Origin of the sequence: Chelativorans sp. M5D2P16 (assembly GCF_034427935.1) — a bacterium.
Taxonomy (GTDB): Bacteria; Pseudomonadota; Alphaproteobacteria; order Rhizobiales; family Rhizobiaceae; genus Chelativorans.
The window spans coordinates 1-53148 of record NZ_JAXQNM010000019.1; the positions used below are offsets into that span (position 1 = coordinate 1).

Genomic DNA, 53148 nt, shown 5'->3' on the forward strand with positions numbered 1-53148 from the left:
AAATGTGAACTTTGCGGCTGGTCTATCTCTCAGAATCGTACTCGTCCCGATAGTGCTTTAGAACGAATTCGACATCTTTGTCGCCTCGGCCGGACGGGTTCACCAAAATGCTTTCCGAGGAAGGGCTGCGCTCTGCCAACTTGATCGCGAACGCCAGCGCGTGAGAACTTTCGAGACCCGGGGTGATCCCCTCCGACTTTGCTATGCGGAAGAAGGTGCTGATCGCCTCTTCGTCCGAGATGGCCGGGATCTTTAGGCGACCTTCCTCATGGAGCATCGCGATCTCTGGTCCCACCCCTGGATAGACGAGACCCGAGGCCACCGACGACACCTGGGAAGGCGTCCCGTCTTCCTGCTGCAGAACGATGGACTGCGCTCCATGAAGCGTTCCGATTGTCCGGCCCGGCAAAATCGCTAGCTTGGCTGGTGCATAATTCAGGAGCATATCCTTTTTGGCATTTCGGTGCAGAGATAATGTCCGGTTTTAGCCTCACCCTTGCCAGAAGAAGACAGTCTGCTCACCACCCAAGTATAACGTTAGCCGCACCGATTTCTGCCCTCTCCTCGCCGCGGGCAGATGGCTACTCCATCGGAAAGAAGTACCGGATCGCCAGCACACTCGCCATGCCGACCGTCAGGTTCATTGGCACGCCAACCTTCAGGAAGTCGGAGAAGCGGTAGTCGCCGGCGCCGTAGACCAGCGTGTTGGTCTGATAGCCGATGGGGGTGGCGAAGCTGGCGCTGGCGCCGAACATGACTGCCACGACGAACGGGCGCGGGTCGACGCCCATCTGCGTGGCCAGCCCGATAACGATCGGGGTGAGCAGCACCGCCACCGCGTTGTTCGTGACGAGCTCCGTCAGGACCGAGGTCAGGAGATAGATCGCCAGGAGGGTGACGAAGGGCGGCATCCCGGCAAGCACGGGTGCGGCGGCGCCGGCGATGAGCTCGACGCTGCCGGCCTGCTGCAACCCCTCGCCGACGATCAGCATGGCGAAGATGAGGATCAGGATCGAGGCTTCGATGGAATCCCATGCCTCGTCGGCATCGATGCAGCGCAGAAGCAGGATCGCGGCGACCGCCAGCATGGCGAGAATGCCGATACCGGCGACGCCGTAGGCCGCCAGAAGCACCACGCCGGCCAGCGCCAGAACCGCGATCGGCGCCTTGCGCCGCCGGAAGGCACGGCCGGACGGGCGGGAAACCGAGACGAGATCGGCTTCCTCGGCAAGCGCGTCGAAGCCCGTCGCAGGCCCCTCGAGCAAAAGCTTGTCGGCGGGCCGGAGCCGGACATTGTCGAGGTCCGGACCGGGAATATGCCGGTGCCGGTGGGCGCCGAGAACGCGCACGCCGAAGCGCCGCCCGAGGGTGAGATCGGCGATCCGGCTTCCCGCGCTCGCGCGATGCGGCGCCACCACCGCCTCGACCACCGTCGTTTCCGTTCGCGGTTCGGAGCCGCGCCTCAGGCCGACACGCAAGCCCTCGCGCTCATTGAGCGTGAGAAGCTCCGAGGTCGTGGCCATGACGACCAGCGCATCGCCCTTCCGCAGGTGCTGCGCCTTGAGATCGGAGCGGATGACCTCCGTGCCGCGCCGCAGCCCGATGATTCTCAGGCCCGGCCTCTGGAAAGCGGCGATCTCGCCCACGGGCCGGTCGGTATATCTGCCCTCCGCGCGCACGGTCACCTCGCTGAAGAATTCCGTTTCTCCCGAAGTCGCATCGTCGCCCGAGGCACCGCGGTCGGGCAGGATGAAGCGCCCGATGAGAAGCATGGTGGCGACGCCGGCGAGGATCGCGACGACCCCGACGGGCGTGATCTCGAAAATGGAGAACGGCTCCAGCCCGTTGCCCCGTGCCACGCCGTCCACCAAGAGGTTCGTCGAGGTGCCGATGAGCGTGCAGGTCCCGCCGAGAATGGACGCGTAGGAAAGCGGGATGAGAAGGCGTGTCGGCGCCACCTCCAGGGCGGCGGCAAGCCGGATGACGATGGGAATGAGGATCAGCACGACGGGCGTGTTGTTCATGAAGGCGGAGGCGAGGATCGTAACCGCGATAAAGACAATCGTCGACGACGCCGGGCTCTGTTGCGCGCGCCCGACGATCGCCTCCGAGACGGCCTCCAGAACACCCGTCCTGACGAGCGCGCCGGACAGGATGAACATCGCCGCGATGGTGATCGGCGCGGGGTTTGCGAAGACGGCCAGCGCCCGGTCGGCCGGCACGAAACCGGCCAGGATGAAGGCGGCCGCCCCGCCCACAGCCGTTACCTCGGGCGGATAGAGTTCGAGAACGAAAGCTGTAAAGAGGAGGGCCAGAAGAGCGAGCGCCAGATAAGCCTCGTAGCCCGACAGGAATGCATCCATGAAGCGGTCCGCATCGCCTTTTCCGCCGGCGGGCCGGCAGGTTTGCACCACCTTGCCCGACTCGACCGACACGCATCAACACGGGCGGGACGGCAAAGGTTCCTGATCAGGAACACTCCCTACCGGCCGATATACCGCACGGGGGGCTTTCCGACCGGCGCCTCTTGTTGCTGCCCGGGAAAGAATGTGTCGTCCAGGCGGTGCCGCCGCTATCGGCCACGGGGCAGCGCCGCGGCCTGCCGCGCCAGCTCGGTCACGGCATCCCAGTTCCCGGCACTCAGATCGGTATCGGGTGCAACCCAGGAGCCGCCGACGCACACCACGTTGGGCAGCGCGAGGTAGTCGGCCGCGTTCTTCACCGAAATCCCGCCGGTCGGGCAGAAGCGCACATCCGCAATCGGCGAGGCGATGGATTTCAGGAACGCCGCACCGCCGGCCTGCTCGGCGGGAAAGAATTTCAGCACGCGATAGCCTTCCTCGCGCATGGCCATGATCTCGCTGGGCGTTGCCGCGCCGGGCAGGAACGGCACGCTCGAGTGGCTGGCCGCGTCCAGAAGTTCCTGGGTCGTGCCGGGCGAGACGACGAACCGCGCGCCCGCCGCCGCGGCATTCGTGAAATCCCGGCCCGACAGGATCGTGCCTGCGCCGACGATCGCCTCCGGCACCTCGTCCACCACCAGGCGGATCGCGTCCAGTGCCTCGGGCGTGCGCAGAGTGATCTCCACGGCCGGCAATCCGCCCCGGGCAAGCGCCCGGGCGAGCGGCACCGCATCGGCGATCCGCTCGATCTTGAGCACGGGAATGACGGGCTGTCCCGAGAGGATTTCCAGAAGCTTTTCCGTCTTCTTCTTCATCACCGGCTCCAGTGCTTGCGCAATCGTGCCGCCTTCTTAAACCGTTTCAGGCGGGATTCAAACGTCGTGGGCGCTCCAGAGCCTCGACATGCGTCGCCAGAGAGCGGAAAGAGCCGCACCGGCGGTGTGATAAAAGCCTCCCAAAGGCATCGCTTCCTGCATGCGTTCGCGTGTCGCGGGCCCGGCGATTCCGTCGACCGCCAGGCCCTGTTCGCGCTGGAACCGCATCACTGCGTCCTGGGTCTGCGAACCGAAAACACCGTCGACCACAAGCGGATAGCCGAGCCCCTTCAGCATTGTCTGCAGATGCTCGACCTGAGGGCCGCGGGCTCCGCGCCGCAACGTGCGCGTCGGGGCGGATTCGCGGTCGTGCGCCGCCAGCCTGCGCGCATGACGGCGATGGGCGAGCGACAGCCGCAGATGATAATTGTTCTTCGCATAGTTCGGGCCGTTGTAGCCGCGGGCGAAGGCCGACCACTCACGCCGGCGAAGCGCTCCCGTCAGATCTGCCTTCTCGATATAACGCAGCATCAGCGCAAGCTGCCCCCGCGGTCCGCTGCGCGCCTCCTCCACCAGCGCCTCGACGTTCTCGTAGCCGAGCCAGGACCAGTGCGCGCCCATCACCTGCCCCACGCCCCAGGACGTGGATTCGTATGCCGCCTGGCGGTCGATCCGGGCGGCGCGCACGAGCATGCGCCAGCGCGCTGCCTGGCCGGGCGGATTGCGCACCACGCCGGCCTTGGGCGCGGCAAGTCCCTCTTCGCGCGCTCGCTGCCGGTCCTCCGGCGAAAGCCGCCGGTCGAAATAATGCCCCTCGAAACGAATGAGCGGCTCGCGCCGGCCGCGCACCACGGCGTGTGTCCTGCCACCGGACTCCACTTCGACAAGCGCGAGGAGCGTCGCGGGCGCCAGCCCCGCGTTTTGGGCGGCTTCGATGATCAGTTTTTCTGTTTCGGCGGAAAACATGGGGCAACCTCCGGCTTTGCGTCCGCCTCATTCTGCGCGGATGGCCGACGGCGGGGACAAATCCGGCGCCGATTCCGCAAAGCCGTGTCGAAAGAGTACGACCAACACCTTGCAGCGGCGGAAGAATGTCCGCCCGAAGGAACGCCCGGGCGCAAAAACTTGTCCACGCAGGCACGCGATGCATCACGTGCCGCGGATTGCATTGCGGCCGTGCGCGACCTACTTCTCTTCATCCTACCTGTAGCGAGGAGAGCTCCATGATCGATCCGAAGAAGCTGCTCGATGACTTCCTGGGGCAGCAGGGCTCGAAGGGCGGGTCGTCCGTCCGCGACAAGGCCGGCCAGGTCACCCAACTGGCCAAGGACAACCCGCTTGCCACCGGGGCGATCGTGGCAATGCTTCTCGGCTCGAAGAAAGGGCGCAAGTTCGCAGGCGGCGCGCTCAAGCTCGGCGGCATGGCGGCGATCGCCGGCCTCGCCTACAAGGCCTATCAGGACTACCAGTCGGGACAGAAACCCGGAGGAGCCGAGGCCACGCAGGAGGTCCTGCCGCCGCCCTCCGGCACCGCCTTCGACACCGCGGAAGCGCCGCAGGGCGAGGACGCATTCGCCTTCGCGCTGGTGCGCGCGATGATCGCCGCGGCACGCGCCGACGGCCATATAGACGATGCCGAGCGCGCCAGGATCGCCGAACGCCTCAAGGAGACGTCGATCGGAGCCGAGGCCGAGAATTTCCTCATCCGCGAGCTCGAGCGCCCGGTCGATCTGGACGCGCTCGTCGCCGCGGCCGAGACCGACGCGCAGAAGGTCGAGCTCTACACCGCCTCGCGCCTGGCGATCGAGCCGGAGACCCGCGCCGAGCGCGGCTATCTCGACATGCTCGCCGGGCGCCTGAAGCTGCCGGACGTGCTCGTCGATCATATCGAGGCCACGGTGTCCCAGGCCGCCGATTGAGGCCCGGTTGTTGCCAAATACCCCGCCACGCGGCATAAAGTGCCTGCGCCGCAACGGCGCGGGCGGCAGTGCGTGGCCGCCTTTGCGACAAGGGCAAGCCGCATCCGGGGCGCGGGTGCCGCCTTCGGTCCACCATCACGTCCTTTGGAACCGCACTGTCGTGCCATGGAGGATGTGCATGTCCAGAATCTTGACCATCGTCCTGTTCGTTCTTGCCGGATGCCTCCCCCTCTCCGCTGCGGCAGCCGAATCGCTCACCATCTTCGCCGCCGCCAGCATGAAGGATGCGATGGACCGTGCCGCGCCGGCGTTCGAGGCGGAAAGCGGGGTCGAGGTAGTCGTCTCGCTCGCCGCGAGCTCGGTCCTGGCCCGCCAGATCGAAGCCGGCGCGCCGGCCGACGTGTACATCTCCGCCGACCAGGAATGGATGGACTGGCTTTCGGAACGTGAACTGGTGCGCCCGGACGGCATCAGGACCGTCGCCGCGAACGCGCTGGTGATCGCATCATCCGCGGAAGCCGGCCAAACGGCGCGGGATCCCGCCGACCTGCTCGACCGGGAGCGCTTCGCCATGGGTGATCCGAGCCACGTGCCGGCGGGCCGCTACGCCGAGGCGGCGCTGGAGAGCCTCGGCCTGTGGGAGGCGGTGCGCGAACACGCCGTCTATGCCGAGAATGTCCGCGTGGCGCTAGAGCTTGCCCGCCGTGGCGAGGTGCGGGCGGCGATTGTCTACGGCTCCGACGAGAAGTCGGTCGAGGGCCTTTCGCGCGCCTACACCTTCCCGCCGGAAAGCCACCCGCCCATCCTCTATCCGGCCGCCGCCATCGCGACGGCCGAACCGCAGGCGCAGGCGTTCATCGATTTCCTCGCCGGCCCGGCCGGGCAGGAGATCTTCCGCGACCTCGGCTTTGCACCGTTCGATTGACGGCCAGGCGGCGAAAAGATGATGGAAGCGGAAACGGCGATCGTCCTCCTGTCGGCCAAGGTGGCGCTGGCGGCGATCCTGCTGGCGCTGCCGCCCGCCTTTGCGGTGGCCTGGCTTCTTGCCCGCCGCCGCTTTAAAGGCAAGGGCTTTGTGCAAGCGGTGGTGACCCTGCCGCTGGTGCTGCCGCCCGTCGTTACGGGCTATGGCCTTCTTGTTCTGTTCGGTACGCAGGGCCCGCTGGGCAGGCTGTTCGAAGCGGCCTTCGGCCTCACCTTCGCCTTTCGCTGGACCGGGGCGGCACTGGCGGCCGGGGTGATGGCCTTCCCTCTCCTGGTGCGGCCGATCCGGCTGTCCCTGGAGGCGGTGGACCGGGGACTGGAAGAGGCCGCCGCAACGCTCGGCGCCTCGCGCCTCGTCGTATTTCTGACCGTCACCCTGCCGCTCGCCCTGCCGGGCGTGCTGGCGGGCGCGGTGCTGGGCTTCGCCAAGGCGCTGGGCGAGTTCGGCGCGACGATCACCTTCGTCTCGAACATTCCCGGCGAGACCCAGACACTATCGCTGGCCATCTATGCCCTGCTTCAAAGCCCGACGGGGGACACAGCCGCGTTGCGGCTCATCATCGTTTCCGTCCTGCTGGCGCTCGCTGCGGTGCTTTTGTCGGAATGGGTGGCGCGACGGCTGACGGAAAGGGGCGGCGATGGGCGGGCTTGAGGTCGACATCACCGGCAAGGCCGGCAGCTTCGCGATATCGGCGCGCTTTACCGCCGCACCGGGGGTGACCGCACTCTTCGGCCGCTCCGGCGCCGGAAAGAGCACGATTCTCAAGATGATCGCCGGCATCATGCGTCCCGAAGAGGGCCGGATCGTCGCCGATGGCCGGGTGCTCTTCGATGCCGCCGCCGGGATCAACTTGCCGCCGCGCGCGCGCGGCGTGGGCTTCGTCTTCCAGGAAGACCGGCTGCTGCCGCATCTCTCCGTCCGGCGCAACCTCACCTATGCGCGCTGGGCCGGCCGGCGCGCCGGCAGCCGTCCGCTGGAAGAGGTGGTGGCGCTGCTCGGCCTCAAGCCGCATCTCGACCGGTTTCCCGGAACGCTTTCGGGCGGGGAACGCCAGCGGGTAGCGATCGGCCGCGCATTGCTGGCCGATCCCGGGATCCTGCTGATGGATGAACCGCTCTCCTCCCTCGACCGGCAGCGACGCGGCGAAATCCTGCCCTATCTCGAAGCGGTCGCCGGTGAGACGCGTATTCCCGTCCTCTACGTCAGCCACGAGACCGACGAGGTCGCCCGTCTGGCGGACAGGGTGGTCGCGGTGGAGGATGGCACGGCACAGGTGGCCGGCACGCCGGCGGAGATCATCGGCTTTCATCGCGGCGAAGGGGACATTCCCGTTTCCATCGTCGAGGGTGTGGTCGTCGACTTCGACCGGCGCTACGGCGCGGCCAGCGTCGATATCGGGGGCGTTCATATCGAGCTTTCCGGCGTCGACCTGGCGGAAGGCGCCGGCCTGCGGCTGAGTGTCAACGCATCGGATGTCGCCATTGCCACCACGCCTCATGAAGGACTGTCCATCCGAAACCAGATTCCCTGTACGGTCGAAGCGGTCGAGACCGCGGGCACGGTCGCCGACGTCCTTCTGCGCTGTGGCCGTCAAAGGCTCGTGGCCCGGATCACCGCGCGTTCGGCATCCGAACTCGGCCTTGCCCCGGAGCGGCCGGTCGTGGCGCTGGTCAAAGCCATATCCGTGGCATCCTACAGCCACGCCGGAAAGCGTCATGCAACTTAAAGTGGTGGATAGATCGAATTGTTAAGCTTCCATTAACCATTCTTTAACGGGAGAACCCCATACTAGCCTCATCGGATCGGCTTTCCTCCTCCCGAGCACGGTTCGACCAGGGGCGGCCGCAACGGCCGCCCCGTTTCAACTCAAGCGTTTATCCGTCTTATCCGTTCCAGCGCGTCCTCCATGCCCGCCGTGCGAGGCGCCGGTGACGCCGCCCCGGGGACATGTGTGGAACGCTACAGCGCATCCATCCTTTTGAACGCGCGAAGGGTGCGGGAAGAGAGCGCTATTCCTCTGCGAACTTGGCGACCGAGAGGAAGTTGACCGCCTTGCCGGTGAAACGCCGCGCATCGGCGATGTGTATCGCCTCACGTTGGAAGCCGGTCGTATAGACCGTCTTCGGCGCTTCGGCGATCTCCGGCGTGAAGGTCGGGATCTTCGCCTCCTGCGCAAAGCTCAAAAGCGAAGCCTGGCTCAGGACGTTATGGGCCGGGGCCGCTTCGACCGGGAGCACCTTGGCCGCACGCGCGCGCCCGGCATCCTGCGGCCCAGGCTTTGCGGTCTTGGGCGTCGTCCTTACGCCGCTTGAGATGAAAGCCGCCGCGCGCGGGTTGCCGCTTTCCTTCAACAGCTCCACGCGCCGCGGCGTATCAGCCGTCTTTTCGATATTATCCGAAGGCAGCGGCACGGATCCGGCAGATGTGCTGTTCCCCTGTGCAGACGGTACGTCCGTCTGCGACAAAGACGCCACGGCGAAAGCCTGCTCGCCGAACTTCGGCGCCATAGCGGGCACCGGCACGCCGCGGTCCGCCGTCTGCTGCGGCTCCATATCCTTCTGCTCGGTCAGCAATTCGGCGATCACGTCGGACGAGCTTGGCCGCTCGGGTCGGCGCGTCGGCGTCACATAGGCCGTCGCCGTCGGCAGGTCCTGCACGTCCCCGTCCTGCTCATCCACGGCATCCGCCTGCGCCGCCTGCATCTCCGGTTCAGGCGGAGCGTATTCGGGGCGCCGTGTGGGCAGAGGCACGTTGGAGGCGACAAGAGCTTCCGTTGGCTGCGCTTCCGGCTCCTGTTCCGCCTCGGGAGTAGCGTCGGGGGCGGGCGCCTCGACCGGCAGGGCCGTACCGACGCCGATATCCGGACGCGGGGCCTCGCGCGGCACGGGAAGTTCCCGCTCCGGCAAGGCGGCCAGGATGGTCTTCGGCGCTGCGGGTTCGGGCGCGGCCTGGCGCTCCGGTTCTGCCTGGCGCTGCGCCACGGACCTTGCGGGTTGCGGCGCGGAAGCGACCTGCATATTGCTGTTGGCGTTATCCTCTTCCTCGTCGGCGCCGCCGCCGAAGAGCGCGGCGAGCAGCCCCCGGCCCCGCCTTTTTCCGCTGTCGTCGGCGACCTGGATGGAGCCTCCGTTCCGCTCGCGCGCCTCGTAGGCGGCGAGTGCCTGCTGATAGCCGGGCAGCGGCTTGCCATCCGAGGGGACATGGAGCGTCTTTCCGTCCGGGAAGACGGAGACGAGCTCCCTGCGGCTCATGCGCGGCCAGTGGCGCACGCCGGCCACGTCGATATGGATGAAGGGCGAACCCGAGCGCGGATAGTAGCCCACACCGCCGACCTCTTTTTTCAGGGCGACGTTCCTGAGCTTGGAAAGGTTTACGTCCGGCAGGAAGAAATCGATCGCCTTGCCCAGCATATGCTGGCTCTTCTTCGCCACGCCGCCGCTGCGTTTGCGCAGCATGGCATTCGTCTCGGGCGAGCGGTAGGCCGAGACCACGTGGATATAGTCGCGCGAACCGGACGCGCGATAGACCTCCCACAGAAGGTCGAGCAGCCGCGGATCCATCGTGGTGGGCTCGTCGCGGCGCCAGTCGCGCAAAATGTGGTTGATCTGCTGCAGGCCGCTCTTGAGATAGCGACCGTTGCGCTTGTACGTGATTTCAGCGCGTTCACCCGTGTGGGTGAAATGGAGCCTGAGCGAGCGCGTTTCCGCGCTTGCCACCGGAGCGGCCGACAGAAGCAGTGCCAGTGCGAGCATCAACCCGGCAACGAATCTTGCCGGCGCGACCCCTCTCCTGCACAATCGGCGATGTTCAACGTCGTTGTTAGTCAAACCAAGGCCTTATCGGCTGAAATTGTCCCCACTGACGAGAGCCGAATGCGCCCCCGAAAGCATTCGCACCCTGCACGATAATGGTTAACCGACACTTATTGAAGCAGGAATGCGCCACAAGCGTGGCGAGAACGTGACGGCGGCGTTTTCAGCTAAATTGTGGTAAATGTTAATTTAAAACCGCGCAAGGACAGCGCTTATTCACTGCCGCCATTCTTCGGGACGTCGTGTCCCATTTCCCTGAGCTTGCGATAGAGGGTGGACCGGCCGATCCCGAGCCGGCGCGCGACCTCGCTCATCTGTCCGCCATAGTGGTCTATCGCGATGCGGATCATCTCATGCTCGACCGCCTCCAGCGTGCGCATCTGCCCCCTTTCGTCCAGGGCTGACAGGAGGCCGGGGTGCAACTGCCGTCGCCCCGTCTCGTCCGGCGTACCGCTCTCCGCCTCTTTCTGCGCAGGTGCCGCCGCATTTTCCTCCGGCAGCGACAGTTCCGCCGCCAGCCCGCCCATCTGCGCCCGGATCTGGGGAAAGGCCGCGACCGTCAGCACCTCACCCTCGCTCAGGACGGCGGCGCGAAAGACCGCATTCTCCAACTGCCTGATGTTGCCCGGCCAGTCGTAGGCGGCGAGCACCTCGAGCGCCTCGGCAGAAATGCCCGAAATGCGCTTGCCCGGCACGGCGTTGGAGAAACGGCCGATGAAGTGCTGCACGAGAAGGGGAATATCCTCCTTCCGGTCGCGCAGCGGCGGCACGGTGATCGGAAAGACGTTGAGGCGGTAGAAGAGATCCTCGCGGAACCGCCCCTCCCGGACCTGCTGCAACAGGTCGCGATTGGTCGCCGAGATCAGCCGGATATCGACTTTCACGGTCCGCCGCCCGCCGACCGCATCCACCTCCCCGTCCTGCACGGCGCGTAGGAGCTTGACCTGCGCCTGTGCCGGCAGTTCCCCGATCTCGTCGAGAAACAGCGTGCCGCGATCGGCCTCTGCGAATTTGCCGGACCGTCTCTCCGTCGCGCCGGTGAAGGCCCCCTTCTCATGGCCGAAAAGGATGCTTTCCACCAGGTTTTCGGGAATGGCGCCGCAATTGACCGTGACGAAAGCCTTTCCCCGCCGCGCGCTCTCGCCGCGGATGGCGCGCGCGATGAGCTCCTTGCCGACGCCGGACTCGCCTTCGATCAGGACGGGGATATCGGACGCAGCCGCCTTGCGCGCCAGCGCCAGCGCACGCTCCATCGCCGGGCTGCGGCTGACGATATCGCTGAAGGAGAAACTCTTTTTCTCCGCCCGCCGCCCATGCCGCGTCGCCCCCTCGAAGGCCTCCACCTTGAGGGCGTCGCCGATGGCCCGCGCCAGCCGCTCGGGCGAGACGGGCTTGACGACGAAGTCGAAGGCGCCGGCCCGCATCGCCGCCACCACCGTATCGATCCCGCCCTTTGCCGTTTGCACGATGACGGGCAGGTCGATCCCGCGCCGGCGCATCCGCCGCATGACTTCGATCCCGTCGACGCCGGGCATGACGAGGTCGAGAACCATCGCCCGCGGTGCCGCGCTGGCGACCACCTCGAGCGCCCCTTCGCCGCTCTCGGCAAGCACCGGTGCATAGCCGAGCTTGCGCACGGCCGCCTCGAGCAAGCGGCGCTGGACGGGATCGTCATCGACTATCAGGACCGTTTCCGACATGAATGCAACAGCGCCTTGAAATTCGCTCCGGGGTGATTCCGACGGGCTGGAACAATTTGGCACAGCCTCCTAAACAGGCGTTCAAGAAACCCGGTGAACGAAATCTTATCGCCAAACCGCCCGGGACGCACAATAGGGAGTACCCGATGCATCATAGTGCAAGCAGGCCTTGCCAGGCGCCGCGCACGCCCGCCGAAGGCGCCCGCAAGGCCTCGGAACTGGGCGATCTGCCCCTGTGGAACCTTGCCGACCTTTATCCCGCCATCGACAGCCAGGAACTGGCCGACGACATCGCCCGCGCCCAACGTGACGCGCGCGCTTTCGAGGAGAAATGGAAAGGCAGGCTCGCCGAGGAGGCGGCGAAGGGAACCGATGGACGGCTCGGCGAGGCCGTCCGCGCCTATGAGGAACTCGACGAACTCTTCGGTCGCATCGGCTCCTACGCGGGTCTCGTCTATGCCGATGACACCTCCGATCCCGCGCGCGCCAAGTTCTACGGTGATATCCAGGAAAAGCTGACCGACGCCAGCACACATCTCTTGTTCTTCGCTCTTGAGCTGAACAAGATCGACGACGCGCTGATCGAGACGGCGCTCGCGCAGGATCCGCTTTTCGGCCACTACCGGCCCTGGGTGCTGGACATCCGCAAGGACCGCCCGCACCAGCTCGAAGACCGCATCGAGCAACTGTTCCATGAAAGCTCGGTGACCGGGCGCGGCGCCTGGAACCGCCTCTTCGACGAGACGATGACGAGCCTGCGTTTTCAGGTCGATGGCGAGGAACTGACGCTCGAACCGACCCTGAATCTGTTGCAGGACGCCGACGGCAGGAAACGCCGCAAGGCCGCCGAAGCGCTTGCCGAGACTCTGGGGGAACACATCCGCCTGTTCACCCTTATCACCAACACGCTTGCCAAGGACAAGGAGATCGCCGACCGCTGGCGCAACTTCTCCGATGTGGCCGATTCCCGTCATCTCGCCAACCGCGTCGAACGCGAGGTCGTCGATGCGCTCGCCGCTTCCGTCCACGACGCCTTCCCGCGGATCTCGCACCGCTACTATGCCATGAAGGCCAGGTGGCTCGGCATGGACAAGCTCAACCACTGGGACCGCAACGCGCCGCTGCCCGAAGCACCGCAGACGACGATCGGCTGGGACGAAGCGCGCGAGACCATCCTTTCGGCCTACCGCTCCTTCGCCCCGGAGATGGCGGAGATCGCCGGCCGCTTCTTCGAGAAGAACTGGATCGACGCGCCAGTGCGTCCCGGCAAATCGCCCGGCGCCTTCGCCCATCCCACCGTGCCCTCCGCACACCCCTACGTGCTCTTGAACTACATGGGCAAGCCGCGCGACGTGATGACGCTCGCCCATGAACTCGGGCACGGTGTTCACCAGGTGCTTGCCGCCGGCCAGGGCGCGCTGATGGCCTCCACACCCCTGACGCTCGCCGAGACGGCCTCGGTCTTCGGCGAGATGCTGACCTTCCGCTCCCTGCTCGAGCGCACCGCCGACAAGCGCGAGCGCAAGGCCATGCTGGCCCAGAAGGTCGAGGACATGATCAATACGGTCGTGCGCCAGATCGCCTTCTACGAGTTCGAGCGCAAGGTGCACACCGAGCGGCGAAAGGGCGAGCTGACATCGGATCAGATCGGCCGGCTATGGCTCGAGGTCCAGGCGGAAAGCCTGGGTCCGGCGGTGAGGCTCCGCGAAGGCTACGAGACCTTCTGGGCCTATATTCCCCATTTCATCCACTCGCCCTTCTACGTGTATGCTTACGCCTTCGGCGATTGCCTGGTGAACTCGCTCTTTGCCGTGTACAGTCAGGCGGAAACGGGATTCCAGGAGAAGTATTTCGAGCTCCTGAAGGCCGGCGGCACGAAACACCATTCGGAGCTTCTCGCCCCCTTCGGCCTTAACGCCTCCGACCCCGCCTTCTGGAGCAAGGGCCTTTCGGTGATCGAGGGTTTGATCGACGAGCTGGAAGCGCTAGATGAGGGGTAAAGCAGCGGTTGCCTGCAATGTCGCGCTCTTCACGCCCCCCTTCCAGGCGCCACGTCGCCCTCTTCCGCAACGACCTTCAGGGTGAAACCCTTTCCTTCGCCAAGCCGCGGGAGGTCCTCATTGCGAACGAGCCAGCGGAACTCCCGCCGGCGCTGGAGCGGGCGGAAGCCGCGCTCGGTGCGGGCAAATGGCTCGCCGGCTATATCGCCTATGAAGCGGGTTTCGTCCTCGAGCCGGCGCTCAGGCAGCATTTGCCGGAGGGGCGGCGGTCACCGCTGGCCTGCCTCGGCGTCTTCGACGAACCGGGCCCGTTCGAGGCTCAGCCGGACACCGCCGTCACGCCGCGACTTTTCGCGCCCCGCGCCGCCTGGAGCTTTGCCGACTACGCCCCCCGCTTCGAGCGCCTTCACCGCCACTTGCGCCTGGGCGATGCCTATCAGGGCAACCTGACCTTTCCCGTGGCGGCGCGCTGGGAGGGCGACCCGCTGGCGCTCTTCGACACGCTGACGGCGCGCCAGCCCGTGCGCTACGCCGCCTTCGTCGATCTCGGCGGCCCCGTTGTACTGTCGCGTTCGCCGGAGCTCTTCTTCGAGATTTCCGCCGACGGCTGGATCGAGACGCTGCCCATGAAGGGCACCATGAAGCGCGGCGGGACGGCCGAGGAGGATGCCGCCCTCAAGGAGGCGCTCAGGAACGATCCCAAGAACCAGGCGGAAAACCGCATGATCGTCGACCTTTTGCGCAACGACATCTCGCGCATCACCGAGGTCGGCACGCTCTCCGTTCCCGAGCTTTTCCACGTCGAGACCTATCCCACCGTGCACCAGATGATCAGCCGCGTGCGTGCCAGGCTGTTACCGGACATTTCGTTGACCGACATCCTCACCGCGCTTTTCCCCTGTGGCTCCGTCACCGGCGCACCGAAGATCAGCGCCATGAAGATCCTGCGCGCCCTGGAAGGCGTGCCGCGCGATGTCTATTGCGGCGCCGTCGGCTGGGCCGCTCCGGACGGTCGCATGCGCTTCAACGTCGCCATCCGCACGATCTCGCTCCACCCGGGCGGCGAGGCGGTCTTCAATGTGGGCGGCGGCATCGTCTTCGATTCCCAGGTGGATGAGGAATATGCCGAGTGTCTCTTGAAGGCGCGCTTCGCCACCGGCGAGGTTCCCGAGGTGGACTGAGCGGTTGGTCCCGTCGGGAAACCCGCCTTTCTTCCCGCGCTTTCCGCTTTATTGTGACGGCGTTCTGTGTTTTTGACGCCGGCAATCACCCGCAATCGATGAGGAGAGCCCTGAAATGGCTGAAAAGGACTGGCCCATCCACGGCGAGATCACCGGCCCTGTCGTCATGATCGGCTTCGGCTCGATCGGCCGTGGCACGCTGCCCCTGATCGAACGCCACTTCAGGTTCGACAAGTCGCGCATGGTCGTCATCGACCCGGTCGACACCGACCGCAAGCTCCTCGACGAGCGCGGCATCCGGTTCGTACAGGACTATGTCACGAAGGAGAACTATCAGGACCTGCTCATCCCGCTCCTGACCGCCGGCGAGGGGCAGGGCTTCTGCGTCAACCTTTCCGTCGACACCTCCTCGCTGGACCTGATGAAGCTGTGCCGCGAACTCGGCGTGCTCTACATCGACACGGTGGTGGAGCCGTGGCTCGGCTTCTACTTCGAAAAAACCGCCAGCAACGCCGCGCGCACCAACTACGCCCTGCGCGAGCCCGTGCGGCAGGAAAAGGCCAGGAATCCCGGCGGCACGACGGCCGTTTCCACCTGCGGCGCCAATCCCGGCATGGTCTCGTGGTTCGTCAAGCAGGCGCTGGTCGAGCTCGCCCGCGACCTGAAGCTCGATTTCACGGAGCCCGGCCCCTATGACCGCGAAAGCTGGGCGCGTCTGATGCAAAAGGCCGGCGTAAAGGGCATCCACATCGCCGAGCGCGACACCCAGCGCACGAAGAAGCCCAAGCCGATGGACGTTTTCTGGAACACATGGTCGGTCGAAGGCTTCATCTCCGAAGGCCTGCAGCCGGCCGAACTCGGCTGGGGCACCCACGAGACGTGGCGCCCGGAAAACGCCCGCGACCAGGAGGAAGGCTGCAAGGCGGCCATCTATCTCGAGCAGCCCGGCGCCAACACGCGCGTGCGCAGCTGGTGCCCCACCCCCGGCGCGCAATACGGCTTCCTCGTCACCCACAACGAGTCGATTTCCATTGCCGACTTCTTCACCTTGCGCGGCGAAAACGGCGAAGTGAATTATCGGCCCACCTGCCACTACGCCTACCACCCCTGCAACGACGCGGTGTTGTCGCTGCACGAAATGTTCGGTGCGGCCGGCAGGCCGCAGCCCGTGCATCATGTGCTGGACGAGAACGAGCTGGTGGACGGCATAGACGAACTGGGCGTGCTCCTCTACGGCCATGACAGGAATGCCTACTGGTACGGCTCCCAGCTTTCCCTGGAGGAAACGCGAGGACTCGCGCCCTATCAGAACGCGACCGGCCTTCAGGTCACCTCCGCCGTGCTGGCCGGTATGGTCTGGGCGCTCGAAAACCCCGAAGCCGGCATCGTCGAAGCCGACGAGATGGACTACCGGCGCTGCCTGGAGATCCAGCGGCCCTATCTGGGACCGGTCAAGGGTTACTACACCGACTGGACGCCGCTCGAAGGCCGGCCCGGGCTTTTCCCGGAGGACATCGACGAGGGGGACCCATGGCAATTCCGCAACATACTGGTGCTGTAATGACTTGTATCGGTGCCTTTTTACTTGCATCCGACCGGAAAAACCGGCGAATGAAAGCCATTGCGAAGGAGGGCGTCATGAAATCATTCGGCAGGTTCGCCACTTTTGCGGCACTGGTATCCGTCCTGGCTGCTTCCGGCTGTGCAATGGTCGCGCCGAGAGGAGGAGGTCCCGCCCCGACACAACAGAGCGGTATCGAGGGTCGATGGATCGACCAGGGAGGAATTGCCGTATCCACCTTCAGGGACGGCCAGTTCGTGTCCGTCGACGCGCGCACCGGCGGCACGATGTCGCAAGGCACCTATCAGTTCCAAGACAGAAACAACATCCACATTTCGATGACGGCCCTGGCCCGGGGAACACAGGTCGAAGTCGCCTGCACGATGCCGAACCCCAATCAGTTGAACTGCACCAACTCCATGGGAACGAACTTCGTCCTGACCCGGCGGAGCTGAAACGGAATATTTGGGCGGCTTTGGCCATGCGCGCCTCCGCCAGAACCGTTCGTTTCTGCGGCAGTCCAGGATCGTGAGAGCTCTCGCATCGTGAAGGCTCAGGTCTTTTGCCACGCGTGTGCGCAGGCACGGCCGTCGTGAAGCATGCCCTGCCGGATGGCCGAGCCGGGACGGCGAGTGTCACGCGCATCGGCGTCCCTGCTCAATTTTTCATGGCCTGATCATCCGCCGGCTGGAAACCATTCCGTACAGCACCGCGCCTCGACGCCCGCACCGTCCCTCTTGCCTTCGCCGCATCGCCGGTGGAAGCATGTTGATGCGTTACCGAACCGACATGGTGGAGCGCTAAATTAAGATCAGGGGACCAGCCGGAGTTGCAATGATGAAGACAATCGCCGTCCTGGCCGCGGGCGCATCGGCGCTGGCGCTTTCCACCGCACCCTCCCTGGCGGATTACACGCTGAACATCCTGCACATCAACGATTGGCACAGCCGCATCGAGCCTATCAACGCCTATGATTCCACCTGTTCGGCGGAAGACGATGCGGCCGGCGAATGCTTCGGCGGCGCTGCCCGCCTCGTCACGGCGGTGCGCGAGCGGCGCACGGCGCTCGACAGCGAGAACGTCCTGTTCCTCAACGCCGGCGACAATTTCCAGGGCTCCCTCTTCTACACGACCTATAAGGGCACGGTGGAAGCGGAGTTCCTGAACCTCATGGGCACCGACGCCATGGTGGTCGGAAACCACGAATTCGACGACGGGGAGGACGGCCTCGCCGCCTTCCTCGAAGAAGTCGAGTTCCCGGTGCTCGGCTCCAACATCAAGGCCGCGGAAGCATCCGCGCTTGGCGACCGCGTGCGCGAATACGTGATCCTGGACGTGGGCGGCGAGCGGATCGGCATCGTCGGCGCGGTTGCGAACGATACCGCGGAGCTTTCCTCGCCGGGCGAGCACGTTTCCATCATCGAGGATGTCGAGGGCATCACCGCGGCCGTCGAAGCCGTGACGGACGAAGGCGTGGACAAGATCATCGCCCTCACCCATGTCGGCTATCCGCGCGATCTCGAAGCGATCGCAAAGATCCCGGGCGTCGACGTGGTGGTCGGTGGGCACACGAACACGCTCTTGTCCAACACGATCGAAGGCGCCGAGGGGCCCTACCCAACCATGGTCGACAATCCGGAAGGCTACCGGGTGCCCGTGGTTCAGGCCGGCGCCTATTCCAAATATCTGGGAGAGCTGGCCGTCGTCTTCGACGACGAAGGCGTGGTGACGGAGGCCGCCGGCGACCTGCTTCTCATCGACGCCTCCGTCCAACCGGACGAGGATGTTGCCGCGCGCGTGGCGGAGCTTGCCGGCCCCATCGAGGAGCTGAAGGGGAAAGTCATTTCCGAGACCGCAGCCCCGATCGATGGAAGCCGCGAGAGCTGCCGCGCCGGCGAGTGCGAAATGGGCAACCTCGTCACCGACGCCATGCTGGCGCGCACGCGGGACCAGGACGCCGATTTCGCCATCACCAATGGCGGCGGGCTGCGCGCTTCCATCGACGAGGGCGAGATCACCATGGGCGAGGTACTGGAGGTGCTCCCCTTCCAGAACACGCTCGCCACCTTCCAGCTGAAGGGCTCGGACGTGGTCGCCTCGCTTGAAAGCGGCGTCAGCCAGATCGAGGAAGGGGCGGGCCGTTTCCCGCAGGTATCCGGCCTGCGCTACACCTTCGATCCGTCAGCCGAGCCCGGTGACCGGATCGGAACGGTCGAGGTCGAGGAAGACGGCGAATGGGCGGCGATCGAGCCGGACGAAACCTACACCATCGCCTCCAACAATTTCATGCGCAACGGCGGCGACGGCTACAGCCTGTTCGCCGAAAACGCCGAAAACGCCTACGATTACGGGCCCGGTCTCGAGCAGGTGGTGGCCGACTACCTAGCCGAGAACCAACCCTACCAGCCCTATACCGACGGCCGCATCGCACGGGTCTCGACCGCCGCGGGAAACAACAGCGAGGAAACGGCCGCCGCACCGATGGAAGAGGACCAGCCGTCCGCTTCCGCCGCGACCGATGCAGGCGATGAAGGGGCGGACGCCGATCAGTCCTCCATGGAGGAGACGCCCGAAGCGGGCGCCGCCGACGGCGCAACCATGGCGGCTGCGCCGGAGGCCGCATCCGGAGGACTGGAAAGCGAAGCTCCAATGGCTGAGGAGCCAATGGAGGAAGCCGCAGACGCCGAGATGGCGGCGGATGGTGGCCGTGGCACCCATGTCGTTGTACGTGGCGACACTTATTGGGACTTGGCGGCGCGCTATTACGGCAGTCCGACCGAATGGCGCCGCCTCGCCGATGCCAATCCCGATTTCACGCCGCGCCGCCTTATCGTCGGCGCCACGCTGAACGTCCCCTCCGCCGATTGAGCCCTTTCGCCCCGCCGACCGCGGCGGGGCTTTTCCACCTGCGGCTAGCAGCGGCATTGTCTTTGTAAAAGACTTCGTTAGGTGTGAGTGTCATCAGAGCGGTCCTGGAAGTCGGCCCTTGCGGTTTGGGACCGTTCAGGCGTGGATTCTCGGGTCAAGCCCCGAGGATCCTGCCTGAACGTTTCCGCACCACCCCGGTCGGTTTCGCAAAGGCCGCAGGTCACACCCGGAGTAAGTCATGACCACCGCCAGCCAGCCAGCCAGCAAAGCCGAGGCCGCCCAGACTGCCGAGCACCGCCCCGCCGCCGGCAAGATCGGCGTTCTGCTCGTCAATCTCGGCACCCCGGACGGCACGGATTACTGGCCGATGCGCCGCTATCTGCGCGAGTTCCTGTCCGACCGGCGCGTCATCGAGTGGCCGCGCGCCGTCTGGTACCCGGTGCTCTACGGCATCGTTCTCAGCACCCGGCCGAAGAAGTCCGGTGCCGCCTATGCCAAGATATGGAACCGGGAGCGAAACGAATCCCCCTTGCGCACATTCACCCGCGCGCAGGGCGAGAAGCTGGCAGCCGCCCTTGCCGCGCAGGATCATGTGATCGTCGACTGGGCCATGCGCTACGGTGCGCCGTCGATCGAGGAGGTGACGAAGAACCTGATCGCCCGCGGATGCGAGCGCATCGTCATGTTCCCGCTCTATCCGCAATATTCCGCCACCACCACGGCCACGGTGAACGACAAGTTCTTCGAGACGCTGATGAAGCTGCGCTTCCAGCCGGCAATTCGCACCGTGCCCGCCTATCACGACGAGCCCGTCTATATCGATGTGCTCGCCCGCTCCATCGAGCGCCATCTTGCCGGGCTCGACTTCGAGCCGGATGTCCTGATCGCCTCCTACCACGGCATCCCGCAAAGCTACGCCCGGCGCGGCGATCCCTATGACCGCCAGTGCCGGGAGACCTCGCGTCTGTTGCGCGAACGGCTGGGGCTCAGCGAGGACAGGTTCCTCACTTGCTTCCAGTCACGCTTCGGCCCGGAGGAATGGCTGCAGCCTTATACCGACAAGACGGTGGAACGGCTGGCCCGCGAGGGCGTGAAATCGATCGCCGTCTTCAATCCCGGCTTCGTCTCGGACTGTCTCGAAACGCTCGAAGAGATCGCCGTCGAGGCCAGTGAGACCTTTCACGAGGCGGGCGGCCAGAACTTCACCCACATCCCGTGTCTGAACGACGGCGAGGAAGGGATGCGGGTCATCGAGGAACTGGTGCGGCGCGAGCTCTCCGGCTGGGCGTAGGATTTGTTGGGATTGAACAGACGGCTGCGGCGCAAGCCCGTCTCTGGCGATTTCTAACACTTAGCCTCCGGCTAAGATGTTGAAATCGCTTTCTCTCCCACAAGGGAAGAGATACGCCTGCACCGCCGTTTCCGCCAATCGCCAACGTTGGTGATTGCGGAAACGCTCGTGCGAGCGTCTATCTCCCCCCTTGCGGGGGAGAAAGCAAATTCCTGGGCTTAGCAAAGCTAAGTCCTTGGAATTTGCAAGAGAGGGGGCCAGCGCCGCAGCCATTCCTGAAATTGCTCTGCGCGCGAACGGGCGCGCCCTCAGGCCGCCCCGATACGCAGGAGATCGTGCAGGTGCACGATGCCGAGCGGCTTGCCGTCTTCGACCACCATCAGTGTAGTGATGGCCGACGCGTTGATCATCTGCAGCGCCGTCGCGGCCAGGGTCTCCGGCACGATCGTCTTCGGGTTCTTCGTCATCACCTCGTCGACGCTCATGGACAGGATGTCGCCGTCCATGTGCCGGCGCAGGTCGCCGTCGGTGACGATGCCCATCAGCCTGCCGCCCGGATCGGTGATGCCCACGCAGCCGAACCCTTTGCGCGAGATTTCGAGGATCCCCTCGCGCATTCCGGTGCCGGAGGCCACGAGCGGAATGCGCTCGCCGGTATGCATGATGTCGCCGACATGGGTGAGCTTGGCGCCGAGCTGCCCGCCGGGATGGAAGGTGCGGAAATGGTCGGCTGTAAAGCCGCGCGCCTCCAGGAGAGCGATGGCGAGCGCGTCGCCCATGACAAGTTGCAGCAGCGTCGACGTGGTGGGCGCGAGATTGTGCGGGCAGGCCTCGGGCACGCGCGGCATGCACAGCACCACGCTGGACTCTCGGGACAAGGTGGAGTCGGCGCCCGCCGTGATCGCAATCAGCGGAATGGAAAAGCGCCGCGCATAGGCGACAATGCCCTTCAACTCCGCGCTCTCGCCCGACCAGGATAGCGCTATGATGGCATCGTCCCGGGTGATCATGCCGAGATCACCGTGATTGGCTTCCACCGGATGGACGAAATAGGCCGGCGTGCCCGTCGATGCGAGCGTGGCGGCGATCTTGGAGCCGATATGCCCGCTCTTGCCGACGCCGCTGACGATCACCCGCCCGGCAATGCGCGAGATGACCTCGACGGCTTCCTTGAACGGACCCGACAGCCCGTTGGCCAGCGCCTCTTCGAGGGCGCAGAGCGCGGTCTTCTCGGCATCCAGCGTCCGCATCGCCGAATCGACGGTGCGCTGTGAATCGATCGTCTTGATGGGCCTGTTCAGCATGCAAAAGCGCTTAGCGCTTTCACCGCGCCATGTCCAATAAAGTCTGACGGCAGGACGTCTCACTCAACCTTGCGTTAACCAAGGCAATTTACGTTTCGCTTACCCTGGCGCGCCCGCGCTCAAGTGTTCGGATCGTGATGCCTCGCGTTCGCAAGCAGAGTTCGTACGGATTGTTGTGCCTGGCCTGCGCGGCCGGCGCGATTCTGCCGGCCATTCCCGCCACCGGCCAGGAGACCGGTCTGCGCGGCGCCGTGAGCGAGTCGGAAATCACATCAACACTTCTGCCCACCGGCGAGACGGACGCACGAACGACGGGGACCGTCGGGTTTCCCGCCAATGCCTATCAGCCGGTCAGTCCCGGCGCGCTGCCCGAAGCGGATCCTGATCAGGATCCGCTGTCGCCCCCGGCCGCGAACACGCCCTCCCGCCGGCCGTCCACCGCTATCGGGCGCGAGCGTGAGCGCGAAGAGGCTGCGCAGAATGCTGCGGCCACGACGGGTGCGGAAGAGGTCGGCGCAGAAGAGTCGGTCGACGAGATCGATACCGCGAGCCTCCGGGCCGCGAGCGCAGAGCCCGACCGCGAAGACCTGTTCCTGCCGCTGCGCGCCAACGAGCGTGTACGGCCCGTCGGCAACGCCGCTGAACGCCGGCCCGAGACGGACCCCTATGCGCCGCTCGGCCTGCGCCTCGGCACCTTCACGCTTTTCCCGACCCTCGAAGAAGGCCTCACCTGGACCTCGAACGCCGACAACAGCCCGGACGGTCGCGAGGCCCTCCTGTCCGAAAGCACGCTGCGGCTCAACGCGGTTTCCGACTGGTCGCGCCATCGTGCTGTCCTTGACGGCTTCGCCACCTACCGCAAATCGCTCTCCGGCGAGGAGGTCTCCGAACTGGAGGGCGCGGCCGACGCCGCGCTCGAACTGGATCTCGCCCACGGCATGACCGGACGGGCGGCACTCGGCTATTCCGCCCGGCGCGAGTCTGCGTCCTCCCCGGTCGCCATCGCCGGCGTCGACCGCCAGCCGCTGCGCCACACGATCGACGGCGCGGTCGGGCTCGAAAAGGCGCTCGGCAGGATCCATGTGGGCATCACGGGCGAGGTCTCGCGCGATCAGTACGGCGACGCGCGGCTCACGGATGGCACAACCCTCTCCCAGGCCGAGCGGGACTCCACCCTGGCACTGGCCCGCCTGCGCGGTGGGTACGAACTCTCGCCCGCCCTCATGCCCTTCATCGAGATCGAGGCCGGCCGGCGCTTCTACGATGAGGAGCGCGACAGCGCCGGCTACGCCCGGTCCGCGAACCGCTACGGCGTTCGCGGCGGCATCGAACTCGACCTGTCGGAAAAGCTCTCCGGCGAGGTTTCGGCGGGCTGGATTGCGGAAGATTTCGAGGACGATCGGCTGGAGACGATTTCCGGCCTGGCGCTCGCAGCCGCACTCGACTGGTCCCCCATGCGGGGCACCAATGTACGGCTCGACGGCACCACGACGATCGAGGGATCCGCCGATGCCGGCGACAGCAGCTCACTGCTCTATGCCGGAACGCTCAGCGTCGAGCGCCGGCTGCGCTCGAACCTGACCGGCAATCTCGCACTCGGCGCCGCCTGGCGCGACTACGAGGCCGGCGGCCACGATCTCGTGCTCAACGGCGAAGCGACCCTCACCTGGTGGCTGAACCGTTACGCAGGCCTCACCGGTCGCCTCCGTCACGAGCGCCAGACGAGCGATCTACCCGGCCGCGACTACGAGACGACCAGCGTCTTCATGGGCATGAAGCTGCAGCGCTGATCGCGGCGACCACCTAAATCGCGGTCCCAAGACCTCTAGGATTCGATCTCGGGGAGCAGCGTGCGGATGAAGTTCTTCAGGTATGGCCTGAACTCCTCGCGCTCCAGCGCGAAGGAGAGATTGGCCTCCACGAAACCTTCCGGCGAACCGCAGTCGAACGTCCTGCCCTTGTAGACATGGGCATAGAAGGATTGCTCGGCGTGCAGGCGCAGCATCGCGTCGGTGATCTGGATCTCCCCGCCCGCGCCGGTCTGCTGGTTTTCCAGGAGAGCGAAGATCTCCGGCTGCAGGATGTAGCGGCCGCTGATGTAGAAGGTCGACGGCGCGTCCGCGGGCTTGGGCTTTTCCACCATGGAGGTGATCTCGAAACCGGTATGGATGTCCTTGCCGCGCCCGACGATGCCGTATTTGTGCGTCTCACCGGGATCGCACTCCTCGACGGAAAGCACGTTGCCGCCCGATTTCTCGTAAAGGTCGACCATCTGCTTCAGGCAGCCGGTCTCCGATTGCATGATCATGTCCGGCAGGAGCAGTGCGAAGGGCTCGCCGCCGACCAGTTCGCGCGCGCACCAGACCGCGTGCCCCAGCCCCAGCGGGACCTGCTGGCGGGTGTAGCTCGTCTGCCCGGGTTGCGGCTGCATGGCTTCCAGCCTGTCCAGAATTTCGGTTTTGCCGCGCCGCGAGAGCGTCTCGTAAAGCTCCACCTGCACGTCGAAATGATCTTCGATGGCCGTCTTGTTGCGCCCCGTGACGAAAATAAAGTGCTCGATGCCCGCCTCGCGCGCCTCGTCGACCACATATTGGATCACCGGCTTGTCGACGACGGTGAGCATTTCCTTCGGCAGCGCCTTGGTGGCGGGCAGAAAGCGTGTCCCCAGCCCGGCGACGGGAAAGACGGCCTTGCGTATTTTGGTCATGCGGCAATTTCCCTCAAGACATGTTGACGGCCCGAAGGCATCGGATAATGCTGATACGTGGTTTTCGGTTCCTGCACCATAAAGGTGGACATTCTGCGAACACAGCCCCGATTTTGTCGGGTTTTAGGGTAAACCCTTTCCTAACCGCAATCGGCGATAAAAACGGCTCGTTGTTCCGATGGAGGTTGGAATGTTTGCGTACCAAGCCGCCCGCGGTCTGGCTCTGGCAAGACTCGTGGTGACTGCCTTCGTGATCGGGCTGATGGCCCAGCCGGCCTTCGCCGATGCCGGCTTCCAGCGCTGGCTCGCCGATTTCCGCAATGTCGCAATCCAGAACGGCGTTTCCGGTGCGACCTTCGACCGGGCCTTCCGGGGGGTGCCAGCCCCGGATCCCGAAGTTCTCGAAAAGGCCCGCTATCAGCCCGAGTTCAGGGCGGAAGCCTGGGAGTATTTCGACAACCGCGTGCAGGACAATGCCATCCGGACAGGACGCCAGATGGCACGCAAATGGGAACCGTGGCTCGATCGCATCGAGCGCCAGTTCGGCGTCAGCCGTTACATCCTCCTGGCCATTTGGTCGATCGAATCGAACTACGGCGAAGCGCTCCAGAACGACCGCATCATGCGCCACCTGCCGCGTTCGCTGGCCACCCTCGCCTACGCCGACAAGCGGCGCGCCAAGTTCGCACGGACACAATTGCTCGCCGCCCTCAAGATCCTCGAGCGCGGCGACATTCCCGAAAACCAGCTCACCAGTTCGTGGGCCGGCGCCATGGGGCACACCCAGTTCATTCCCACCAGCTATCAGGCCTATGCCGTCGACATGGACGGGGACGGACGGCGCGACATCTGGCACTCGGTGCCGGATGCGCTTGCCACCGCGGCCAACCTCCTGCGCAAGAACGGCTGGCAGAGCGGCGAAACCTGGGGCTATGAAGTGGTGCTGCCGGGTGGCCGCAAGTTTCCCGCAGGCACGATGTCGCTCAGCCGCTGGGAATCGATCGGCGTGGTGCGGGCCAACGGCAAGCCTTTCCCCCGCCCCTCCGAAAACGCCGAATTGAAGGTGCCGGACGGCCGGGCCGGACCGGCCTTCCTGATGGTGAAGAACTTCTTCGTCATCAAGCGCTACAACAATTCCGACAAATACGCGCTCGCCGTCGGCCTGCTCGCCGACCAGATCGCGGGTGTGGGCGGCCTCGTACGCGACTGGAACCGGCCTTTCGAGCGGCTTTCCTCCGATGAGACCGAGGAGTTGCAGAAACGCCTCGGTGCGCTAGGCTATTATCAAGGCCCGATCGACGGCAAGATCGGGCAGGGCTCGCGCAGTGCCATCAAGGAGTTCCAGGCCCGCATGGGGCTGGAACAGGACGGCCACCCCAGCAAAGACGTTCTGAGGAGGCTGCGCGGGAATTGACCGTTTGCCGGCGGGCGTGGTCGCCCGCCGCCGCAAGCGCGACAAGGACAACCGGCAGCCCGGCGGCTTTCGCCGCGGCAAGCGCCACCAGGAGTAACGGTTTATGGCCGCGGGTCCTTCCAAGAGAGCGCCTCTCCTGCGGTTGCTTCTGGCCGTCCTCGGACTGGCCGTTCTTTTCACCGCCATGCCGTCGCCGCGGGACGGAGCGTTTGCGCAGGAAGTCATCCGCCGGCGCGGGCTTCTCGACATGCTCTTCGGCGGGCCGCCCCCGCGCGAGGCCTTGCCGCCCGCACGCGAGCGCCAGCGTGCGGCGCCGCAGAGACGCGCCCCTTCCCGGCAGACACGCCCGCCGGCGGCTTCCAGGCAGCAGCAGCCGGCGCCTCGCGCCGCCCCTGCCGCCCCCCCGACGGTGGAAAAGCTCGACAACGCGCGGGTGGTGCTCGTCGTCGGCGACTTTCTGGCTGGCGGCCTGGCCGAGGGTCTCACGGCCGCCTATGCCGATTCTCCCGGCGTGCGGATCGTCGACCGCAGCAACGGCTCCTCCGGCTTTGTCCGCGACGATTTCTACGATTGGAACAGCGAGATCGGGCCGATCCTGGAAGAGGTTGAGCCGTCGGTGGTCGTCGTCATGATCGGTTCCAACGACCGCCAGCAACTCGTCGTCGACGGCAGGCGCGAGCGCCCCCAGGCCGACCCCTGGCTGGCGGAATACACGCGCCGCGTGACGCGCTTTACACAGGCGATCGAAGAGGCGGACGTTCCGCTGGTCTGGACAGGTCTGCCGCCCTTCGAATCGTCCTCCATGTCCTCCGACATGCTGGCCTTCAACGACATCCACAAGACGGCCGTGGACGCCGTCGGCGGCACCTTCGTCGATATCTGGGAGGGCTTCGTCGACGAGAACGGCGCCTTCGTCTTTACCGGACCTGACATGAACGGCCAGCCCGTGCGCCTGCGCGGCAGCGAGGGCATCAACCTCACCAGGGCGGGCAAGCGCAAGGTGGCGTTCTATGTCGAAAAGCCATTGGGCAAGCTGCTCGGCGCTGCCGTCTCCCCGGATGTCGAGCAACTGGAGATGGAAAGCCTTCCCGCCCCGGAAAGCCCCGCCGAGACGGGGCGTACCGGCCCGATATCGCTTGTCGGGCCGGAACTGGACGGCGGCGGCGAACTCCTTGGCGGTTCGACCGGCGCATCGGCCACTTCGAAAGAACAGGCGGTTCCGGCTTCACAGCCCGGCCGCGCCGACCACTTCGTCCCGCTCGAGAGACCTCGCGTGCCGCCGGAGGACGAGGACGATACGACGGCAGTCGGACCGTAGAGACAGCCGCCCCTTTGGCGGGTAGAGACAGCCGCCCCTTTGGCGGGTAGAGCCTGCCGCCGCCTTGCGACAGGGCAAATCCGCGCCGATCCGGCTTCGCCGCTACCGCGGCAGGACGGTGCTTCCCATCAGGAATTCGTCGATGGCACGTGCGGCCTGCCGCCCCTCACGAATCGCCCAAACCACCAGGGACTGGCCGCGCCGCGCATCGCCGGCGGCGAAAAACCGGTCGACGCTTGTGCGGTAATCGCGGTCGTTCGCCTCCACGTTGGTTGAATTGCGGCGGTCGACCTGAATGGAGAGTTTGTCTTTGAGTTCATTCAGCACGGTCGTATCGAGCGGGCCGGCAAAGCCGATGGCGATGAAGGCGAGATCGGCCCTGATGATGAATTCCGTGCCTTCGATGGGTCCGCGCTTCTCATCGACCTCGCAGCACCTCACACCGGTGAGTTGCCCGTCCTCACCCACGAACGCGAGCGTGGCGACCTGGAACTCCCGCTCCGCGCCTTCGGCCTGGCTGGAAGAGGTGCGCATCTTCGTCGCCCAGTAGGGCCAGACGGTGAGCTTGTCCTCCTTCTCCGGCGGCCTCGGTCGGATGTCTAGCTGCGTCACGCGCACGGCACCCTGGCGGAATGCCGTGCCGACACAGTCGGAAGCGGTGTCACCGCCGCCGACCACCACCACATGCTTGCCACCGGCGAGAATGGGATCCGCCGCCCAGGCGACGGACTGGATGTTTTCGCCGCCGATGCGCCGGTTCTGCTGCACGAGATAGGGCATGGCGTCGTGAACGCCCTCGAACTCCCCACCGGGAATGCCCGCCGGCCGCGGCTTTTCCGAGCCGCCGCAGTAAAGCACGGCGTCGTGCTCGGCAAGCAGTTCCTGGACCGGCTTGTCCACGCCGACATTCACCCCGCAATGGAAGGTGACGCCTTCGCCCTGCATCTGTTCGACGCGCCGATCGATATAGTGTTTTTCGATCTTGAAGTCGGGAATGCCGTAGCGCATCAGCCCGCCCGGCCGGCTCTCGCGCTCATAGACATGCACGTCGTGCCCCGCCCGGCCAAGCTGCTGGGCGGCGGCCATGCCGGCAGGACCGGAGCCGATGATGGCGACGCGCTTGCCGGTCTTGGTCTCCGGCGGCTGCGGGCGCACATAGCCCAGTTCATAGGCCTTGTCGCCGATGGCCTGCTCGATGGTCTTGATGGTGACCGGCACGTCTTCCAGGTTGAGCGTGCAGGCCTCCTCGCACGGCGCCGGGCAGATGCGCCCCGTCCACTCCGGGAAATTGTTGGTGGAGTGCAGGTCGCGGATCGCCGTCTCCCAGTCGCCCTGATAGACGAGATCGTTCCAGTCCGGGATCTGGTTGTGCACGGGGCATCCCATCGGCCCGTGACAAAAGGGGATGCCGCAGTCCATGCAGCGCGCGGCCTGCTTCGCCACCTCCTGCTCCGACATCGGGATGGTGAATTCGCGGAAATGCCGGATGCGGTCGGACGCCGGCTGGTACTTGTTCTCCTGCCGGTCGATCTCGAGAAAACCTGTAACCTTGCCCATACTCATTCCTTGTTCCTGACGGCCCTCTCAGGCCCGCAACCAGTTTTCCACTTTGAGCGCTGCTATCAAAGCGGGGCCCACCCTGGTCCCCAATACCAATAGGCAAACCCTATGACCGCACCCAATACAAAGATTTCTGCTCCAGCTACGTCACCGACAAGGTAAACCGCCAGCGGCACCGAGAAAGCGATCAGAAGCGAAATCAGGGCATGGGCGAGGCGCACAGCACTCACTCCGCCGCGATCCCCATGCGCATGCGCTCCATCTCCTCCAGCGCCCGGCGGTATTCGACCGGCATGACCTTGCGGAACTTGGGCCGGTAGTCCGCCCAGTTGTCGAGGATGATGCGCGCGCGCTCCGAGCCCGTATAGCGGTAATGGTTGGAGATCAGGTGCGCCAGCCGCTCCTCGTCGTGCCGGGTCATGTCGCCGGAAACGTCGACGCGGCCCATATGGGCGATGTCGCCGCCGTGGTGATGCAGCTTTTCGAGGATATCGTCCTCTTCGGGAACCGGCTCCAGCTCGACCATGGCCATGTTGCAGCGCTCGGCGAAGTCGCCCGCCTCGTCCAGCACATAGGCCACGCCGCCCGACATGCCGGCCGCGAAATTGCGGCCCGTCTCACCGAGCACGACGACGGCGCCGCCGGTCATGTATTCGCAGCCGTGGTCGCCCACGCCTTCCACCACCGCGACCGCGCCGGAATTGCGCACGGCGAAACGCTCGCCCGCCACGCCGCGGAAATAGCACTCGCCTTCGATGGCGCCGTAGAGCACGGTGTTGCCGATGATGATGGAACGCTCCGGCACGATCCGGGAGCGCTCGGAGGGACGGACCACGATGCGGCCGCCGGAGAGCCCCTTGCCGACATAATCGTTGGCGTCCCCCACGAGATCGAAGGAAATACCGCGCGCCAGGAAAGCGCCGAAGGACTGGCCGGCCGTGCCGGTGAAGCGCACCGAGATCGTGTCGTCCTTCAGCCCCTTGTGGCCGTGGCGTTTGGCCACTTCACCCGACAGCATCGCTCCGGTGGTGCGGTCGATGTTGCAGATGTCGGTCTCGAAGGTGACCGGCTCCTTGCGCTCCAGCGCCGGCTGGGCGGCGGCAATCAGCTTGCGGTCGAGGATGTCCTCGATCGGATGCTTCTGCCGCTCCGTCCAGCGGATCGCCTCGCGCGGCGCTTCCGGCTTGAAGAAGACGCGGGTGAAATCGAGCCCCCTGGCCTTCCAGTGGTCAATCATGGCGCGCTTTTCCAGAAGGTCCGACTGACCGACGATGTCGTCGAGCTTCGTAAAGCCCATTTCGGCCATGATCTGACGCACTTCCTCGGCGACATAGAAGAAATAGTTGATGACGTGTTCCGGCGTACCCTTGAAGCGCTTCCTGAGCACCGGATCCTGCGTGGCGATACCCACGGGGCAGGTGTTGAGGTGACACTTGCGCATCATCAGGCAACCCGCCGCGATCAGCGGAGCGGTGGAGAAGCCGAACTCGTCGGCGCCCAGAAGCGCACCGACGATCACGTCGCGCCCGGTCCTCAGACCGCCGTCCACCTGAAGCGCCACCCTGCTGCGCAAGCCATTCAGCACCAGCGTCTGATGCGTCTCGGCAAGGCCCATCTCCCACGGAGAGCCCGCGTGCTTGATCGAGGTGAGCGGCGAGGCGCCCGTGCCGCCATCGTAGCCGGCGATGGTGATGTGGTCGGCGCGCGCCTTGGCGACACCTGCGGCAACCGTGCCGCAGCCTACCTCGGAGACGAGCTTCACGGAAACGTCGCCGGCCGGATTGACGTTCTTCAGGTCGAAGATGAGCTGCGCCAGGTCCTCGATGGAATAGATGTCGTGGTGCGGCGGCGGCGAGATCAGGCCGACGCCCGGCGTCGAATGGCGCACCTTGGCGATCGTCGCGTCCACCTTGTGGCCGGGGAGCTGACCGCCCTCGCCGGGCTTGGCGCCCTGGGCGATCTTGATCTGCATCATGTCGGAGTTGACGAGATATTCGGTGGTCACCCCGAAGCGCCCGCTCGCCACCTGCTTGATGGACGAGCGTTCCGGGTTCATCGCGCCGTCGGGCAGCGGCAGGAAACGGTCGGCTTCCTCGCCGCCCTCGCCGGTGTTGGACTTGCCGCCGATCGCGTTCATGGCGCGTGCAAGCGTCGTGTGCGCCTCGCGGCTGATGGCGCCGAAGGAGATGGCGCCGGTGGAGAAGCGCTTGACGATCTCCACCGCCGGCTCGACCTCCTCGATCGGCACCGGCTTGCGCCCCGCCTGCCCGGCCATCCTGATCTGAAACAGGCCGCGAATGGTCTTGGCCCTGGCGCTCTCGCCGTTGATGAGGTTCGAGAACTCCTGGTAATTCTCCCAGGACTTCTTGCGCACCGCGTGCTGCAGCGTCGCCACCGCGTCCGGCGACCAGGCGTGCTCTTCGCCGCGGATGCGGTAATTGTACTCACCGCCCACGTCGAGCGCGGTCTTCAGCACAGGGTCCTTGCCGAAGGCCGCGGCATGGCGCGCCACCGTTTCCTGGGCGATCTCCTCCAGTCCCACGCCTTCGATGGCGGTCGCGGTGCCGGTGAAGTAGCGCTCGACGAATTCAGAGCGAAGTCCAACGGCGTCGAAGATCTGCGCGCCGCAATAGGACTGGTAGGTGGAAATGCCCATCTTGGACATCACCTTCATGATGCCCTTGCCGATGGACTTGATGTAACGCGTGACCACCTCTTTCGGATCGACCTCGGGCGGGAACTCGCCCTTGGTGTGCATATCGGTGAGCGTATCGAAGGCGAGATACGGGTTGATGGCTTCCGCCCCATATCCGGCCAGGCAGCAGAAATGATGCACCTCGCGCGGCTCGCCCGACTCGACCACCAGGCCAACCGCAGTCCTCAGGCCCTTGCGGATCAGGTGATGGTGCACCGCGGCGGTGGCCAGCAGCATCGGAATGGCGATGCGGTCGGGGCCAATCTGCCGGTCGGAAAGGATGATGATGTTGTAGCCGCCGGCGACGGCCGCTTCCGCGCGCTCGCACAGCCGGTCGAGCGCGCCGGCCATGCCGGCGGCCCCGTCGAGCGCCGCATAGGTGACATCCAGCGTCTTGGTGTCGAAGCGATCCTCGGAATGGCCGATGGAGCGGATCTTCTCCAGATCGCCATTGGTGAGGATCGGCTGGCGCACCTCGAGCCGCTTGCGGCGCGAATTGCCCACCAGGTCGAAAATGTTCGGCCGCGGCCCGATGAAGGAGACGAGGCTCATCACCAGCTCCTCGCGGATCGGGTCGATCGGCGGGTTGGTGACCTGCGCGAAGTTCTGCTTGAAATAGGTGTAAAGCAGCTTCGACTTGTCCGACATGGCCGAGATCGGCGTGTCGGTGCCCATGGAGCCGAGGCCCTCCTGGCCGGTCGTGGCCATGGGCGGCATCAGCATGCGGACATCTTCCTGCGTGTAGCCGAAGGCCTGCTGCCGGTCGAGCTGTGAGACGTCCTGGCGCGGCTCGCGCGGCGCGACGGGCTTCAGCTCCTCAAGGATGAGCTGGGTATTGTCCAGCCATTCCCTGAAGGGATGCTTGGTCGCGATCGCCGACTTCAGCTCGTCGTCGGAAACGATCCGCCCCTCTTCCAGGTCGAGAAGCAGCATGCGGCCGGGCTGCAGCCGCCATTTGGAGACGATCTTCTCCTCCGGCGCGGTCAGCGCACCCGCCTCCGAGGCCATGATGACCCGGTCGTCGTCGGTGACGATATAACGCGCCGGCCTGAGGCCGTTGCGGTCGAGCGTGGCGCCGATCTGCCGTCCGTCGGTGAAAGCCACCGCCGCCGGCCCGTCCCAGGGCTCCATGAGAGCGGCGTGATATTCGTAGAACGCCTGGCGCTCCGGGCTCATCAGCTTATTGCCGGCCCACGCTTCCGGGATCAGCATCATCATGGCGTGCACCATCGGGTAGCCGCCCTGATGCAGGAATTCGAGCGCATTGTCGAAGCAGGCCGTGTCCGACTGCCCCTCATAGGAGATTGGCCAGAGCTTGGAAATGTCGTTGCCGAACAGCTCCGAGTCGACGGATGCCTGGCGTGCCGCCATCCAGTTCACGTTGCCGCGCAGCGTGTTGATCTCGCCGTTGTGCGCGACCATCCGATAGGGATGCGCCAGCTTCCAGGATGGGAAGGTGTTGGTCGAGAAGCGCTGGTGGACCAGCGCGAGCGCCGACTGGAAGCGATCGTCCTTCAGGTCGCGATAGTAGGCGCCGAGCTGATAGGCCAGGAACATGCCCTTGTAGACCACCGTCCGCGCCGACATGGATACGATATAGAAGCCGTTGTCGCGCCCGTCCGTCTCCTCGTAGATGCGCCCGGAGATCACCTTGCGCAGGATGTAGAGCCGGCGCTCGAAGTCGTCCTCGTCGGTGATGGCATCGCCCCGGCCGATGAAGACCTGGCGGTGAATGGGCTCGGAAGCGGCGATTTCAGGCGCCTTGGAAAGGCAGGAATTGTCCACGGGCACGTCGCGGAAGCCGAGCAGGACCTGGCCTTCGGACCGCGTCACCTCGGCGATGATCTCCTCGATGTGCGCCCGGAGCGCCGGGTCCTGCGGCATGAACAGATAGCCGACGCCATAGCTGCCGGCCGGGGGAAGTTCCACGCCCTGCGCCGCCATCTCCTCGCGGAAGAACTTGTCGGGGATCTGCACCAGCATGCCCGCGCCGTCGCCCACCAGCGGATCCGCCCCCACCGCACCGCGATGGGTGAGGTTCTCCAGCATCGCCAGGCCGTCGCTGATGATCGAGTGCGACTTCACGCCCTTCATGTGCGCGACAAAGCCCACGCCGCAGGAGTCGTGCTCGTTGCGCGGATCGTAAAGGCCGCGCGCGGCGGGCAGGCCGGCGGCAGGACCTTCAAGGGCGGCTTTCAAGGCCCGCACGGAGGGCGTCAGCCCCGTCGCTACAGATGGCGTCAAGTCCGTCATCGCGTATCCTCCGCGTTCGACCCCCCTCGGGGGCGTCGGGTTCGTTTCGGGCCGCCCTTTTTCGGCGCATCCCGGCTGCTCAGTCGGCACATCTTGCGAAAAGCCGGAAGAACGCTTCCGTTATCACGGCGCGTATCTTCTAAGGACGGCGCGCTCGGTCGCCTGTCCCGTGCCCGCCATATCCACGCGTCATCGCGGCGCCGATCACTATAGCACAATGCGATCCGGCCCATGAACACGTCGATAAATAAGACAGTACTCCTGTCCTATTTCTCCACATGCCAGAAAATCGCACGCCACACAAGACGCAAACGTAAAAAATCCTTCCCCGGCAAGCAACAAAGTTGCGGCATTCGCGGCAATCCGGCAAGTTCGCGCGCATCCACAGGCCGCGGCGCCTCGGCTCTACATAGTCCTTGAATCCGCATCGGCAACGCGCGAGGTTGCGCGCCGCAATCCGCGAGGTCGTTCGATGCCTGTGAATTTCGCTTCCGACAACTGGGCCGGCGCCCATCCCGCCATCGCCGAGGCCCTTGCCGTGCAATCGGCCGGCTTTGCCACCGCATACGGCCAAAGCGAGCTCGACCGGGCGGTGGAACGGCACTTCTGCGAACTTTTCGAGCGCGAGGTGGCGGTCTTCTTCGTCGCCACGGGAACGGCCGCCAACGCGCTCTCCATGGCCTTCCTCAACCGGCCCGGCGGCGTCGCCTTCGGCCACACCAACGCGCACATGCTGGAGGACGAGGGCGGCGCGCCGGAACATCTGACCGGCGGGGCCAGGATGCATCCGGTTCCCGGTGCGCTCGGCCGCATGGACGCCCGCGCACTGGAGGCGGCGATCCACCTGTTTCCGGCCGCGTTCGTCCATGCCGGTCAGCCCATGGCGGTCTCCCTCACCCAGGCCACCGAAATCGGCACCGTCTATTCTTTGGACGATATCGAGACCATCGCCACGGTATGTCGCGCCCACGGCCTGCCGCTGCATATGGATGGAGCGCGTTTCGCCAACGCGCTGGCCGCACTCGGCACCACACCTGCCGAAATGACATGGAAGCGCGGCGTCGAGGTCCTCTCCTTCGGCGCCACCAAGAACGGCTGCTGGTGCGCCGAGGCGGTGGTCATCATGGACCCGGCGCGCGCCGGCGACATGCATTTCCTGCGCAAGCGCGCCGCGCATCTTTTTTCCAAGTCGCGCTTCATCGCCGCCCAGTTCGACGCCTATTTCCGTGACGAACTATGGCTGAAGAACGCCCGCCATGCCAATGAGATGGCCGCACGCCTCGCCCGCACCGTGAGAAATGCCGGCGGACTCCGCCTCGCCTGGGAACCGCAAGCGAACGAAGTGTTCGCAATCATGAAGACCGAAACCGCCGACGCGCTCAAGCGGAAGGAGGTCTTCTTCCACCCTTGGACCATGCCCGACGGCAGCGGCACACACCTTGCACCGGACGAGCGGCTTTACCGCTTCGTCACGTCATTCGCCACCACGCCCGAGGAGATCGACCGCTTCGGCGAGATGCTGGGATAGCCAGAGATTTCAGGTGCATTGGAAGTCGAGCCGGACGAGCGCGTAAACCAATGGACCGCAAGCGTACACCCGCCTTACATCCACCGCGCATCGTTCTCGACCACGTCCCTGAGCCGATAAGAAGCAATGCGGTCGATCAGCGACACAGGAAGCGGCCTGTCCAGCGGAAAACGGATCGTGCCCGCGGAGGTCGCGTACTGCGACAGCTCCCCGGCAAACGCCTGAATGGCGGCCGGCGTGGGATAGAAGCCGATATGCCGCTTGAACGCGGCATAGGTGAACAGGATCCGCTTGGTGGAAAAAGCGGGCATGCCCCATTTCAGCGTCTCCTCCGCGTCGGGGGCTGCCTTGCGCAGGCATGCGCGCATCTCCTGGAGTTTTGCGCGCGTGGCGGGAGGCGCCGCTTCGATATACTGGTCGACCGTCCGGGGCTTTGCTTCGTCTGCCATCGCCTCCTCCAAGGCATCTTGCCTGCGCCGTAATCGCGCCATGATAGGATAGCCGGGCACGCCGATCGGCCCGCGCGATCCGGCATACGAAAGCACAAAAAATGGCGGCGCCAAAGGCACCGCCATCGGTGTTTTCGAGAATGGAGGCGCTTTACGCGGCGTTCGCCTCGATCTGCTTCGCATTTGCCTTGGTGCGCGCAATGGGAATGCGGCGCGGCTTCATCTCCTCGGGAACGTTGCGAACCAACTCGATGTGCAGCAGGCCGTCCTTCAGCTGGGCGCCCTTCACCTCGACATGGTCGGCGAGCTGGAAGCGCCGCTCGAAGGTCCGCGCGGCAATGCCGCGATACAGAACCTCGGCGTTTTCCTGGTTCTGCTCCTCGTTCTTCTCGCCCCGGATCGTCAGCACGTTGCGGTGAGCCTCGACGGAGATCTCGTCCTCGGAAAAGCCTGCGACGGCCATCGAGATCCGATAGGCGTCTTCGGCCGTGCGCTCGATATTGTAGGGCGGATAAGTCTGGCCGCCATCAAGCTGGCCAAACGAGTCGAGCATGTTGAAAAGGCGATCGAACCCGACGGTCGATCGGTAGAGCGGCGAAAAGTCGACATGACGCATGGTCTGTCCTCCTTTTGAGCAACAAGTTTGCGTTTGGCCATCTGCGAGAACCCGCGAAGGCGTTCCCAGGTCCGGCCAGCGACCCCGTTCGTGGCGGTCGCAGCTAAAATTTGGGGATTATCGAAGCGCCGTTCAAGGGTGCCGAACCCGCCCGCCGCCGGCGCGCCAGCGGGTGCGATGACGGGTTCTCAAGAAAGATGAACACAAGCTGAACGGCCCTTTCGTGTTCCGTTCAGGCGATGTCTTTTAGGGTCACGGCCAATCATCCTTACCGGGGCACATGTAACCGTCCCTTCCATGTGTCTCGGCGAAGCCGGGGGTGGCACCTCGCGCCATCCCCGGCGTTCTGGCGGAATTTCTTTGCCTTCGGCCGACGGCCCCTCTATCACCACGAGAACCATACGCAACGCGTGCCGCCAAACGCAGCCGAACGCCATGGATGCCATCCTGCATGAAATCCCGGAAAACCCGATGCCCGAGGGCACCGTGGCGGGCATGATGGCTGCCGGGGACGGGCGGCGCATCCGCTATGCGCGCTTTCCCCTGCGTGGCGCCAAGGGCACTGTGGTGGTGCTGCCGGGCCGCAATGAAAGCATCGAGAAATATTTCGAGACGGTGCGCGACCTAGCCGCGCGCGGCTTTGCCGCCGCCGCCCTCGACTGGCGCGGCCAGGGCGGCTCTGAACGTCTGCTCACAGACCCCATGCGCGGGCACATCGAAAGCTTCGATGATTATGTGGAGGATCTCGACCTTTTCTTCACCCGCATCGTCCTGCCGGACTGCCGCCCGCCCTACACGATCCTTGCCCATTCCACCGGCGCGCTGATCGCCCTCCTGGCAATCCCCGATCTGGCCAGCCGCGTGCGCCGGATGGTGCTCACCGCCCCTCTCATCGAGGTGCGCGCGCCCATTTCCCAGCGCTGGATAACGAGGTTTGCGGGCTTATGCTTCGCCTTCGGCCTTGGCCGGTGCAGCCTGCCCGGCAGCGGGCGACGCGGCAAGGAGACGCCATTCCAGGGCAACCGGCTGACGAGCGATGCCGAACGCTATGCCCGCAATCTGGCGCTTGTGCGCACCTATCCCGAACTCGCCCTCGGCGCCCCCACCATGGCCTGGCTGCGTGCCGCCTGCATCGCCACCGAACGTGTGCGGGATCCGGACTTCATGCCCGCCATCCGCCTGCCGATCCTGTTTTTGGCCGCAGGCAACGACGAGGTGGTCTCGACGCCGGCGATCGAGCGCTATGCACGGGGTTTGCGCTCGGCCCGGGTGCTGACCATCGACGGGGCGCGTCATGAGCTTCTTCAGGAAGCGGACCCGTATCGCGAACAGGCACTGGCCGCCTTCAACGCCTTCGCCGCCCCGCAGCAGAACGAGGAAACGCCGTCGGCACAAGCCGGCTGACGGCGCACGGCAACTTGCGGGCAAGTGAGCACTTGCCGTCGCAAAAGGCAAAAACCAGGTGAAAGAGCGGTGTCGCGAGCGTTCCGCTTTATTCCTGCAGAAACTCGAGGGCCCGGGCGTGGAGTTCCGGCGTGGCCGCGGCCACGATGTCCCCGCCCTTCTCGGCACGCCCGCCCTCCCACGTGGTGATGACGCCCCCCGCCTGCTCGATGATCGGGATGAGAGCGACAATATCGTAAGGATTGAGGTCGCACTCGATCACGAGATCCACATGCCCTGCCGCCACCATGGCATAGGCATAGCAATCGGTGCCGTAGCGCGGCAGGCGCACCGCCTCTTCCACGCGGTCGTAGAGCGCCCTGCGCGGGGTGTCGAAAAGCGCCGGCGTGGTGGTGCACAGCGTCGCATCGGCCAGCCGCCTGGTGCCGCGCGTGGCCAGCCGCCGCGGTCCGCCGGGGCCCTCATAGCGCGCCCCATCGCCGTCCGCATAGTACAGCTCGCCCGTGAAGGGCTGCGACATCATGCCGGCCACCGCCGCACCGTCGATGGTGAGCCCCACCAGCGTGCCCCAGAGTGGCAGGCCGGAGATGAAGGCGCGCGTGCCGTCGATGGGATCGATGACCCAGACATGGCTGCGCTCGGCGCCTTCCGCCCCGAACTCCTCGCCGATGATGCCGTGATCGGGAAAATCGGCCGCGATCAGCGATCGAATCGCCTGCTCGGCCGCACGGTCGGCCTCCGTCACCGGGTCGAAACCCGAGGCATGCTTGTTCACGACGTCGCCGCCCGCGCGGAAACGCGGCATGGTCTCCGCCGCGGCCGCGGCAGCCAGACGGCGCATGAAATCGGACGACGGAGTCGCGGACATGGATCTCCCCTTCAGCTCGGCGCGTTGGGCTCTCGGCACGGCTCGTGCCAGTGGACTTGACATTTGTGCAGCGCAGCATAAGCTATGATTCGGATGGTGATGCCATCCAATGCCCTCCTTGGGCGTTTCCTCCCTAGACTCATGGCCGTATCGTGTAAACGATGCGGTCTCTTTTTATCCGGCTGCCGATCGCCGTGCCGCACGCCCTCGCTACCGCCCGGCGCCGCCCTATTCCGCCGCCATGGGCATTGTCGGCAGATGGCGGTCGGGGCTGGCCGTCAGGGCCCGCACGAATTCCGCCAGATCGGCGGCGAGCCGGTTGAAGCCATCGGTCCGCTGCAGTGTGCGCTCGTCCATGTAAAGTCCGCGATTGACCTCGACCTGCACCGCGTGCAGATGCTCGGCCGGACGGCCGTAATGCTCGGTGATGAAGCCCCCCGCATAGGGTTTGTTGTTGGCGACCCGATAGCCCTGTGCCGTGAGGAGGGAGATGGCATGCTGGCTCAGAGCCGCCGCCGCCGAGGAGCCGAAACGGTCGCCGACGATGAAATCCGGCCGCCCCTGCCCGTCCCCCACGCGTATGTTGGCGGGCATCGAGTGGCAGTCGACGAGAATGGCGTAGCCGAAGATGGCGCGGGTGCGGCTGAGAAGCTCCGCAAGGCATGCATGATAGGGCTTGTAGATGTGCTCGATGCGCGACAGGGCCTCCGCCAGCGGCAGGCGTTCTTCATAGATGTCGTAGCCCTCGCCGACCAGCTTCGGAATGGTGCCGAGACCGCCGGCCACCCGCGGCGAGCGAATGTTGGCGAAGGAAGGCACCGGTTCGCTGAACATGCGCGGGTCGAGTTCCCACGGTTCGCGGTTGACGTCCAGATAGGCGCGCGGGAAGTTGGCGGTCAGGAACGGCGCTCCGACACCGGCCGCAGCGGCGAAGAGCTCATCGACATAGCAGTCCTCCGAACGCCTGATCGTGGCGGCATCGAGCCGGCTCATGGAGAGGAAGCGGGACGGATAGTGGCGCCCGCTATGCGGCGAATTGAAAACGAAGGGAACCTGCTGCTCGCCCGGCATATGCACCTGGAAGGCCGGAATTTCGGAAAAATCCGCCGCTGCGCCCATCGACACCTCAACTCCTTGCCAAAAACCCGGTCGCGCTATGCCCGAAAGCCTGCCACCCGGAGGGATCACTGTCCAGAACCTTTGCATGCGCGGACACGAGCCAACGCAATTCACTTGATATTTACCATGCCGGAATCATATGGCACTGGTATCCTGCAGTCTTCCTCAATGCGGGCGCACGGGGTTATGTTTCGGAAGATATGATGGCACGAATTCTTCTCGCGGAAGATGACGACGACATGCGGCGATTCCTCGTCAAGGCGCTGGAACGCGCCGGCTACGAGGTGATCGATTTCGACAACGGCGCCGGCGCCTACGAGCGGCTGCGTGAGGAACCCTTTTCCCTGCTTCTGACCGACATCGTCATGCCGGAGATGGACGGCATCGAACTGGCACGGCGCGCCACCGAGATCGATCCCGACCTCAAGGTGATGTTCATCACCGGCTTCGCGGCGGTGGCGCTCAACCCCGATTCCAACGCCCCGCGGGACGCCAAGGTGCTGTCCAAGCCCTTCCACCTGCGCGACCTCGTCAACGAGGTCGAAAAGCTGCTTCAGGCGGCCTGAAGACATCGCTCGGTGCCCGCCAACCTTCCTATTGACGCGGGCCGGGGATATGTGGTCTATGCGCGCGTCGGATGGGCGTGTAGCTCAGCGGGAGAGCACTACGTTGACATCGTAGGGGTCACAGGTTCAATCCCTGTCACGCCCACCATCCAGCCCAGGAAATTGAAGGCTTTCAGGTGGCATCTCTCCCACCATCGATCACCCTCAATCCCTTACTTGCACGCGCCGTGCACGCAAATGGCCGCTTCGTGTGCTTCTGGAGCTTGCGGATGACCGAATCCGTGGCCCGCTTGCAGTCGGCAAGGTATTCTGGATCGAACGCTTTATAGGCGTCCGCGGTGCGCGTCTCGTCGTGGCCGAGCCAGACGTCGTGCTGCTCCCTATCGATGTTCGTCCGCAAGGTTGTCAGGCGTTTCCGCAAACCCCGTGCAGGAACATGCTGACGGCCGACCGCACGTGGCGCTCGATCTCGCGCCTGCCGGGCTGCCAGCCGGGAACCAGCATCGCGCGCAGATAAAGGTCGCCCTTCAACAGTTCCACGAGCTGGCGCGCGGCGAGGTTCGCGTCCTCGATGCGCAAAACCCCGGCGTCGGTTTTCGTGCGCAGATAATCGGCGACCATACGATAGGCGCGCTCCGGCCCTTTCTCGAACATCGCCTCCCCCAATTCCGGAAAGCGGGGCGCCTCGGCAATCACAACCCGGAACAGCGCAACCGCATCCGGCGCGGTTAGAGCGGAAAGAAACGCCGTTCCCACCCTGTTCAATGCTTCTTCGGGAGACGCTTTCGCCCAGTCGAGCGCGGAGAACTGCGTGAGCAGACGCGCTTGCGTGGCCTCCACGGTGGCGCTGAACAGCCCCTTCTTGTTGCCGAAGCGCTCATAGATGGTGCGGCGGGAGCCGCCTGCCGTTTCGATCACCATGTCGAGCGACGTACCGTCATAACCGTGCTTGAGGAACAGTTCCGTTGCCGCTTTCAGGATGGCGGCTTCGCGCCGGGCGCCGCGACTCGCCTTTTCTGGCATCCCCTTTTCCAATCCGGAGTCGTTTTCGCTTGACAAAGGTACTCCATGGTACCATTCCTGACAACGGTACTAACAAATACCATGTTCAGACGGATTCGACATGCAGTCAGACACTCGCCGGCAGGACGGGGCACATCCGTGAAGATGCACGGACGGGCATCCCGGTTTCCGCGCATGCCGCGCAAGATGGCGGCCGCCGCGACGGTTTGCGCATCGATCGCCCTCGCAGGTTGCAGCGGGGAAGAAGGAACCCCCGCGGAACAGCCGCGGCCGATCGCCTGGACCGTCGTGGAAGCGGCTTCAGGACAGACGACACGCCGGCTGACCGGTGTGACGCGGGCTGCGCAGCGCGCGGAACTGAGCTTCGAGGTTTCCGGCGTCGTGGACGAGGTTCTCGTCGAGGCGGGAGAGCACTTTGCCGCTGGCGATATCCTGGCGACCATCAACGCGCAAAAGCTGGCCCTGGCGCTCGAACAGCGCAAGGGCGAACTGGCGGAAGCGCAAGCGAAGCGGGCGGAAACCAAGCGCGATCTTGAGCGCAAGCAAAGGCTCCATGAAAAACAATGGATCGCCGACGCCGCACTGGAATCGGCGCGTGCAGCGTACGAAGCGGCCAGGAGCCGGGTGGCATCCCTGACCGCTGCGGTTGAGCGGGCAAGGCAGGACCTTGCGGATGCGACGCTCCACGCGCCCTATGACGGCGTCGTCGCCGAGCGGCTGGTCGAGCCCTCGCAGCAGGTCCCCGCCGGCCAGCCGGCCTTCCGAATTGAAGGACATGCCGGCGGCATGGAAGTGGTTGTCGCGGTGCCGGAAACGCTGGTCGATCACCTCAGCCTCGGCAGCATGCATGAAATCGGCCTGCCGACGGCGACCGCCCGACACTTCAAGGGTACGATCACCGAGATTGCCGCACAATCCACCGAAGGCAATGCCTATCCGGTCACCCTGCGTGTCGGGGCGCAGAGCATGGCCTGGCGCAGCGGGATGACGGCCGAAGTGGCGCTTCAACTCTCCGCCAGCGCGGCGGATGCCGATCGGCCACTGGTCAGCATCCCGCTCACCGCCTTTCTGCCCGAGGAGGGCGCGAAGGCCGCGGCCTTCCGCTACGACGGGGAAACGGGCACGGTGACGCGCGCACCGGTCACCATCGCAGAACTGACGGCCACGCACGCCATCGTCACCGAAGGCCTCGCGCCCGGCGACATCATTGCCGCCAAGGGCGTGGCTTTTCTGCGCGACGGACAGCCCGTCACCCGACTTGGCGTGGGCGTGGCCCGCTTCAATCCCTGACCGCGCGAGGCGAAATGAGCATCTCCACCCTCGCCCGGCGCTACCGGCCTGTCGTCTTCACCCTCGTCCTGCTGCTGATGGCTCTCGGCGTGCGCAACTATTTTGCCCTGCCGGCCCAGGAAGACCCGAAGATCACCATCCGCGAGGCCGTGATTACGACGCGCTATCCCGGTCTTTCGCCGGAGCGCATGGAGCTTCTGGTCACCAAGACGCTGGAAGAGTCAATCCGCCAGATGCCGGAGATCAAGGAGATCCGCTCGACGACCCGCGCCGGCGTCTCGATCATCCACGCCGTCGTCCAGCAGCGGTACTTCGCGCTCGACCAGATCTGGGACGATTTGCGCGAGAAGGTAAAGGAGGCGAGCAGCCACCTGCCCGAAGGGACGCAGACACCCGTCATCAACGACGATTTCGGTGACGTGGCGGTCGTGACCGCGGCGTTGACGGCCGACGGCTTCACCATGGGCGAGATGCACGATATCGCCAAGCACGTGCGCGACCAGCTCTATGGCGTCGCTGGCACCAAGAAGGTCGAATTGCACGGCGTTCAGGACGAGCGCATCTTCATCGAGGCCTCCAACACCCGGTTGGCCGAGCTCGGGCTTTCGACCGAGCAGATAATCGCCGCGGTACGCGCGCAGAACATCATCAGGCCGGGCGGCGAGATCGATTCGGGCGCACGTACCTTCATCGTCGCGCCGACGGGCAATTTCGATTCGCTCGAACAGGTACGCGAGACATTGATTCCGTTGCCGGGCGGCAAGGGCACCGTGCCGCTGCGCGATGTCGCGACTGTCACGCGCGGCACGGTCGACCCGCCCCAGCGCACGGCCTATTATAACGGCGTCCCCGCCATCATCTTCGCCGTCTCCATGCTCGACGGCCACCGCGTGCTCGAATACGGGCCAAAGCTGCGCGACAGGCTGAGGCAGATCGAGGCGACGCTGCCCGTCGGTTACAAGCTCGACATCGTCACCTTCCAGGCCGAACAGGTGGGCAATGCTGTCTACGGCGTCACCAGCAATGTGCTGCAGACGCTCGGAATCGTGCTCGCCGTCGTCATCCTGTTCTTGGGGATGCGCATCGGCCTGATCGTTGGCTCCATCGTGCCGGCCGTCATGCTCGTCACGCTGGCCGTGATGGGCTTTGCCGGCATCCCGCTGGAGCGCATGAGCCTCGCCACGCTGGTGATCGCGCTTGGCCTTCTGGTCGACAACGGCATCGTCATCGCAGAGGATTTCAAGCGCCGCATGGAGGAAGGCGCCTCGCGCGAGACGGCGCTGGAGCGCACGGGGCGCGAGCTGGCGCTGCCGCTCCTTTCGTCGACGCTGACGACGGTACTCGTCTTTCTGCCCCTGATGCTCGCCGAGCACGAGGCGGGCGAATATACCCGCTCCATCTCGCTCGTCATTCTGATCTCGCTGATGACCTCATGGGTGCTGGCGATGACGGTCACGCCGGTTCTGTGCCACCGCTTCATGAAGACCCCGGACCGGACCGAGGCGCCAGCGGAAAGGAGCGGTGTCTTCGCGATGTTCGAGCGGGGCTACGCAAGCCTTCTGCGGCGCGTACTCCCCCTGCGCATCCCCTTCCTGATCCTGATGTTCGCGGCCCTTGCCGCGGGCGTCTGGGCAATGGGCAAGGTGCCGCAGCGCTTCTTTCCGGCGAGCGACCGCGCGCAGGTGCTGATCACCCTCGACCTGCCGGCCGATGTATCGCTCAACACCACCGATGCTGCCACGCTCCGGCGCCTGTTCCCCATCCTCGCGGACGAGGAGCGCTTTCCCTATCTCGATGACTTCGCCGCCTATGCGGGTTACGGCGGCCCGCGCTTCGTTCTCTCGCTGGCGCCGCTCGACCCCGCGCCCAACAAGGCTTTCATCGTCGCCAATCTCGACACCATCGACAACATGCCCCGGGCATTGGGCGACCTCCGGGAGATGTTCCGTACCGCGTTTCCGGCCATTCAGGCACGCGTAACGGACATGTTCCTCGGCCCCTCGGATCCCGGTGTCTTCCACATCCAGGTGAAGGGGCCTGACGCCGCGTTGATCTACGCCAAGGCACGGGAAGTCGAAGACGCGCTTCGCGCCATCCCCGGCACCATCGACGTCTTCCAGGACTGGGAGAACCGCAGGCCCAAGCTCGTGGTCGACATCGATCAGGCCCGCGCGCGCCGCAACGGAGTCACCTCGACCGATATCGCCGACACGCTGTCGGCCTATTTCTCCGGCCAGAACATCTCCGAATATCGGGAAGGCGACGACATTTTCCCGATCGTCGCCCGCGCGGTCGATGCCGAACGCAGCGATATCAAGCGTGTGGAGACGCTCGGCATCCAGCGCTCGTCTGGAAGCGGGACCGTGCCGCTCCTCCAGGTGGCCGATATCAGGCTCGCCAGCGACTTCGCCGTCATCCAGCGCGAGGACCTGACCCGCACCGTGACAGTCGAGGGGCGGCCGCTCGCCTTCTCGCCCGAGGATCTCGTCCCCCGGATCGATCCGGTGCTGGAGGACCTTCGCCAGACGCTGCCACCCGGCCATGTGATCGAGTATGACGGCATTATCACCGACTCCGCCGAGGGCAAGGCCGCACTCGCGGCCAATGTGCCGCTGTGCATCGGCGCCATTTTCCTGCTCCTGATCGCCCAGTTCAACTCGTTCCGCCGGCCGCTCATGATCGTGGCGACCATCCCACTCATCATCATCGGCGCCGCCATCGGCCTGCATGCCATGGGAGCCGATTTCGGCTTCATGGTCATCCTCGGCATCCTGTCGCTCGCCGGCATCATCATCAACAACGCTATCGTGCTCATCGACCGCATCGATATCGAGCGGGAGGAAGGAGGGACGGACGACGTGGAAGCCATTGTCGCCGCTTCGGCGCGACGCCTGCGCCCGATCCTGATGACGACGGTGACGACAATTCTCGGGCTTTTGCCGTTGATCCTGACCAAGGATCCGCTGTTTTACGGCATGGCAAGCGTGATCGCCTTCGGGCTCGGTGTCGGAACGATCATGACACTCGGGGTCACGCCGCTGCTTTACGCGTTGTTCTTCGGCATCCGGTCCTCACGGATTTCCGTTGCAGCGACTGTCGACCCGTGAAGATGTGATCTCTTGCCGACCGCTCGGACCGCCCCTGCACCCGGATGTCAAATCTCCAGCACCGCATAGGCACGCCCGCATCCCTCAACAGGTGCGAGATATGGTCCACTGGTCGCATTCATAGTCGTGATTGCCGAGCACGGCGATGACCGGCACTGGCAACCCAAAGTGGTCTCTCACAACTGCATTTCGGCTCCCGGAAAGCGGACATGCGATGAACACGCGTGTTTATGACGCAAAGACGCTATCTCGGAACGGGCATTCCAGCCGATCGAAGCCACTTGGCGGAGAGGTGATTCGCAATGCTGGAGTTTGCGTGCCTCCGAAAAGCAAGGGAGCCGCATGGACTTTAGAGAAGCACCCGGAAAACGGCGTAGCCGGCACCGAGCGCGACGGCGAAGGCAATGAGAGCAAGGAAACCGTCTCGGGCAATCAGGGCAAGCGCGAAGATGGCGATCGCTGTCCACGGCACCACGCCGGCAAACGGCACGACTTCCAGGGGCGGCACGGTCAGCGCGACTGCGATGCATATCAGTGCGGCGAAGCGCACGAAGATGGGCTGGAATATCCATTGCAGCCGCTCGCGCAGCACGCGGTCGATCACGCGCGCAACGGGTTTGATATAGCCGATAACCTTGCGGAAGCGCTCCCGGTTCATGCTGCGGTCGAGCACGAAGCGGGGAAGCCAGAAGTGCTCCATGCCTACAACAAGCTGGCCGGCGACAAGGATCAGTGTCAGTGCAAGTGCGGTGGGGACGCCGGGAACGCCGCCAAGCGGCGTCCAGGCGATGAGGGAGATGACAAGCATGATGGGACCAAATGATCTTCGCCCGACCGCGCTCATGATCTGCGACACGGATACGTTTTCGGTGCCGTCTCCTGCGGCTGCTGCCTTGTCGAGGACCTTCTCGAGATTGTCGGGCGCGCTTCGGTCGGTCATATTTTCCTCGCCATTTGCGTCAGCCGCCGCATGGGTTGGTCCAGGCGATCGGCAGCCCTATCAATAGTGTCGCGACCAAGGATAAGCCCGCACTGAGCACTGCGAGCGAGGGTGAGCTGGTCGGCGCCCTCGGCCTCAGCGGCGACGAAGCCTGCACCGACCACGTGATCGCCTGGAAGATGCGCGATGCGCTCGAGTCGGACCATGTGCCCGACGGCGTGGCCGACGCGCACAACGACAACATCATTCATGACATCACCGACGATCCCTTGCTCGACCGGCAGACGAGCGCGAGCGGCTATGGCCATCCGACTTGCAGTTCTACGGCTGAAAGAATCGTGGAGAACTTCGAGGAGACTCACCCAACAGACGGTGCTCCATAGTGACCCTAGATTGTGCATTGAGAGAGCCCCGCACCTGGCAGCCCAGGTACACTCGTGGTCCGGTTGAGCGAAGCCTTCGATCGCTGTATCGCAGCGCTGATTGGCGTGCGTGGTCATGGCGCTGCCGTGTAATATCGGTCCCTTAGCTGACCACTTTGATAGGGGATCAGCTAAACTGATTCCATCACACTGTGGGTCTAGACACCTGGTGTGGATTCCATCGCCGCAAGCGATTCTGCGCTGCTGCCTACGAATCTGTCGCTCTGAGATCAGCGGCTCGCCATCTGACGCTTCAGCGCGTCCGACGCTGGCCCAAAACCGATACGGCAATCTTCCGCCCTTCACCATTTGCCAGCATGGCGAAACCCATGTCGGTCACCCCCCGTTGGAGTATGGTCCCACCATCCTGCGGATCGCTGCTCCATCTCTCGATGAAATGGCGTATGTCGGCGGCCGTCGGTAGCGTTCCGCAGCCGCCACAGGCGGCCGCGAGCACTCTGAGACTGCTCCAGTCTGCTCTCTCCCCTTCCGGCAGGAGATCAAACAGGTTATCCGGCTGGTCGACCAAGCTTTCATCTGTGCCGCCTTCTGGCAGTAACTGCCTGGCCACCTCGCTCAGCGCGTCGCTCGGTTCTACGTGATCCAGCCCCTCGCGTTCCCGCGCCCTGTTGGCCGCCTGCACGGCCTCTCGCGTCTGCTCGGCGGGGTCCAGCGCAGCCGGCTCCTCATCCGGTGGGAGCCCCGGCGGTTCGCCGGGGCCGGCAAAGGTCTGCACGGCATAAATTGTGCCACTATCGCCGGCGATTCCGAAGCCGAAGTTTTCGAGCCCCTCCGCCAGAACATTCTCGCGGTGTTCGGGGCTGTTCATCCAGCCTTCCTGGAAACGCTCGACTCGGTCCAGGGTAGGTGGAGTCGGACAGCCGGTGCAGGTGGCGATGTTCTCCGCCACCAGTTTCCAGCGGCTACCGCCCTGGTCGCGATAGCGGTCCTGTACGGTCTCGCCCTCGGGAGATACGTGCGCGTAATAATTCCTTTCGAGCATGTCTTCGGCGTGATTCTGCGCCGCCTCATCGAGGAGACCGCTTCTTTCGAGCGGATCGAGGGCATGCTCTTCGCGGGCTTCATTGACCAGCGAAAGGGCGCGGTCGCGGAGCTCTTCCAACTCCACCGCTTCGGTCGGTTGCGGCGCGGCGGATAGCGTCGCGCACAGCGTGAGCATTAGCGGCAAGGCGCGGAGCGCGAGCATCGGACCTTTCCCTCACGAGCGGCGGCACGCTGAAATCTCAGTTGGCGATCGGGCACCTGCCCGCCTAACGCATGGCCTCCTCGACATCCTGGCAGCGCATCCACCATCGCTGGTCGACTGCCGCTTCCCGCAGCTGTTCGACGACGCCTTCGCCCGAGCCCGACAGATCGACCATACAGAGCCTGTCTCCATCGCTTTCCAGAACACTTATGTTCACGTTCCGACAGCCCTCCGGCATGATATCCCCATTGCTGCCCAGAACCTGCTCGAGCTGTTGTTGTTCCGGACAGGCCGGGATGGAGCCTTGGGCCACGGCGGCTGCGGATGTCATGGCGAGAGCCACGATACCGAATAGGATTGAGCGCATCCGGTTGTTCCTCCTTTGCAGAATACAGATTGTCGTGTCCGGACCGGGCACTGATTTGGTGACCCGGCCGGGGCAAGCCGCCGATGCGAGCACCACCCGTAGAGCAGTGCGAACACGCTCCGGATGGAGCGGCAGGTTGCGGATCCTGACCGCTGGCGTGCCTTCACGGCATCGGCGCTAATGCCGGCGGGCGGGTGCCCTTTACGGGCCTGCTGTGCAAGCAGCCGCCCTATGGCAGCATCCGGGCCATCGAGCTGATCGGTGGCCTATAGTCGTACAGCGGTCCGTCAACTTTCGGGGATGCCATGTCGAAAAGCTGCCGTTCCGCTGCCGACCTTAACTAGGTCATTAATAGCCAACTGCCAATTTTCCTGTAAGCCGACATTGGAGCTGCGTCGGAAAGTCGCCGGTGCGGGCAAGCCAGAACTGCGGACCCGCTTACCGCCGGCGTCCCTCATTGAGACGTTCCAGCTTTCCTTTTCGTTTCACGATATTTTTGTAGTCCCACTGGATGACGCGGCATTCTTCGAGCCATAGCCGCAACTGATCGCGATCGATGTCAGCGGGAGTTGCGAAAGCGCTTCCCGGCTGCCCTGAATTTCCCTTCCGCATCCAGGCCTTGGGTCGTGAACGACTGGCCACTCCAGATAACAAGCGAATGCAATTCTTTAGCTTTATGGCGCACGAGCATAAAAAAAACCGAACCAGCATCTTTTGGGATGCCAATAGCATCTTCGGCGGAGAACTCTGTCGTTTCTCACAGATAAGTTCAGCAACCTGTCATAATGCGTTCAGTGAGGCGTCCGTGGTCTTGAAACAAGCGTTCGTTCTGGCGTTGCTCTGAAGCTGGCCTCGTTGCTTGACTATCCTGAAAGTTGCCGTCTTATCCATTGCCGGAACGTCCTAAAAGCCGGGCGGTTCTTGCTGTCTGCCCAGCACAGGTAATAGTGGCGCGTATTCTGTGCTGGCCACCGGTCGTCGCTGAATAATTGCACCAAGCGCTCACTGGTCAAATAAGGCGCAGCATAAACATGGGGCAGCCATGCCACGCCATGCCCGTCAAGCGCCGCAACAAGCGTCAGCGCGCTAGGCAGCCGGGTAATCCGTGTATGAGCTTGATGGGCTACGCCATGATCATCGAACCAATTGGACATCTCGATGTCCCGGTCCTCATCCAGAATCCACGGTAGCTTGGTCAAATCCTGAGGTGTTTGAATGGAAACAGACTCCAGAACCGAAGGCGCCGCCACGACGACATCCCTGCCTTCAAGAAGCCGTTCGCAGTTCACCCCCGGCCAGTTACCGTCACCATGCCGGACAGCGGCATCGAAATCACCTAGTGCGAGATCATGCACTGTCGCATCGGCATTGATGCGCAGATCGATTTCCGGGTGACGCTGCACAAACTCACCAAGGCGTGGCAGCAGCCAATGTTGGGCGAAATGCGGCGTCACGGTGATATTGAGGATGTTTTCGTCGCGCCGAAATTGGTCGATGTCACCGGCAATCGCCCTGAAATTCCTGAGCAGATTTTCGGCCAAGTCTGCGGCTTCCGGCAATATGACCAGACGATTGCCGGAACGGGTGAACAATTTGCGCTGCAAGCGGTCTTCCAAGCCTCGTAGATGCTGACTTACCGCGCCATGCGTCACCTTGAGCGTATCGGCAGCAGCACCGACAGAGCCGGTTTCATGGACCGCCGCGAAAGCGCGAAGGGAATTCAGCGGCAGCCAGACGATATCGTTCCGTTTTGTCATGATAGAAAAACTAACAGCAACGCAGCTTTTCTGACAAGCCTTAAACACCATGAAATGTTAGATTATTTAGGCATATAGACGGAGGTAAAATCAAGATGTCATACAGTTTTTCTAACTATCATGCTGAGAATGTCTCCACCCGTCAGGTTCCTGTTTCCAGCATTGATCAGGAGACAGTTCACCGAATCCGCCACCAGGGACGGATCGAGCGGGCGAAAATTGTTCGTCAGTGCTTTGCAAGATTGAAGCGCATTGTCACGGCAGCTCACTTCGGCGGGGGCATCTCGTGAACCGTCCAGTCAGCGACGTGCAAGCATTTGAAGCCCACGCAACTGACGCCGACCTCGACGATCTTCGCGCGCGGCTGGCCGCGGCGCGGCTGCCGGAGGCCGAGACGGCCTATCGCGCCGCGCCCGACCCTCGCCGATGGGAACAGGGCGTTCCTCTCGCCGACCTCGTCGATGTAGTGAACTACTGGCGCACCGGGTATGATTGGCGCCCGTTCGAGGCGCGCCTTAACCGGATCGGCCAGTTTCGCACGACCATTGACGATCTGGGAATCCACTTCCTGCACCGCCGATCCGCCCGCGCAGACGCCACGCCTCTGATCCTGACGCACGGCTGGCCAGGCAGCATTGCCGAGTTCATCGATGTCATGGACGAGCTGGCAGATCCGAAAGATCCAGACGCTCCAGCGTTCCACGTCGTGGTTCCGTCGCTGCCAGGCTTTGGCTACAGCGACAAGCCGGCCTCCACCGGGTGGGGAATCGAAAAGATCGCGGCCGCATGGGTGGAACTGATGGGAAGGCTCGGCTACACCAAGTTCGCAGCCCACGGCGGCGACTGGGGCGGTGTGATCACCACGATCCTCGGCGGCAGGTTTCCAAATCACGTTCTCGGCATCCACACAACGCTCGCGCAGGCACCGCCAGGGTTGACAACGGACGGGCTGACGGCGGCCGAGCGCAAATGGACCGAGGAAACCCGCGACTTCTGGCGCCACCGCGCAGCGTACGCGAAGCAGCAGGCGACCCGACCGCAGACTATCGGCTACTCGCTCGTCGACTCACCGGTCGGGCTTCTTGCCTGGATCCTCGACAAGTTCGCCGAGTGGACAGATACCGAAGATAGCCCGTTCGAGACGATTTCCAGAGATCGCATTCTTGACGACGTCACCTTGTACTGGCTGACGCGGACCGGTGCATCGGCGGCCCGCATCTACTACGAGAGTCACGGCGGCGTTAACGCGCTCGACCCCGAACTTCGGGTCGATGTCCCGTCAGCAATCAGTATCTATCCCCGCGACATCGAGAAGTGTCCCCGCGCCTGGGCACAGGAGCGGTACCGACAAATCGTCCGATGGAGGTCGCCCGAAACCGGGGGGCATTTCCCGTCGCTGGAGGTTCCCGGGTATTTCGTCAGGGATCTACAAGGAGGCCTGGCGGCAGTACTGGCCGCTAGCGGTAGTTGGTCATGACCTTGTCGACGCTGGCGTTAAGGCGTGAGACTGATCAGCCCCACCCGGCGTGGTCCAGTTTGATTGTTAGTGCATGACCGGCCTGCGGTCCATCGGGACGATGGTTTCCGCGGCCGGTGGGCGGTAACCCAATGCGCTATGATGTGGTCTCTTGAAGTGTTTCCTCCATTGCTCAATCAGGATTTGCGCTTCACGCAGCCCGTAGAGATCTCGCCGTCGAGCAGTTCGTCGCGAAGTCGGGTGGTCCTCCCCCAATGAAGTGGTCCATACAAACAAGGATAAGGCGGATGCCCGTTCTGCGGAAGGCTGAGGTCAGCTCCGAGCGACGGCGTCGAGATCCGGCGCCAGACCGATCTCCTGCCCGGCGCGAGAAGGTCGCAGTCCCATCTGCGAAAGACTACTTCTCCGGCATGAACGCATTCGGCTGAGGGTGGCCTTCTTGATTTCGCTCCCCCATCGCTGATAGAGACAGTCATCCCTTACGTTTTGTCGCTCTGACCGCCGGCCCGGCCGAAAGGTCGCGAGCCGCGTGAGCTTGATATTTGAGGAAATGCCGGACTGCATTGACCGTGAGCACCTGTCGCGGAGGACGCAGAGAGATCGGCTTTGCGGAGGTAGCGCGTGACGACATGGCTGCACGAGCAGCGGCTTGACGCGGCGCACCGGATCGTCCGCGCGAGCGGAGCTTCCAGTGTCCTGGATCTGGGGTGCGGCGATGGCGACCTGCTCGTCCGCCTGGCAACGGAACCGCAGATAGAACGGATCGTCGGCGTCGATCTGTGCGGAGCCTCCCTAAACCGCCTTCGCGCGCGGCTGGACGCATTGACGGAGGAAGCAACGGCAAGGGTCGATCTTGTTCTCGGCTCGATGACCGAGGGCAATTCCAGGCTGACCGGCTTCGACTGCGCCATCCTGATCGAGACGATTGAGCATATCGCACCCGACCGGCTGTCGACCTTGGAACGGGCCATTTTTGCCCGGATGCGCCCGGCGACCGTGGTCGTAACGACGCCGAACGCGGAGTTCAATCCGCTGCTCGGCGTTCCACCCCATAGATTTCGCCACGCCGACCATCGTTTCGAATGGGATCGGGCGAAGTTCCGCCGCTGGGCACGCGGTGTTGCCGCAAGAGGCGGTTATGCCGTCACCTGCAACGACATTGCCGGACGGCATCCCGCCTATGGCGGCGCGAGTCAGATGGCGGTTTTCAAGATCGCCGGCTC

Annotated in this window: 40 protein-coding genes, 1 tRNA gene and 1 pseudogene; 22 read left to right on the forward strand and 20 right to left on the reverse strand. The window is 64.6% G+C overall.

Going from position 1 to position 53148, the window contains the following annotated elements; genetic code table 11:
• Positions 1 to 22 precede the first annotated feature (22 nt).
• The 4 genes from SIN08_RS09630 to SIN08_RS09645 form a co-directional block, all read right to left on the reverse strand.
• Positions 23 to 445, reverse strand: a complete 423-nt coding sequence (locus tag SIN08_RS09630) for a hypothetical protein (protein ID WP_322451363.1) — start codon at positions 443 to 445, stop codon at positions 23 to 25.
• 136 nt (positions 446 to 581) lie between these two features.
• Entirely contained in the window at positions 582 to 2435 is a 1854-nt protein-coding gene (locus SIN08_RS09635; RefSeq protein ID WP_322451364.1) for an SLC13 family permease, read from the reverse strand.
• Positions 2436 to 2572: 137 nt separating this feature from the next.
• Positions 2573 to 3217: a 2-dehydro-3-deoxy-phosphogluconate aldolase gene (locus tag SIN08_RS09640; RefSeq protein ID WP_322451365.1), complete on the reverse strand. Its 645-nt coding sequence runs from the start codon at positions 3215 to 3217 to the stop codon at positions 2573 to 2575.
• A gap of 57 nt (positions 3218 to 3274) precedes the next feature.
• On the reverse strand, positions 3275 to 4183 hold the full coding sequence (locus tag SIN08_RS09645; RefSeq protein WP_322451366.1) for an N-acetylmuramidase domain-containing protein: 909 nt from the start codon (positions 4181 to 4183) through the stop codon (positions 3275 to 3277).
• Positions 4184 to 4440: 257 nt separating this feature from the next.
• Between SIN08_RS09645 and SIN08_RS09650 the strand changes: the two genes are divergently transcribed.
• The 4 genes from SIN08_RS09650 to modC all read left to right on the forward strand — a co-directional run bounded on the left by SIN08_RS09650 (position 4441) and on the right by modC (position 7847).
• Positions 4441 to 5136: a tellurite resistance TerB family protein gene (locus SIN08_RS09650; protein WP_322451367.1), complete on the forward strand. Its 696-nt coding sequence runs from the start codon at positions 4441 to 4443 to the stop codon at positions 5134 to 5136.
• A 178-nt stretch (positions 5137 to 5314) separates the two neighbouring features.
• Positions 5315 to 6061: a molybdate ABC transporter substrate-binding protein gene (modA, locus tag SIN08_RS09655; protein ID WP_322451368.1), complete on the forward strand. Its 747-nt coding sequence runs from the start codon at positions 5315 to 5317 to the stop codon at positions 6059 to 6061.
• Positions 6062 to 6079: 18 nt separating this feature from the next.
• Positions 6080 to 6772 (forward strand): molybdate ABC transporter permease subunit, encoded by a 693-nt coding sequence (gene modB / locus SIN08_RS09660; RefSeq protein WP_322451369.1) that lies wholly within the window; start codon positions 6080 to 6082, stop codon positions 6770 to 6772.
• Entirely contained in the window at positions 6759 to 7847 is a 1089-nt protein-coding gene (gene modC, locus SIN08_RS09665) for a molybdenum ABC transporter ATP-binding protein (protein WP_322451370.1), read from the forward strand. Before modB ends, modC begins: the two co-directional genes overlap by 14 nt.
• A gap of 283 nt (positions 7848 to 8130) precedes the next feature.
• Here modC and SIN08_RS09670 read toward each other — a convergent pair whose 3' ends face one another.
• Positions 8131 to 9873 carry a DUF882 domain-containing protein gene (locus SIN08_RS09670; protein WP_322451371.1) on the reverse strand — a complete coding sequence of 581 codons (1743 nt, stop codon included), beginning with the start codon at positions 9871 to 9873 and terminating at the stop codon, positions 8131 to 8133.
• Between the two features lie 272 nt (positions 9874 to 10145).
• Positions 10146 to 11633, reverse strand: a complete 1488-nt coding sequence (locus SIN08_RS09675) for a sigma-54 dependent transcriptional regulator (RefSeq protein WP_322451372.1) — start codon at positions 11631 to 11633, stop codon at positions 10146 to 10148.
• A 146-nt stretch (positions 11634 to 11779) separates the two neighbouring features.
• Here SIN08_RS09675 and SIN08_RS09680 point away from each other — a divergent pair, with 146 nt between their 5' ends.
• The 6 genes from SIN08_RS09680 to hemH all read left to right on the forward strand — a co-directional run bounded on the left by SIN08_RS09680 (position 11780) and on the right by hemH (position 20534).
• On the forward strand, positions 11780 to 13633 hold the full coding sequence (locus SIN08_RS09680; RefSeq protein ID WP_322451373.1) for a M3 family oligoendopeptidase: 1854 nt from the start codon (positions 11780 to 11782) through the stop codon (positions 13631 to 13633).
• A 17-nt stretch (positions 13634 to 13650) separates the two neighbouring features.
• Entirely contained in the window at positions 13651 to 14814 is a 1164-nt protein-coding gene (locus tag SIN08_RS09685; protein WP_322451374.1) for an aminodeoxychorismate synthase component I, read from the forward strand.
• Between the two features lie 115 nt (positions 14815 to 14929).
• Positions 14930 to 16375, forward strand: a complete 1446-nt coding sequence (locus SIN08_RS09690; RefSeq protein ID WP_322451375.1) for a homospermidine synthase — start codon at positions 14930 to 14932, stop codon at positions 16373 to 16375.
• Positions 16376 to 16425: 50 nt separating this feature from the next.
• Positions 16426 to 16830, forward strand: coding sequence for a hypothetical protein (locus SIN08_RS09695; protein ID WP_322451376.1), 405 nt, complete (start codon positions 16426 to 16428; stop codon positions 16828 to 16830).
• 379 nt (positions 16831 to 17209) lie between these two features.
• Entirely contained in the window at positions 17210 to 19243 is a 2034-nt protein-coding gene (locus SIN08_RS09700) for a 5'-nucleotidase C-terminal domain-containing protein (protein ID WP_322451377.1), read from the forward strand.
• A 238-nt stretch (positions 19244 to 19481) separates the two neighbouring features.
• Complete coding sequence (gene hemH, locus SIN08_RS09705; RefSeq protein WP_322451378.1) at positions 19482 to 20534, forward strand: ferrochelatase; 1053 nt, start codon at positions 19482 to 19484, stop codon at positions 20532 to 20534.
• Between the two features lie 308 nt (positions 20535 to 20842).
• Here the strand turns inward: hemH and SIN08_RS09710 are convergent, their stop codons facing one another.
• Positions 20843 to 21838 carry a KpsF/GutQ family sugar-phosphate isomerase gene (locus tag SIN08_RS09710; protein ID WP_322451379.1) on the reverse strand — a complete coding sequence of 332 codons (996 nt, stop codon included), beginning with the start codon at positions 21836 to 21838 and terminating at the stop codon, positions 20843 to 20845.
• Positions 21839 to 21975: 137 nt separating this feature from the next.
• On the opposite strand from SIN08_RS09710, the gene SIN08_RS09715 reads away from it, so the two are divergent.
• Positions 21976 to 23628, forward strand: a complete 1653-nt coding sequence (locus tag SIN08_RS09715; protein ID WP_322451380.1) for an outer membrane beta-barrel protein — start codon at positions 21976 to 21978, stop codon at positions 23626 to 23628.
• Between the two features lie 35 nt (positions 23629 to 23663).
• Here SIN08_RS09715 and galU read toward each other — a convergent pair whose 3' ends face one another.
• Positions 23664 to 24545 (reverse strand): UTP--glucose-1-phosphate uridylyltransferase GalU, encoded by an 882-nt coding sequence (gene galU, locus SIN08_RS09720; protein WP_322451381.1) that lies wholly within the window; start codon positions 24543 to 24545, stop codon positions 23664 to 23666.
• 190 nt (positions 24546 to 24735) lie between these two features.
• On the opposite strand from galU, the gene SIN08_RS09725 reads away from it, so the two are divergent.
• Positions 24736 to 25959, forward strand: a complete 1224-nt coding sequence (locus SIN08_RS09725) for a lytic murein transglycosylase (protein WP_322451382.1) — start codon at positions 24736 to 24738, stop codon at positions 25957 to 25959.
• Between the two features lie 103 nt (positions 25960 to 26062).
• Positions 26063 to 27277, forward strand: coding sequence for a DUF459 domain-containing protein (locus tag SIN08_RS09730; RefSeq protein WP_322451383.1), 1215 nt, complete (start codon positions 26063 to 26065; stop codon positions 27275 to 27277).
• A gap of 102 nt (positions 27278 to 27379) precedes the next feature.
• Here the strand turns inward: SIN08_RS09730 and SIN08_RS09735 are convergent, their stop codons facing one another.
• Positions 27380 to 28834, reverse strand: coding sequence for a glutamate synthase subunit beta (locus SIN08_RS09735; protein ID WP_322451399.1), 1455 nt, complete (start codon positions 28832 to 28834; stop codon positions 27380 to 27382).
• A gap of 229 nt (positions 28835 to 29063) precedes the next feature.
• Positions 29064 to 33785: a glutamate synthase large subunit gene (gene gltB, locus SIN08_RS09740; protein ID WP_322451384.1), complete on the reverse strand. Its 4722-nt coding sequence runs from the start codon at positions 33783 to 33785 to the stop codon at positions 29064 to 29066.
• Positions 33786 to 34263: 478 nt separating this feature from the next.
• Between gltB and SIN08_RS09745 the strand changes: the two genes are divergently transcribed.
• Positions 34264 to 35313, forward strand: coding sequence for a low specificity L-threonine aldolase (locus SIN08_RS09745; RefSeq protein ID WP_322451400.1), 1050 nt, complete (start codon positions 34264 to 34266; stop codon positions 35311 to 35313).
• A 74-nt stretch (positions 35314 to 35387) separates the two neighbouring features.
• Here the strand turns inward: SIN08_RS09745 and SIN08_RS09750 are convergent, their stop codons facing one another.
• Positions 35388 to 35762, reverse strand: coding sequence for an iron chaperone (locus SIN08_RS09750; protein WP_322451385.1), 375 nt, complete (start codon positions 35760 to 35762; stop codon positions 35388 to 35390).
• Positions 35763 to 35913: 151 nt separating this feature from the next.
• Positions 35914 to 36378: an Hsp20 family protein gene (locus SIN08_RS09755; RefSeq protein ID WP_322451386.1), complete on the reverse strand. Its 465-nt coding sequence runs from the start codon at positions 36376 to 36378 to the stop codon at positions 35914 to 35916.
• 435 nt (positions 36379 to 36813) lie between these two features.
• Between SIN08_RS09755 and SIN08_RS09760 the strand changes: the two genes are divergently transcribed.
• Complete coding sequence (locus SIN08_RS09760) at positions 36814 to 37782, forward strand: alpha/beta fold hydrolase (protein WP_416208047.1); 969 nt, start codon at positions 36814 to 36816, stop codon at positions 37780 to 37782.
• 88 nt (positions 37783 to 37870) lie between these two features.
• Here SIN08_RS09760 and hisN read toward each other — a convergent pair whose 3' ends face one another.
• Both hisN and SIN08_RS09770 read right to left on the reverse strand, forming a co-directional pair.
• Complete coding sequence (hisN, locus tag SIN08_RS09765; protein ID WP_322451388.1) at positions 37871 to 38650, reverse strand: histidinol-phosphatase; 780 nt, start codon at positions 38648 to 38650, stop codon at positions 37871 to 37873.
• A 228-nt stretch (positions 38651 to 38878) separates the two neighbouring features.
• Entirely contained in the window at positions 38879 to 39769 is an 891-nt protein-coding gene (locus SIN08_RS09770) for an N-formylglutamate amidohydrolase (protein WP_322451389.1), read from the reverse strand.
• Positions 39770 to 39972: 203 nt separating this feature from the next.
• Between SIN08_RS09770 and cpdR the strand changes: the two genes are divergently transcribed.
• Entirely contained in the window at positions 39973 to 40335 is a 363-nt protein-coding gene (gene cpdR / locus SIN08_RS09775; RefSeq protein WP_159588443.1) for a cell cycle two-component system response regulator CpdR, read from the forward strand.
• A 73-nt stretch (positions 40336 to 40408) separates the two neighbouring features.
• Positions 40409 to 40483 (forward strand) — tRNA-Val (locus SIN08_RS09780).
• Between the two features lie 257 nt (positions 40484 to 40740).
• Here SIN08_RS09780 and SIN08_RS09785 read toward each other — a convergent pair.
• Positions 40741 to 41358, reverse strand: coding sequence for a TetR/AcrR family transcriptional regulator (locus tag SIN08_RS09785; RefSeq protein ID WP_322451390.1), 618 nt, complete (start codon positions 41356 to 41358; stop codon positions 40741 to 40743).
• Positions 41359 to 41532: 174 nt separating this feature from the next.
• Between SIN08_RS09785 and SIN08_RS09790 the strand changes: the two genes are divergently transcribed.
• Together SIN08_RS09790 and SIN08_RS09795 are read left to right on the forward strand one after the other, a co-directional pair.
• The gene (locus SIN08_RS09790; RefSeq protein ID WP_322451391.1) at positions 41533 to 42648 is read left to right on the forward strand and encodes an efflux RND transporter periplasmic adaptor subunit; all 1116 of its coding nucleotides are present in this window, start codon (positions 41533 to 41535) and stop codon (positions 42646 to 42648) included.
• A 14-nt stretch (positions 42649 to 42662) separates the two neighbouring features.
• Positions 42663 to 45755, forward strand: a complete 3093-nt coding sequence (locus SIN08_RS09795; RefSeq protein ID WP_322451392.1) for an efflux RND transporter permease subunit — start codon at positions 42663 to 42665, stop codon at positions 45753 to 45755.
• Between the two features lie 349 nt (positions 45756 to 46104).
• On the opposite strand, the gene SIN08_RS09800 is transcribed toward SIN08_RS09795, so the two are convergent.
• The gene (locus SIN08_RS09800; protein ID WP_322451393.1) at positions 46105 to 46695 is read right to left on the reverse strand and encodes an exopolysaccharide biosynthesis protein; all 591 of its coding nucleotides are present in this window, start codon (positions 46693 to 46695) and stop codon (positions 46105 to 46107) included.
• A 35-nt stretch (positions 46696 to 46730) separates the two neighbouring features.
• On the opposite strand from SIN08_RS09800, the gene SIN08_RS09805 reads away from it, so the two are divergent.
• Positions 46731 to 47078: a hypothetical protein gene (locus SIN08_RS09805; RefSeq protein ID WP_322451394.1), complete on the forward strand. Its 348-nt coding sequence runs from the start codon at positions 46731 to 46733 to the stop codon at positions 47076 to 47078.
• Between the two features lie 292 nt (positions 47079 to 47370).
• On the opposite strand, the gene SIN08_RS09810 is transcribed toward SIN08_RS09805, so the two are convergent.
• The 3 genes from SIN08_RS09810 to SIN08_RS09820 form a co-directional block, all read right to left on the reverse strand.
• Entirely contained in the window at positions 47371 to 48324 is a 954-nt protein-coding gene (locus SIN08_RS09810) for a CAP domain-containing protein (protein ID WP_322451395.1), read from the reverse strand.
• Positions 48325 to 48388: 64 nt separating this feature from the next.
• Positions 48389 to 48691 carry a hypothetical protein gene (locus tag SIN08_RS09815; RefSeq protein WP_322451396.1) on the reverse strand — a complete coding sequence of 101 codons (303 nt, stop codon included), beginning with the start codon at positions 48689 to 48691 and terminating at the stop codon, positions 48389 to 48391.
• Positions 48692 to 49554: 863 nt separating this feature from the next.
• A complete protein-coding gene (locus SIN08_RS09820; RefSeq protein WP_322451397.1) occupies positions 49555 to 50448 on the reverse strand; it encodes a LysR substrate-binding domain-containing protein in 894 nt (297 codons plus the stop codon).
• Between the two features lie 286 nt (positions 50449 to 50734).
• On the opposite strand from SIN08_RS09820, the gene SIN08_RS09825 reads away from it, so the two are divergent.
• On the forward strand, positions 50735 to 51925 hold the full coding sequence (locus tag SIN08_RS09825; RefSeq protein ID WP_322451398.1) for an epoxide hydrolase family protein: 1191 nt from the start codon (positions 50735 to 50737) through the stop codon (positions 51923 to 51925).
• A 66-nt stretch (positions 51926 to 51991) separates the two neighbouring features.
• On the opposite strand, the pseudogene SIN08_RS09830 reads toward SIN08_RS09825, so the two are convergent.
• Positions 51992 to 52164, reverse strand: a pseudogene (locus tag SIN08_RS09830) (integrase core domain-containing protein); the annotation flags it as partial.
• Between the two features lie 382 nt (positions 52165 to 52546).
• Here SIN08_RS09830 and SIN08_RS09835 point away from each other — a divergent pair.
• Positions 52547 to 53148, forward strand: a 602-nt coding sequence (locus SIN08_RS09835; RefSeq protein ID WP_322451349.1) for a methyltransferase domain-containing protein, incomplete at its 3' end; no start/stop codon positions are given.

Bases quoted from the DNA above. Each gene is read 5' to 3' on its own strand.
- SIN08_RS09630 (WP_322451363.1), bottom strand. From the start codon at position 445: ATGCTCCTGAATTATGCACCAGCCAAGCTAGCGATTTTGCCGGGCCGG.
- SIN08_RS09640 (WP_322451365.1), bottom strand. From the start codon at position 3,217: ATGAAGAAGAAGACGGAAAAGCTTCTGGAAATCCTCTCGGGACAGCCC.
- SIN08_RS09645 (WP_322451366.1), bottom strand. From the start codon at position 4,183: ATGTTTTCCGCCGAAACAGAAAAACTGATCATCGAAGCCGCCCAAAAC.
- SIN08_RS09650 (WP_322451367.1), top strand. From the start codon at position 4,441: ATGATCGATCCGAAGAAGCTGCTCGATGACTTCCTGGGGCAGCAGGGC.
- modA (WP_322451368.1), top strand. From the start codon at position 5,315: ATGTCCAGAATCTTGACCATCGTCCTGTTCGTTCTTGCCGGATGCCTC.
- modB (WP_322451369.1), top strand. From the start codon at position 6,080: ATGATGGAAGCGGAAACGGCGATCGTCCTCCTGTCGGCCAAGGTGGCG.
- modC (WP_322451370.1), top strand. From the start codon at position 6,759: ATGGGCGGGCTTGAGGTCGACATCACCGGCAAGGCCGGCAGCTTCGCG.
- SIN08_RS09670 (WP_322451371.1), bottom strand. From the start codon at position 9,873: ATGCTCGCACTGGCACTGCTTCTGTCGGCCGCTCCGGTGGCAAGCGCG.
- SIN08_RS09675 (WP_322451372.1), bottom strand. From the start codon at position 11,633: ATGTCGGAAACGGTCCTGATAGTCGATGACGATCCCGTCCAGCGCCGC.
- SIN08_RS09680 (WP_322451373.1), top strand. From the start codon at position 11,780: ATGCATCATAGTGCAAGCAGGCCTTGCCAGGCGCCGCGCACGCCCGCC.
- SIN08_RS09685 (WP_322451374.1), top strand. From the start codon at position 13,651: ATGTCGCGCTCTTCACGCCCCCCTTCCAGGCGCCACGTCGCCCTCTTC.
- SIN08_RS09690 (WP_322451375.1), top strand. From the start codon at position 14,930: ATGGCTGAAAAGGACTGGCCCATCCACGGCGAGATCACCGGCCCTGTC.
- SIN08_RS09695 (WP_322451376.1), top strand. From the start codon at position 16,426: ATGAAAGCCATTGCGAAGGAGGGCGTCATGAAATCATTCGGCAGGTTC.
- SIN08_RS09700 (WP_322451377.1), top strand. From the start codon at position 17,210: ATGATGAAGACAATCGCCGTCCTGGCCGCGGGCGCATCGGCGCTGGCG.
- hemH (WP_322451378.1), top strand. From the start codon at position 19,482: ATGACCACCGCCAGCCAGCCAGCCAGCAAAGCCGAGGCCGCCCAGACT.
- SIN08_RS09710 (WP_322451379.1), bottom strand. From the start codon at position 21,838: ATGCTGAACAGGCCCATCAAGACGATCGATTCACAGCGCACCGTCGAT.
- SIN08_RS09715 (WP_322451380.1), top strand. From the start codon at position 21,976: ATGCCTCGCGTTCGCAAGCAGAGTTCGTACGGATTGTTGTGCCTGGCC.
- galU (WP_322451381.1), bottom strand. From the start codon at position 24,545: ATGACCAAAATACGCAAGGCCGTCTTTCCCGTCGCCGGGCTGGGGACA.
- SIN08_RS09725 (WP_322451382.1), top strand. From the start codon at position 24,736: ATGTTTGCGTACCAAGCCGCCCGCGGTCTGGCTCTGGCAAGACTCGTG.
- SIN08_RS09730 (WP_322451383.1), top strand. From the start codon at position 26,063: ATGGCCGCGGGTCCTTCCAAGAGAGCGCCTCTCCTGCGGTTGCTTCTG.
- SIN08_RS09735 (WP_322451399.1), bottom strand. From the start codon at position 28,834: ATGGGCAAGGTTACAGGTTTTCTCGAGATCGACCGGCAGGAGAACAAG.
- gltB (WP_322451384.1), bottom strand. From the start codon at position 33,785: ATGACGGACTTGACGCCATCTGTAGCGACGGGGCTGACGCCCTCCGTG.
- SIN08_RS09750 (WP_322451385.1), bottom strand. From the start codon at position 35,762: ATGGCAGACGAAGCAAAGCCCCGGACGGTCGACCAGTATATCGAAGCG.
- SIN08_RS09755 (WP_322451386.1), bottom strand. From the start codon at position 36,378: ATGCGTCATGTCGACTTTTCGCCGCTCTACCGATCGACCGTCGGGTTC.
- SIN08_RS09760 (WP_416208047.1), top strand. From the start codon at position 36,814: ATGGATGCCATCCTGCATGAAATCCCGGAAAACCCGATGCCCGAGGGC.
- hisN (WP_322451388.1), bottom strand. From the start codon at position 38,650: ATGTCCGCGACTCCGTCGTCCGATTTCATGCGCCGTCTGGCTGCCGCG.
- SIN08_RS09770 (WP_322451389.1), bottom strand. From the start codon at position 39,769: ATGGGCGCAGCGGCGGATTTTTCCGAAATTCCGGCCTTCCAGGTGCAT.
- cpdR (WP_159588443.1), top strand. From the start codon at position 39,973: ATGGCACGAATTCTTCTCGCGGAAGATGACGACGACATGCGGCGATTC.
- SIN08_RS09785 (WP_322451390.1), bottom strand. From the start codon at position 41,358: ATGCCAGAAAAGGCGAGTCGCGGCGCCCGGCGCGAAGCCGCCATCCTG.
- SIN08_RS09790 (WP_322451391.1), top strand. From the start codon at position 41,533: ATGCCGCGCAAGATGGCGGCCGCCGCGACGGTTTGCGCATCGATCGCC.
- SIN08_RS09795 (WP_322451392.1), top strand. From the start codon at position 42,663: ATGAGCATCTCCACCCTCGCCCGGCGCTACCGGCCTGTCGTCTTCACC.
- SIN08_RS09800 (WP_322451393.1), bottom strand. From the start codon at position 46,695: ATGACCGACCGAAGCGCGCCCGACAATCTCGAGAAGGTCCTCGACAAG.
- SIN08_RS09810 (WP_322451395.1), bottom strand. From the start codon at position 48,324: ATGCTCGCGCTCCGCGCCTTGCCGCTAATGCTCACGCTGTGCGCGACG.
- SIN08_RS09815 (WP_322451396.1), bottom strand. From the start codon at position 48,691: ATGCGCTCAATCCTATTCGGTATCGTGGCTCTCGCCATGACATCCGCA.
- SIN08_RS09820 (WP_322451397.1), bottom strand. From the start codon at position 50,448: ATGACAAAACGGAACGATATCGTCTGGCTGCCGCTGAATTCCCTTCGC.